This is a genomic window from Rhodococcus sp. ACT016, assembly GCF_050477185.1.
Taxonomy (GTDB): Bacteria; Actinomycetota; Actinomycetes; order Mycobacteriales; family Mycobacteriaceae; genus Prescottella.
Window position 1 is genome coordinate 114,524 of record NZ_JBEAET010000002.1, and the last position, 57,671, is coordinate 172,194.

General features: G+C 63.8%; 50 protein-coding genes and 1 pseudogene (2 of these 51 running past the window's edge). 33 read left to right on the top strand and 18 right to left on the bottom strand.

Annotation, left to right across the window (positions count from 1 at the left end):
- The 5 genes from ACQ5DX_RS27425 to ACQ5DX_RS27445 form a co-directional block, all read right to left on the bottom strand.
- Positions 1 to 1,146, bottom strand: the 5' portion of a protein-coding gene (locus ACQ5DX_RS27425) for an Ig-like domain repeat protein (RefSeq protein WP_430335910.1). Its footprint begins 276 nt before the window's first position; only the first 1,146 of its 1,422 coding nucleotides appear in the window; the start codon lies at positions 1,144 to 1,146; the stop codon falls past the left edge of the window.
- A gap of 632 nt (positions 1,147 to 1,778) precedes the next feature.
- Positions 1,779 to 2,189, bottom strand: coding sequence for a hydroxyphenylacetyl-CoA thioesterase PaaI (paaI, locus tag ACQ5DX_RS27430; RefSeq protein WP_430335911.1), 411 nt, complete (start codon positions 2,187 to 2,189; stop codon positions 1,779 to 1,781).
- A 66-nt stretch (positions 2,190 to 2,255) separates the two neighbouring features.
- Entirely contained in the window at positions 2,256 to 2,570 is a 315-nt protein-coding gene (locus ACQ5DX_RS27435) for an EthD family reductase (protein WP_430335912.1), read from the bottom strand.
- Entirely contained in the window at positions 2,567 to 4,612 is a 2,046-nt protein-coding gene (paaZ, locus tag ACQ5DX_RS27440; protein WP_430335913.1) for a phenylacetic acid degradation bifunctional protein PaaZ, read from the bottom strand. The genes ACQ5DX_RS27435 and paaZ overlap by 4 nt, the downstream gene beginning before the upstream one ends.
- Before the next feature lie 99 nt (positions 4,613 to 4,711).
- The gene (locus ACQ5DX_RS27445; RefSeq protein WP_430335914.1) at positions 4,712 to 5,323 is read right to left on the bottom strand and encodes a TetR/AcrR family transcriptional regulator; all 612 of its coding nucleotides are present in this window, start codon (positions 5,321 to 5,323) and stop codon (positions 4,712 to 4,714) included.
- A 112-nt stretch (positions 5,324 to 5,435) separates the two neighbouring features.
- Between ACQ5DX_RS27445 and ACQ5DX_RS27450 the strand changes: the two genes are divergently transcribed.
- The 10 genes from ACQ5DX_RS27450 (at position 5,436) to paaK (ACQ5DX_RS27495) (ending at position 14,511) form a co-directional block, all read left to right on the top strand.
- On the top strand, positions 5,436 to 6,656 hold the full coding sequence (locus tag ACQ5DX_RS27450) for a thiolase family protein (RefSeq protein ID WP_430335915.1): 1,221 nt from the start codon (positions 5,436 to 5,438) through the stop codon (positions 6,654 to 6,656).
- A complete protein-coding gene (locus ACQ5DX_RS27455) occupies positions 6,653 to 7,390 on the top strand; it encodes an enoyl-CoA hydratase/isomerase family protein (protein ID WP_430335916.1) in 738 nt (245 codons plus the stop codon). Before ACQ5DX_RS27450 ends, ACQ5DX_RS27455 begins: the two co-directional genes overlap by 4 nt.
- A complete protein-coding gene (locus tag ACQ5DX_RS27460; RefSeq protein ID WP_430335917.1) occupies positions 7,387 to 8,268 on the top strand; it encodes a 3-hydroxyacyl-CoA dehydrogenase family protein in 882 nt (293 codons plus the stop codon). Before ACQ5DX_RS27455 ends, ACQ5DX_RS27460 begins: the two co-directional genes overlap by 4 nt.
- Entirely contained in the window at positions 8,265 to 9,062 is a 798-nt protein-coding gene (locus ACQ5DX_RS27465) for an enoyl-CoA hydratase-related protein (protein WP_430335918.1), read from the top strand. The genes ACQ5DX_RS27460 and ACQ5DX_RS27465 overlap by 4 nt, the downstream gene beginning before the upstream one ends.
- Positions 9,063 to 9,168: 106 nt before the next feature.
- On the top strand, positions 9,169 to 10,113 hold the full coding sequence (gene paaA, locus ACQ5DX_RS27470) for a 1,2-phenylacetyl-CoA epoxidase subunit PaaA (protein WP_430335919.1): 945 nt from the start codon (positions 9,169 to 9,171) through the stop codon (positions 10,111 to 10,113).
- A gap of 4 nt (positions 10,114 to 10,117) precedes the next feature.
- Positions 10,118 to 10,486, top strand: coding sequence for a 1,2-phenylacetyl-CoA epoxidase subunit PaaB (gene paaB, locus ACQ5DX_RS27475; RefSeq protein WP_430335920.1), 369 nt, complete (start codon positions 10,118 to 10,120; stop codon positions 10,484 to 10,486).
- Between the two features lie 10 nt (positions 10,487 to 10,496).
- Positions 10,497 to 11,414, top strand: coding sequence for a 1,2-phenylacetyl-CoA epoxidase subunit PaaC (gene paaC / locus ACQ5DX_RS27480; protein ID WP_430335921.1), 918 nt, complete (start codon positions 10,497 to 10,499; stop codon positions 11,412 to 11,414).
- Position 11,415: 1 nt separating this feature from the next.
- Positions 11,416 to 11,925, top strand: coding sequence for a 1,2-phenylacetyl-CoA epoxidase subunit PaaD (gene paaD, locus ACQ5DX_RS27485; protein WP_430335922.1), 510 nt, complete (start codon positions 11,416 to 11,418; stop codon positions 11,923 to 11,925).
- A 1-nt stretch (position 11,926) separates the two neighbouring features.
- The gene (gene paaE / locus ACQ5DX_RS27490) at positions 11,927 to 13,024 is read left to right on the top strand and encodes a 1,2-phenylacetyl-CoA epoxidase subunit PaaE (protein WP_430335923.1); all 1,098 of its coding nucleotides are present in this window, start codon (positions 11,927 to 11,929) and stop codon (positions 13,022 to 13,024) included.
- A 182-nt stretch (positions 13,025 to 13,206) separates the two neighbouring features.
- Positions 13,207 to 14,511: a phenylacetate--CoA ligase PaaK gene (paaK, locus tag ACQ5DX_RS27495; RefSeq protein WP_430335924.1), complete on the top strand. Its 1,305-nt coding sequence runs from the start codon at positions 13,207 to 13,209 to the stop codon at positions 14,509 to 14,511.
- A 1,383-nt stretch (positions 14,512 to 15,894) separates the two neighbouring features.
- On the opposite strand, the gene ACQ5DX_RS27500 is transcribed toward paaK (ACQ5DX_RS27495), so the two are convergent.
- The gene (locus tag ACQ5DX_RS27500; protein ID WP_430335925.1) at positions 15,895 to 16,863 is read right to left on the bottom strand and encodes a LysR family transcriptional regulator; all 969 of its coding nucleotides are present in this window, start codon (positions 16,861 to 16,863) and stop codon (positions 15,895 to 15,897) included.
- Between the two features lie 162 nt (positions 16,864 to 17,025).
- Here ACQ5DX_RS27500 and ACQ5DX_RS27505 point away from each other — a divergent pair, with 162 nt between their 5' ends.
- From ACQ5DX_RS27505 to ACQ5DX_RS27520, 4 genes are all read left to right on the top strand, one after another.
- On the top strand, positions 17,026 to 17,634 hold the full coding sequence (locus ACQ5DX_RS27505; RefSeq protein ID WP_430336325.1) for a hypothetical protein: 609 nt from the start codon (positions 17,026 to 17,028) through the stop codon (positions 17,632 to 17,634).
- On the top strand, positions 17,631 to 18,407 hold the full coding sequence (locus tag ACQ5DX_RS27510) for an SDR family NAD(P)-dependent oxidoreductase (protein ID WP_430335926.1): 777 nt from the start codon (positions 17,631 to 17,633) through the stop codon (positions 18,405 to 18,407). Before ACQ5DX_RS27505 ends, ACQ5DX_RS27510 begins: the two co-directional genes overlap by 4 nt.
- A 175-nt stretch (positions 18,408 to 18,582) precedes the next feature.
- Positions 18,583 to 19,881, top strand: a complete 1,299-nt coding sequence (paaK, locus tag ACQ5DX_RS27515; RefSeq protein WP_430335927.1) for a phenylacetate--CoA ligase PaaK — start codon at positions 18,583 to 18,585, stop codon at positions 19,879 to 19,881.
- Positions 19,882 to 20,604: 723 nt separating this feature from the next.
- Entirely contained in the window at positions 20,605 to 20,979 is a 375-nt protein-coding gene (locus ACQ5DX_RS27520) for a hypothetical protein (RefSeq protein ID WP_430335928.1), read from the top strand.
- A gap of 518 nt (positions 20,980 to 21,497) precedes the next feature.
- Here ACQ5DX_RS27520 and ACQ5DX_RS27525 read toward each other — a convergent pair.
- The 3 genes from ACQ5DX_RS27525 to ACQ5DX_RS27535 all read right to left on the bottom strand — a co-directional run bounded on the left by ACQ5DX_RS27525 (position 21,498) and on the right by ACQ5DX_RS27535 (position 24,376).
- Entirely contained in the window at positions 21,498 to 22,883 is a 1,386-nt protein-coding gene (locus ACQ5DX_RS27525; protein ID WP_430335929.1) for an MFS transporter, read from the bottom strand.
- Positions 22,880 to 23,431, bottom strand: a complete 552-nt coding sequence (locus ACQ5DX_RS27530; protein ID WP_430335930.1) for a cysteine hydrolase family protein — start codon at positions 23,429 to 23,431, stop codon at positions 22,880 to 22,882. The genes ACQ5DX_RS27525 and ACQ5DX_RS27530 overlap by 4 nt, the downstream gene beginning before the upstream one ends.
- Positions 23,432 to 23,656: 225 nt before the next feature.
- Entirely contained in the window at positions 23,657 to 24,376 is a 720-nt protein-coding gene (locus ACQ5DX_RS27535) for a GntR family transcriptional regulator (RefSeq protein WP_430335931.1), read from the bottom strand.
- A 92-nt stretch (positions 24,377 to 24,468) separates the two neighbouring features.
- On the opposite strand from ACQ5DX_RS27535, the gene ACQ5DX_RS27540 reads away from it, so the two are divergent.
- From ACQ5DX_RS27540 to ACQ5DX_RS27585, 10 genes are all read left to right on the top strand, one after another.
- On the top strand, positions 24,469 to 25,656 hold the full coding sequence (locus ACQ5DX_RS27540; RefSeq protein ID WP_430335932.1) for a CaiB/BaiF CoA transferase family protein: 1,188 nt from the start codon (positions 24,469 to 24,471) through the stop codon (positions 25,654 to 25,656).
- On the top strand, positions 25,653 to 26,510 hold the full coding sequence (locus tag ACQ5DX_RS27545) for an HpcH/HpaI aldolase/citrate lyase family protein (protein ID WP_430335933.1): 858 nt from the start codon (positions 25,653 to 25,655) through the stop codon (positions 26,508 to 26,510). Before ACQ5DX_RS27540 ends, ACQ5DX_RS27545 begins: the two co-directional genes overlap by 4 nt.
- Before the next feature lie 63 nt (positions 26,511 to 26,573).
- Positions 26,574 to 27,323 carry an ABC transporter ATP-binding protein gene (locus ACQ5DX_RS27550; RefSeq protein ID WP_430335934.1) on the top strand — a complete coding sequence of 250 codons (750 nt, stop codon included), beginning with the start codon at positions 26,574 to 26,576 and terminating at the stop codon, positions 27,321 to 27,323.
- Positions 27,320 to 28,162, top strand: coding sequence for an ABC transporter permease (locus ACQ5DX_RS27555; RefSeq protein ID WP_430335935.1), 843 nt, complete (start codon positions 27,320 to 27,322; stop codon positions 28,160 to 28,162). Before ACQ5DX_RS27550 ends, ACQ5DX_RS27555 begins: the two co-directional genes overlap by 4 nt.
- 10 nt (positions 28,163 to 28,172) lie before the next feature.
- On the top strand, positions 28,173 to 29,204 hold the full coding sequence (locus tag ACQ5DX_RS27560; protein WP_430335936.1) for an ABC transporter substrate-binding protein: 1,032 nt from the start codon (positions 28,173 to 28,175) through the stop codon (positions 29,202 to 29,204).
- A gap of 62 nt (positions 29,205 to 29,266) precedes the next feature.
- Positions 29,267 to 30,055, top strand: coding sequence for a cyclase family protein (locus tag ACQ5DX_RS27565; RefSeq protein WP_430336326.1), 789 nt, complete (start codon positions 29,267 to 29,269; stop codon positions 30,053 to 30,055).
- The gene (locus tag ACQ5DX_RS27570; protein WP_430335937.1) at positions 30,045 to 31,421 is read left to right on the top strand and encodes an MmgE/PrpD family protein; all 1,377 of its coding nucleotides are present in this window, start codon (positions 30,045 to 30,047) and stop codon (positions 31,419 to 31,421) included. The genes ACQ5DX_RS27565 and ACQ5DX_RS27570 overlap by 11 nt, the downstream gene beginning before the upstream one ends.
- Positions 31,422 to 32,041: 620 nt before the next feature.
- Complete coding sequence (locus ACQ5DX_RS27575; protein ID WP_430335938.1) at positions 32,042 to 32,275, top strand: hypothetical protein; 234 nt, start codon at positions 32,042 to 32,044, stop codon at positions 32,273 to 32,275.
- A gap of 201 nt (positions 32,276 to 32,476) precedes the next feature.
- A complete protein-coding gene (locus tag ACQ5DX_RS27580) occupies positions 32,477 to 33,073 on the top strand; it encodes an NADPH-dependent FMN reductase (RefSeq protein WP_430335939.1) in 597 nt (198 codons plus the stop codon).
- 29 nt (positions 33,074 to 33,102) lie between these two features.
- Positions 33,103 to 33,642: a TetR/AcrR family transcriptional regulator gene (locus tag ACQ5DX_RS27585; RefSeq protein ID WP_430335940.1), complete on the top strand. Its 540-nt coding sequence runs from the start codon at positions 33,103 to 33,105 to the stop codon at positions 33,640 to 33,642.
- 1,222 nt (positions 33,643 to 34,864) lie between these two features.
- On the opposite strand, the gene ACQ5DX_RS27590 is transcribed toward ACQ5DX_RS27585, so the two are convergent.
- Positions 34,865 to 35,236 carry a hypothetical protein gene (locus ACQ5DX_RS27590; protein WP_430335941.1) on the bottom strand — a complete coding sequence of 124 codons (372 nt, stop codon included), beginning with the start codon at positions 35,234 to 35,236 and terminating at the stop codon, positions 34,865 to 34,867.
- Between the two features lie 344 nt (positions 35,237 to 35,580).
- On the opposite strand from ACQ5DX_RS27590, the gene ACQ5DX_RS27595 reads away from it, so the two are divergent.
- Positions 35,581 to 36,672, top strand: a complete 1,092-nt coding sequence (locus tag ACQ5DX_RS27595) for an IS110 family transposase (protein ID WP_430335942.1) — start codon at positions 35,581 to 35,583, stop codon at positions 36,670 to 36,672.
- 406 nt (positions 36,673 to 37,078) lie between these two features.
- Positions 37,079 to 37,521 (top strand): annotated as a pseudogene (locus ACQ5DX_RS27600) (leucine zipper domain-containing protein); the annotation flags it as partial.
- A gap of 51 nt (positions 37,522 to 37,572) precedes the next feature.
- Here ACQ5DX_RS27600 and ACQ5DX_RS27605 read toward each other — a convergent pair.
- The 4 genes from ACQ5DX_RS27605 to ACQ5DX_RS27620 are packed head-to-tail and all read right to left on the bottom strand — an operon-like array spanning position 37,573 to position 40,494.
- Positions 37,573 to 38,808: an alpha/beta hydrolase gene (locus tag ACQ5DX_RS27605; RefSeq protein ID WP_430335943.1), complete on the bottom strand. Its 1,236-nt coding sequence runs from the start codon at positions 38,806 to 38,808 to the stop codon at positions 37,573 to 37,575.
- Positions 38,805 to 39,050: a hypothetical protein gene (locus tag ACQ5DX_RS27610; protein WP_430335944.1), complete on the bottom strand. Its 246-nt coding sequence runs from the start codon at positions 39,048 to 39,050 to the stop codon at positions 38,805 to 38,807. The genes ACQ5DX_RS27605 and ACQ5DX_RS27610 overlap by 4 nt, the downstream gene beginning before the upstream one ends.
- A complete protein-coding gene (locus ACQ5DX_RS27615; protein ID WP_430335945.1) occupies positions 39,047 to 39,700 on the bottom strand; it encodes a VOC family protein in 654 nt (217 codons plus the stop codon). The genes ACQ5DX_RS27610 and ACQ5DX_RS27615 overlap by 4 nt, the downstream gene beginning before the upstream one ends.
- 38 nt (positions 39,701 to 39,738) lie before the next feature.
- Positions 39,739 to 40,494, bottom strand: coding sequence for a maleate cis-trans isomerase family protein (locus tag ACQ5DX_RS27620; protein WP_430335946.1), 756 nt, complete (start codon positions 40,492 to 40,494; stop codon positions 39,739 to 39,741).
- 325 nt (positions 40,495 to 40,819) lie between these two features.
- Between ACQ5DX_RS27620 and ACQ5DX_RS27625 the strand changes: the two genes are divergently transcribed.
- The 5 genes from ACQ5DX_RS27625 (at position 40,820) to ACQ5DX_RS27645 (ending at position 50,055) form a co-directional block, all read left to right on the top strand.
- Complete coding sequence (locus ACQ5DX_RS27625) at positions 40,820 to 42,922, top strand: hydantoinase/oxoprolinase family protein (protein ID WP_430335947.1); 2,103 nt, start codon at positions 40,820 to 40,822, stop codon at positions 42,920 to 42,922.
- Between the two features lie 12 nt (positions 42,923 to 42,934).
- The gene (locus ACQ5DX_RS27630; protein WP_430335948.1) at positions 42,935 to 45,256 is read left to right on the top strand and encodes a hydantoinase B/oxoprolinase family protein; all 2,322 of its coding nucleotides are present in this window, start codon (positions 42,935 to 42,937) and stop codon (positions 45,254 to 45,256) included.
- A 63-nt stretch (positions 45,257 to 45,319) separates the two neighbouring features.
- Positions 45,320 to 46,978 (top strand): (2,3-dihydroxybenzoyl)adenylate synthase, encoded by a 1,659-nt coding sequence (locus ACQ5DX_RS27635; protein ID WP_430335949.1) that lies wholly within the window; start codon positions 45,320 to 45,322, stop codon positions 46,976 to 46,978.
- A 182-nt stretch (positions 46,979 to 47,160) separates the two neighbouring features.
- Complete coding sequence (locus tag ACQ5DX_RS27640; protein ID WP_430335950.1) at positions 47,161 to 48,744, top strand: FAD-dependent monooxygenase; 1,584 nt, start codon at positions 47,161 to 47,163, stop codon at positions 48,742 to 48,744.
- A gap of 111 nt (positions 48,745 to 48,855) precedes the next feature.
- Positions 48,856 to 50,055, top strand: coding sequence for an acetyl-CoA C-acyltransferase (locus ACQ5DX_RS27645; protein ID WP_430335951.1), 1,200 nt, complete (start codon positions 48,856 to 48,858; stop codon positions 50,053 to 50,055).
- Positions 50,056 to 51,278: 1,223 nt separating this feature from the next.
- On the opposite strand, the gene ACQ5DX_RS27650 is transcribed toward ACQ5DX_RS27645, so the two are convergent.
- Positions 51,279 to 51,731, bottom strand: a complete 453-nt coding sequence (locus ACQ5DX_RS27650; RefSeq protein WP_430335952.1) for a MarR family winged helix-turn-helix transcriptional regulator — start codon at positions 51,729 to 51,731, stop codon at positions 51,279 to 51,281.
- Positions 51,732 to 51,782: 51 nt separating this feature from the next.
- Here ACQ5DX_RS27650 and ACQ5DX_RS27655 point away from each other — a divergent pair, with 51 nt between their 5' ends.
- Complete coding sequence (locus tag ACQ5DX_RS27655; protein ID WP_430335953.1) at positions 51,783 to 52,721, top strand: amidohydrolase family protein; 939 nt, start codon at positions 51,783 to 51,785, stop codon at positions 52,719 to 52,721.
- A 483-nt stretch (positions 52,722 to 53,204) separates the two neighbouring features.
- On the opposite strand, the gene ACQ5DX_RS27660 is transcribed toward ACQ5DX_RS27655, so the two are convergent.
- The 3 genes from ACQ5DX_RS27660 to ACQ5DX_RS27670 form a co-directional block, all read right to left on the bottom strand.
- Complete coding sequence (locus tag ACQ5DX_RS27660) at positions 53,205 to 54,071, bottom strand: 3-hydroxyacyl-CoA dehydrogenase family protein (RefSeq protein ID WP_430335954.1); 867 nt, start codon at positions 54,069 to 54,071, stop codon at positions 53,205 to 53,207.
- 119 nt (positions 54,072 to 54,190) lie between these two features.
- Positions 54,191 to 55,531, bottom strand: a complete 1,341-nt coding sequence (locus ACQ5DX_RS27665) for an MFS transporter (protein ID WP_430335955.1) — start codon at positions 55,529 to 55,531, stop codon at positions 54,191 to 54,193.
- A gap of 86 nt (positions 55,532 to 55,617) precedes the next feature.
- Positions 55,618 to 56,871, bottom strand: a complete 1,254-nt coding sequence (locus tag ACQ5DX_RS27670) for an amidohydrolase family protein (RefSeq protein WP_430335956.1) — start codon at positions 56,869 to 56,871, stop codon at positions 55,618 to 55,620.
- Between the two features lie 182 nt (positions 56,872 to 57,053).
- Between ACQ5DX_RS27670 and fabG the strand changes: the two genes are divergently transcribed.
- Positions 57,054 to 57,671 carry the 5' portion of a 3-oxoacyl-ACP reductase FabG gene (gene fabG, locus ACQ5DX_RS27675; RefSeq protein WP_430335957.1) on the top strand. It continues 126 nt past the right edge of the window, so only the first 618 of its 744 coding nucleotides appear in the window; it begins with the start codon at positions 57,054 to 57,056; the stop codon falls past the right edge of the window.

The window sequence follows — 57,671 nt, forward strand, 5'->3', positions numbered from 1 at the left end:
GATCGTCGCGGGGTTACCCGCCGTCGGCGCGACCGGGTCGACGACGATGACCGAAGTACCGGCCGGCGGAGCGGTGACCGTCACCGTCACCGGAGTCGAAGCTGAGGATGGGCCGACGGAGTTGGTTGCCACAGCAGTGATGCTCATGGTGCCGGGGGTGGTGGTGATGATGTTGCAGTGGAACGATCCGTATTGGTTGGTCGTCGCGGTGCAGGTCTTGTCGCCGGCGGTGACCTTCGCGGTCGAGCCGGGTTCGGCGTCACCGGAGACGGTGACCGCGTTACCTGCGATGACTGATCCGGGGGTGGCGGTGACGTTCGTCGGAGCCGCGGGCGGAGCTGGCGCGGCGGCGATGGTGCCGGTCTGCGCGGCCGACGTCGACACCGCGTTGGTGGCGTCGCCGAGGTATTTGGCGGTGATCGAGTAGGGCTGCCCGGCTTCACCGGTGACGGGAGTCCAGGAGTAGACGGCGGTGCCGTTCGCCACGTTGCCGTTGCCGAGAACGACGCCGTTGTTGGAGAACTCGACTGCGCCGTTCGCATTGTTCGACACGGTCGCGGTCAGGGTGGAGGCCCGGGTCGCCTGGGGTGCGGGGGCGACGCCGACGGTGGTCTGGGTCGCGGATTTGGTCACCGACAAGGTGGGCCCGGCATCGGCGTTCTCGGAGCCCAGGCCCTGGTTCGAACTGATCCCCGCCCCGGTCATCAGGGCGATGTCACGTGCGCAGCCTGCCCCGACGACGTAGTCGACCTTGTAGTCGATGTTGCGGTCCACGGCGCTGCGGATCCACGAGCCGGTCATGCGCACGAAGTTCGGGTTGCTCGCGTCCGTGCCGACACCCTTGCCGTTGACCCTCGACGAGTCCTGGACGTAGGTCAGGCAGGTCGGATGAATGTCCTTGAACGCGCTGATCGTCGGTGCGAGGCCCCCGTTCCAGCGGATGTTGTTGGTGACGGTGATCGTCTCGCCCGGGGTGGGGGTGCCGTTGCTGATCGTTCGGTTGAACGTCCACTGGCCGGAATTCGTCGACTGGCTCACAGGTGCCGCGTTGGCGGCGCTGACTCCGAGCGTCGCGGCGAAGCCGATGGCGAGTAGCACGGTACTGGCGCCCGCGGCCAGCCGCCGCAAGTTGTTGTTCCTCGACACTGTCGAACTCCTTCTCAGATGCCCCTGGCCTCTAGGTGGACACATGTCCAAGACGTGATCTCGGGCCACCGTACGGCATCTGATAGGGATGCGGACTGGGATTTGCCCGAAATTCACCGGGCGAAGGGCACTGCATCGCGGATGAATTGACAATCGTCGCTTTGCGCGGTCGCCGGGTGGCGGCGTACCCACGTGAACACACCGTCGTGCAGAGATGGCCGCGATCGCCATCTCACGAGCTCGACATCGAGGCACATGTACACAGTGAAGCCCTGGGCGAGGAGTGGCTGCACTGGTGGTCGGTCGACCCGCTTCTGTGTGGAAGGCCGATTCGGTACGGACCATCCGCGGTTGGAAGATCGGCGACCTGCCCGAGATTGTTGCCCACGGGGCGGCGGTCGTCCTAACCGCCGCAGCATCTTCGGAATGCGAGATGCGGAATGATGTCGGCCTCACTTAGATCCGCGACATCGAGCCGTGCGCGATCGAGTTGTGTCCCCGACCGGCGACGACCGCACCCGGCGTGCGTGACGCTGTGTCTGCCAGTTGCAGTCCCGCGCGCGATCCGGGGTATTTTGCAGCACAGCGGGCCCGGCATACCTACCCGGGTGTGCTGCGCCTCGCGGTGGTGGTCAAGGCACCACTCGGCTGTCGCCCCGGAACTCCGCGACTGTGGCCATGGCTTGGTCTGTGACGGTGACGTCGTAGATTCCATTGCGGCCGTATCTTATTCGTTCGACGGCTCGCGCCGTGAGGACATCACCCAACCCGGTCGGACGTATGAATCGAATGTCCGCACGAGCCGCGACTGCCCGGAGGTCGTGGCTGTTGCAGGCGAGCGCAAACGTGGTATCGGCAAAGAGGAAGATGTAGCCACCATGAGTGGTTCCGTGCCCGTTGACCATTGCCTCGGTCACGATGAAACGGGTGGTGGCGTGACCGGGACCCAACTCAACTACCTCGATACCGAGGGATCGTGAGGCGGTGTCGGCAGCGAACATGTCGCGAGCGATCTGGAACCGCTCACCGTCTATAGAGGTCATAGCCTGCTCCTGGGTTGTTGGACACGGGCGGCCACGGAGTGACGAGCTTCCGTGGCCGCCCTGAGGTCACGGGGTCGTCGGCTCGAGTTTCTGGGTGTACATCGTGACGCCGCCAGTGGCGAAATTGCGCACGTCCCGGCCGGCCTCTCTCATCTGGGGCGAGTCGAGTGCCTGCAGGAGGTCTTCCTCGCTGCTGAACAACAGGTGTGCGACGGCGTAATACGCCGGGGTCGAGCCATCGAGGGATGCGCACTTCCCCCACGTGAATCCGGCTAGGCCCGGAACCCGGGTCGTGAGTGGGATGTGGATAGTGCGGTAGTACTCGTCGAACGCCGTTGGATCGGTGGGTTCGCCGTAGCAGACCGAGATCTGGTGGCTCACTGATCTTCTCCGTTTGGCTTGGCGACGAGGGTGAGCACGTCATAGGTGGCCACCGGGTCACCACTCTGGTTGGTGACACGCGCATCCCAGCGGACTTCGCCGTAGTCTGCGCTGGTCCGCGGCGTGATCTGCTTCGCTGTCAGGGTGACCGTCAGCTCGTCGTCAGCCTTGACCGGGGTGAGGAAGCGCAGGTTGTCGACGCCGAAGTTCGCGAGCACCGGCCCAGGGGCGGGATCGACGAATAGGCCGGCCGCGAGCGAGACCACGAGGTAGCCGTGGGCGACGATGCCGCCGAACAGCGGGTTGGCGGCCGCAGCTTGAGGGTCGGTGTGGGCGTAGAAGGTGTCGCCGGTGAACTCGGCGAAATGGTCGATATCGGCTCGGGTGACTGTGCGCGGTCCGCCGACGATGGTGTCGCCGAGTGCTAGTTCGGCAAGGTTCTTACGGAACGGATGGGCGCCGCCTTCCGTGCGGTCCGCGCCCGACACCCAGCGGCGACCGACGGCGGTGAGAACGTTGGGTGTGCCCTGAATCGCGGTGCGTTGCATGTGATGGAGCACTCCGCGGATTCCGCCGAGTTCCTCGCCGCCGCCGGCGCGGCCGGGGCCGCCGTGCACGAGGACCGGCAGTGGTGAGCCGTGTCCGGTCGACTCGCGGGCGTCGTCGCGGTTGAGTACCAGAACACGACCGTGGTACGGAGCGAGACCGACCACGATCTCGTGCGCGATGGCGGTGTCGGCGGTGACCACCGAGGCGACGAGACTGCCCTTGCCGCGTGCGGCGAGCTCGATGACATCAGTGTTGTCGCGATAGCCGATGATGGTGCTCACCGGACCGAACGCCTCGACGTCGTGCGGCTCGGTCGCATCGCGGTCGTCACAGCGCAGCAGGATCGGAGACATGAACGCGCCAGTGGCCGCGTCCCCTCCGACCACGGTCACCGTCTCGGGGTCGCCGTGAACGATGCGGGTGCTTTTGGTCAGTGCGCGAAGGGATTTGAGAACCTCGTCGCGCTGCTCGATGCTTGCGAGGGCCCCCATGGTCACGCCCTGTGCGTCCGGCGCGCCGACCACGACCTTGTTGAGGCGTGCGCGGGTGGCTGCGACAACGTCGTCGAGCAGGTGCTCCGGAACGAATGCTCGCCGGATAGCGGTGCACTTCTGCCCTGCCTTGACGGTCATCTCCGTGACGAGTTGCTTGACGAAGAGGTCGAACTCCTCGCTGCCTGTGGTGACATCCGTGCCTAGGATGGAGGCATTGAGCGAGTCGGCTTCGGCGTTGAAGTGCACACCGGCCGAGACCACATTGGGGTGCGCGCGCAGGGTGGCAGCGGTGTCCGCGGATCCGGTGAAGGCCACCGAGTCCTGGCCGCCGAGATGGTCGAGGACTCCTCTTGCGCTTCCGCACAGGAGCTGGACCGATCCCTCGGGCAGCAGCCCGGATTCGATGATGCGGCGGAACACCAGTTCGGTCAGGTAGGCGGACTGACTGGCCGGCTTGACGATCGAGGGCACGCCGGCGATGAACGCGGGTGCGAGCTTTTCGAGGAAGCCCCACACCGGGAAGTTGAAGGCATTGATTTGTACGGCCACACCGCGGCGTGAGGTGTAGATGTGCTGGCCGAGGAAAGTGCCGTTCTTGCCGAGTTGCTCGGCGGCCCCGTCGAGGTAGACGGTGTCGTTGGGGAGTTCCCGCCGCGCCTTGCTCGAGTAGCTGAGCAGGGTTCCGAAGCCGCCATCGATGTCGACGGCCGAATCTCGCCGGGTCGCTCCGGTCGCCGCGGAGAGCTCGTAGAACTCCTCCTTGCCCGCCATCAAGGTCAGTGCGAGCGCTTTGAGGGCTGCGGCGCGTTCGTGGAAGGTCGGCTTCGCCAGCGCGGGTCCGCCCACCGAGCGGGCGTAGTCGATCATGCCGGGTACATCCACCCCGGTCGACGAAATCCGGGCGACTTCGCGACCGTCCACGGCGCTGAGCAGGGGAGTGCCTTCGTCGGGCGCAGTGTGCCAGCGTCCCTGTGCATAGCTTTGAAGCAGAGTGGTCACGAGATCTCCAATAGTCACCGTACGTTCGGTCAGTAATTACGATCGGTGAGCGCCACCACTTCTGTCAAGAGCGGGCTGGGGCCCGGGTCTGGCAGCGGGTCAGGGCCGCCGCAGGCCGCCGAACACGATGGTGACCACGGTGTCGGCGAGTGCGTCCACCGCGCCATCGGTGCGGGGGCGGTACCACTCGACGACGGAGTTGACCATGCCGAAGGTCAGCCTGCTGACCAGGGCTGGATCGACCCCTGCCGGCAGATCGCCCTCATCGGCGGCCGCCTGCACCAGGTCGCTGACGAAAGCGTCGAACTCTCGTCGACGTGCCAGTGCCCGGCGCTCGACCGCGGTGTTGCCGCGCACGCGCAGCAGCAGCGTGACGTACGGCAACTCGGCAACGAGGACCTCGACACTGCGGCGGACCAGGTACTGGAGCCGGTCGATGTAGGGGCCGGTGACCGTCCCCTCTTCGGTCGTCACAGCGAAGAGCGCGTTGAGTGCGCGGGAGAGTGCCAGGTCGAGCAGTTCGGCCTTGCCTGAGACGTGGTAGTAGATCGCCGACTTGGAAATGCCCAGGCGCTTGGAGAGCACCTCCATGCTCGTCCCGTCGTAGCCCTTGTCGTTGAACGCCTTGACGGCGACCGCAAGCAGCGAGTCGAGGTCGTACCCGGGCCTGCCGGGGCGTCCGGTTCGGTGGACTACGCGCGCCGATGTCATGGGTTCATCTTGACGCATCCACGCGGTGCCGAACCAGAACGACCGCAGCCACTCTTGTTACTGACCGAATATTCAGTTAATAATTACCGCACACGTGGACAAGGAGCGCAGGATGAGTGAAGTCTTTCTGGTCGACGGCGCGCGCACGCCGCAGGGGAGCTACGGCGGAGCCCTCGCCGGTGTTCGCCCGGACGACCTAGCCGGTCTCGTCGTCGCCGAAGCGGTATGGCGAGCCGGGATCCCCGGAGACGCGGTCGACGAAGTGATCCTGGGCGCAGCGAACCAGGCCGGAGAAGACAACCGTGATGTCGCGCGCATGGCCGTGCTGCTCGCAGGGCTGCCCGACACCGTTCCTGGCTTCACGGTCAACCGCCTGTGCGCCAGCGGGCTCACCGCGGTTGCGCAGGCCGCCGCACTGATCCGCAGCGGCGAAGCCGACATCGTCGTCGCCGGGGGAGTGGAATCGATGACGCGGGCGCCGTGGGTGATGGCCAAGCCCGGCACTCCCTGGGCACGCCCGGGCGAGATTGCCGACACCTCGCTCGGCTGGCGGTTCGTCAATCCAGTGTTCAGAGCCGCCGACGAGGCCATCCCGGCCGGGGCCGGGCCCGAGGTCCGGAAAATCACACTGTCGATGGGGGAAACCGCCGAGGAGGTTGCCCGCCTCGAGAACATCACTCGAGAGGAAAGCGACGCCTTCGCGCTGCGCAGCCAGGAACGCGCCGTGGCCGCGATCGGCGCGGGCCACTTCGAGAGGGAGATCGTCTCAGTCCCGGTCGGGAAGGACATGTTCGCAGCCGACGAGACGCCCCGGCCCGGAACGACTCTGAACAAACTCGCGGCGCTGAGGCCGGTGTTCCGTGCGGACGGAATCGTGACTGCGGGCTCGTCGTCGCCACTCTCGGACGGTGCCGCGGCATTGGTCGTTGCCAGCGCGGAGGCCGTGGCACGGTACGGGCTGACCGTCCGCGGCCGGATCGTCGGGTCTGCCAGCGCTGGTGTGCCCCCACAGGTCATGGGCCTGGGCCCGGTGCCCGCGACGCAGAAGGCGCTCGCCCGCGCCAAGTGGTCGGTCGCCGACCTCGAGGCGATTGAGCTCAACGAGGCCTTCGCCGCCCAGTCCCTGGGTGTGATCCGTCAGCTTGATCTCGACGAGGACATCGTCAATGCCGACGGCGGTGCCATCGCTCTCGGCCACCCGCTCGGCTGTTCGGGTGCACGCATCCTTCTGACTCTTCTCGGCCGGATGGAACGCGAGAATGCTCGCCGGGGACTGGCAACTCTGTGCGTCGGTGTCGGGCAGGGCGCCGCAATGCTGATCGAGGCGCCATGACCGAATTCACGACCCTCGAAGTCGACGACCGTGGCGACCGTGTCGTCGTCACCCTCAACCGCCCAGCGCAACGCAACGCGATCAATGCGGAAATGATCGCTGAACTCCACACAGTGTGCGCACGCATCGAAGCCGATCCGAAGCTGTTGCTGCTCACTGGAAATGGCGACCACTTCGCCGGCGGCGCCGACATTGGACAGCTGCGAGCCCGCACCCGTGACGACGCGCTTGCTGGGATCAACCGCACGCTGTTCGATCGAATTGGGCGTCTGCCCCTGCCCACCGTGGCGGCGGTCAGTGGGTTCGCGCTCGGTGGTGGCGCGGAACTCTCGTACGCGTGCGACATCCGAGTCGCCACCACGACGGCGAAGTTCGGCAACCCCGAACCCGGATTGGGCATCATGGCCGCTGCAGGGGCCAGTTACCGACTGCCGCAATTGGTCGGAACCTCGGTGGCCAAGCAGGTCCTACTCGGCGGCCGCATCCTCGACGCTGATTCTGCTCTCCGCGCGGGCCTGGTCATCGACGTCGTCGAGCCCGGCACTCACGTCGCTGCCGCCCACCAGCTGCTCGACCGCATCGCACTCTCCGCTCCGCTGGCGCTGCGGCTGACCAAGGCCATCGTCGATGCCCCCGGCTCGCATCCGTTCGCCGACGACATTGCCCAAGCGGTGCTCTTCGAGACAGAGGACAAACACGACCGAATGACCGCGTTCCTGGAGAAGAAGAAATGACTGACACACATCCCCCCGCCCAGGTCGCCGTGATCGGTGGTGGCCGCATGGGCGCTGGCATCGCGCAGGTCTTCGCCACCCTCGGCAGCGAGGTCGTGATCGCAGAGGCCGGCGACCAGGTCGCTGCCCGCGACCGGGTGGCCGCCGGGCTACGCCGCGCTGACGAACGCGGCAAACTCGCTCACTCGACCCCCGATGAGATCCTCGAACGCGTCAGCACCGTTGCCTCTCCATCGGCGATTAGGTCGTCGACCGACCTGGTCATCGAAGCAGTCCCGGAGATCGCAGACCTCAAGGCCCAAGTCCTGACCGCGGCCGAGAAGGCGATCAGCCCTGCCGCGGTGATCGCCACCAACACCAGTTCCCTGTCGATCGCCGACCTCGGGAAGAACCTGACCCATCCGGGCCGATTCCTCGGCATGCACTTCTTCAACCCGGTCCCGGCCTCGAGCCTGGTCGAGATCGTCACGGCTCCTGCGACCGCCGATGCTGTTGTCGACAAGGCCGTGGCATGGGTGGAGCAACTGGGCAAGCTCGAGATCGTGGTCAGCGACTCCCCAGGGTTCGCCACCAGCCGTCTCGGTGTGTTCCTTGGCCTCGAGGCGATCCGGATGCTCGAGGAGGGGGTGGCCGACGCCGCCGCGATCGACCGCGCGATGGAGCTCGGTTACCGCCACCCGATGGGTCCACTGCGCTCGACCGACCTGGTCGGACTCGACGTCCGCCTGGCCATCGCCGAACATCTGGCGGTCACCCTTGGGCCTCGCTTCGAACCTCCGAAGTTGCTGCGCGAAAAGGTCGAGCGCGGCGAGCTGGGCCGCAAGACCGGTCAGGGCTTCTACAACTGGACCACACCGACGCAGGGGGCGCTGTCATGACCACCGCGGAAAGCAACTCTGTACGAGTAGAGATCGAGGACGGTCTCGCGACGATTGCTCTCTCTCGAGCAGGAGCGTCCAATGCTCTAGATGTGTCAGCCAAGTCAGGCTTGCTGTCTGCGGTCCATGAAGTGGCGCGCGCTTCGTACGTTCGGGCGGTACTCCTGAAGGCCGACGGCAAGAACTTCTGTGTCGGACAGGATCTGGGCGAGCACGTCGACGCGCTGCGTGCGGATCCGAAGTCCGCAATGAACACCGTCGGCGAGCACTACAATCCGCTCCTGCAGGCGATCGCCGACCTGGAAGTCCCGGTGGTGGTGGCGATCCGCGGCGCGTGCGTCGGCGCCGGGCTCGGACTTGCACTCGCCGGCGACATACGGGTTGCCGGCGAGGGCGCAAAGTTCGCAACCGCTTTCACCGGAATCGGTCTGGCCAGCGACTCGGGCCTGAGTCACACTCTTGTCCACGCGGTGGGCGTCAGCCGGGCGGCCGGGTTGATGTTGCTCGGCGATCGCTTCAGTGCTGCTGATGCCGCTGCGTGGGGGCTCGTGCACCGTGTGGTTCCCGATGACGAGGTCGATAACGATGCACACGATCTCGCGGCCCGGCTGGCACAAGGCCCCACGGCGGCTTACCAGCAGGTCAAAACTCTCCTGAAGGCTGGGGCGCCAGGACTCGGGGATGCACTCGAACGGGAACGCCACGCGCAGGAAACGCTCGGTGCGAGCGCTGACCACAGCGCTGCGGTCGAGGCATTTCTGGCCAAGTCACGCCCAGTCTTCACCGGGCGCTGACCGACGCTGCCTGCAAGGACCGGCCGACGCGATCCCGGTCTTGTATGTGGGTGGTTTCGGACGCATACTAATACTGACCGAATATTCGGTAAGGAAATGAGGCTAAATGTCAACGCCTACAACCACAGAAGAGCTTCATGAACTCTTCACCACTACCATCGCGAATGATCAGCGGATCGAGCCACGCGACTGGATGCCCGACGACTACCGCAGGACCCTGATCCGGCAGATCGCGCAACATGCGCACTCAGAGATCATCGGGATGCAGCCGGAGGGCAATTGGATCACCCGTGCGCCCTCGCTGCGCCGGAAGTCGATTCTGCTCGCGAAGGTGCAGGATGAGGCAGGGCACGGGTTGTACCTGTACTCCGCTGCCGAGACCCTCGGTGCCGACCGGGCAGATCTGACCGACAAGCTGATTGCCGGCAAGCAGAAGTACTCGTCGATCTTCAACTACCCGACGCTCACCTTCGCTGATGTCGGCGTGATTGGCTGGTTGGTCGATGGAGCGGCGATCTGCAACCAAGTCCCGCTGTGCCGCACCAGCTTCGGACCGTACGGGCGGGCGATGATCCGCGTATGCAAGGAAGAATCGTTCCATCAGCGGCAGGGCTACGAATTGCTGATGACGATGATGCGTGGCACCGACGCCCAACGTGACATGGTGCAGGAAGCGGTCAACCGCTGGTGGTGGCCCGCCCTGATGATGTTCGGCCCGCCGGACGACAAGTCCCCGAACACCGAGCAGTCGATGAACTGGCGTATCAAGCGGCACACCAACGACGAACTGCGCCAGCGCTTCGTCGACATGAGCATCCCTCAGGCTGAGGCGCTAGGGGTTAGCTTTCCCGATCCGAACCTGGAGTGGAACGAGGGCCGGCAGCATTACGACTTCGGCGAGCCCGACTGGAGCGAGTTCATGGAGGTCATCAAGGGCAACGGTGCCTGCAATGTCGAACGTATCTTCAACCGCCGCACCGCACACGAGAACGGCGCCTGGGTGCGTGAGGCAGCCACTGCCTTCGCCGCCCGTGAACGAGAGGGCTCATAGGATCATGACCAACACTCGGGTCACCGCAGAAGGTGGCCACGCCACAGTGCCAACCAATGATGTGTCAACCGTGCCGGAAGCGGAGCAGGTCACCACGGGCTGGCCACTGTACGAGGTGTTCGTGCGCGGCAAGCGCGGCTTGAACCACGTGCACGTCGGCTCGTTGCATGCCCCCGACGACGAGATGGCACTGCGCCATGCGCGCGATGTGTACACGCGTCGCAACGAGGGGGTGAGCATCTGGGTCGTGCCATCCGCTGCGATCACTGCGTCGAGCCCGTCGGAGAAGGATCCGTTCTTCACGCCCAGCGGTGACAAGGTGTATCGCCACCCGACCTTTTACGACATCCCCGACAACGTTCCCCACATGTGAGGCGCACACCATGATCGATCACGACAACGCCTACGGGGGCCTGGTCGACGAGGACAACCACGGCCAGTGGGCCTTCGGCACCAGCTTTGACGACCCGCTCGCCGGTGTCGACACCACTGTCCCCGACGGAGTCGACCTCGGCGCGCTGGCGAGATACTGCCTGATGCTCGGAGACGACGCACTGATCTCCTCGCACCGTCTCTCCGAATGGTGCACCCAGGCACCAGAGCTCGAGGAAGAGATGGCCTTGGCCAACATCGGCCTAGATCTGCTTGGGCAGGCACGCCTGCTCCTCGCCCGAGCCGCCGCCGCGGACCCCACGGTCGTTCCGTTCATCTCGGAGACCTCCCCCGTACCGGCCGACGATGCTCTCGCCTTCTTCCGTGCGGAGGCCGAATTTCGGTGTGTACGCCTGTGCGAACTCGACAACGCAGACTTCGCCCGGACTGTCGTCCGCACCCTTGTCCTCTCGACCTGGCGCCTTGCCGTCTTCGCGAGACTGCGCGAGAGCCGGGACCCGGTCCTTGCAGCAGTCGCCGCCAAAGGCGTGAAGGAACTGACTTACCACCGCGACTATGCTGCCCGCTGGACAGTGGTCCTCGGCTGCGGCACCGACGAGTCCCGTCGCCGGATGCATGAAGCGCTCGACTTCGTTTGGCCGTACACCGCGGAACTATTCGTGCCCACCGCGGACGAGCTGGCCCTCGCCGCTGCTGGGGTCGGTGTAGATGCCCGGACCGTGCGCGAAGAATTCGAGTCGGTGATCGGGCGCGTCCTGAATGCTGCCGAACTCGCTGTGCCGCAGTCTGTCTCGGTCGGCGCTGTCGGCGGACGGGCCGGACGAGGTGGCCTGCATGCCGAGCCGTTCGGCCGACTGCTCGCCGAAATGCAGTCCGTCGCTCAAGCCCACCCCGACGGGTCGTGGTGACATGGCCGCCGCGGCTCACGAGGACGCTCGGACCCTGGTCGAGTCCGTCATCGATCCCGAGATGCCGATGCTGACCCTGGCCGACCTCGGCGTCATCCGCGACGTCGACATCGATCAGAACGGCGCCGTGGTGGTCACCATCACCCCGACCTACTCTGGCTGCCCTGCACTTGCGACGATGCGGGTGGACATCGAACAACTATTGAACCGACACGGCTACAACCAGGTTCGCGTCGACACCAGCCTGACTCCGCCATGGAGCAGCGACTGGATCACCGAATCGGGCATGCGCAAACTGCGCGAAGCCGGGTACTCCCCACCCGGACGCGCTCCCGCCCCTGGAACGGGTCCGGTGCCGCTTACTCTCACCACCCCTCCCCGTGCGGTTTCCTGCCCTCAGTGCGGCTCGCCCCGCACCGAACTTGTGTCGGAGTTCGGGGCCACCCTGTGCAAGGCGCACTACCGGTGCATCGCATGCCTCGAACCGTTTGACCACGTGAAGGAAATCTGACATGACGACCGTCGAGCCACTCAATAGCCGCCGCGCACCGCGAAACCGCGACTTCCACCACCTCGAGGTTTCCGAGGTCGAACGCTTGTGTGACGACGCCGTCGCGGTCACCTTCGCAGTCCCCGATGATCTCACCTCCGAGTTCTCCTTTCGGGCCGGACAGTCTCTGACTTTGCGACGTGTCGTCGACGGCATCGAACACCGACGGTCCTACTCCATCTGCGCCCCCGTCGGCGACGCGCCCCGCGTGGGTGTGCGTGAAGTTCCGGGCGGACTATTCTCGACTTGGCTCGTCAATGAAGTCCGCGCCGGTGACCGGATCGACGTCCAGGTGCCGGGCGGTACCTTTGCGGCCGACCCCGCCGTAGCCGGAAGGCACCTGCTCATCGCCGCGGGATCCGGGATCACCCCGATGCTCTCGATCGCAGCGTCGGTACTCGAGAACCCCGACTCCACTGTGGTACTTCTGTACGGCAACCGGCGCACCCGATCGGTGATGTTCGCCGAAGAAGTCGCCGACCTCAAGGACCGCTACGGCACTCGACTCGAAGTCATCCACGTGCTCTCCCGCGAACCCCGCGACGTAGAGCTTTTCAGCGGACGACTCGACGCCGACCGGCTACGCGACATCCTGACCGCTGTCGTGCCGGTCAACAACGTCGACGACGTGTGGCTGTGCGGACCCTACGGCATGGTCGCCGACGCCCGGAACGTACTGGGAGAGTTCGGCATTGCCGGCCATAGGATTCACAGTGAACTGTTCTACGTGGATGGCACGCCCCCACCACAGGTGAGCCGCCGAGACGGGGAGGTAGACGGCCCGTCCAGTGATGTCACGATCATTCTGGACGGGCGCAGCACGACCGGGAGACTGCCACGCGATCGGAGCGTCCTCGACGCGGCCGAAGCGATCCGCTCGGACCTTCCGTTCGCGTGCAAGGGCGGAGTGTGCGGTACCTGTCGAGCGAAGGTCACCTCGGGCGAGGCACGCATGCTCCGCAACTATGCCCTCGAAGAGGATGAGGTCGCCGCCGGCTACGTCCTGACCTGTCAAACCGTCCCGTCCAGTGACATCCTTACCATCGACTTCGATGCCTAGGTAGGTGACGACGTCCATCACCGATTCCTGACGAACGGACAGATGTCCGCAGCGACTGCGGACACCGTCGAACGAACACCCGCCAAGGCGCACAACGTCACATCAAGCTTCCCCGAGCACCGATTCAACGGGCCGCCCGGGATGCACTGGCCCACTGCGCGATGAACCCTCTGAGGAGCAGAATGACGTCCCTGCAGGATCCCCCGACCAACGGCGCCGTAGAGTTTGCCTCCCGTGACGAGATCTCGTCCCTTCAGCTCGACCGGCTACGCTGGTCGCTGCAACACGCCTACGACAACGTTCCGCACTACCAAGCGTCCTTCGACGCGGCCGGAGTCCATCCTTCCGACCTGAAAAGCTTGGAAGACCTGGCGAAGTTCCCGTTCACCACGAAGGGCGACCTCCGCCGGAACTACCCATTCGGCATGTTCGCGGTTCCACACGAGCACGTGTCGCGAATCCACGCCTCGTCGGGAACGACTGGCCAACCCACCGTCGTCGGATACACGAAACGGGATCTGGACAACTGGGCCGACCTGGTTGCTCGGAGTCTGCGCGCAGCCGGGGTCCGCTCCGGCGACAAGGTACATGTGGCCTACGGATACGGCCTGTTCACAGGCGGACTCGGCGCTCACTACGGCGCAGAACGCCTCGGCGCCACCGTCATCCCTATGTCAGGCGGCATGACCGAGCGGCAGATCCAGTTGATCGAGGACTTCAAGCCCGACGCGATCATGGTCACGCCCTCCTACATGCTCACGATCATCGACGCGATGATCAGCAAGGGCATCGACCCGTCCGCCACTTCACTCCGAACTGGCGTGTTCGGTGCGGAACCGTGGACCGAACAGATGCGCACCGAGATCGAGCAGCAACTCGGCATGGATGCAGTCGACATCTATGGACTGTCGGAGATCATGGGTCCTGGCGTGGCGCAGGAGTGCGTTGAAACCAAAGACGGCCTGCATATTTGGGAAGACCACTTCTATCCCGAGATCATCGACCCGGTCACTGGCATGGTCCTTCCAGACGGGGAAGAAGGCGAGTTGGTTTTCACATCGCTGACGAAGGAAGCGCTTCCGATCATCCGCTACCGCACCCGCGATCTCACCCGGCTCCTACCGGGAACCGCTCGCACGATGCGCCGCATGCAGAAGGTTACGGGTCGCACCGATGACATGATCATTCTTCGCGGAGTGAATCTGTTCCCCACACAGATTGAAGAACTGATCTTGACTGTGCCGGCGCTGGCTCCCCAGTTCCAGTGCATTCTCGACCGACCCGGTCGGATGGATCGATTGACGGTACGGGTTGAGGCTCGGCCTGGCGCCAGCTCCGACGAGATGCTCCGTGCTGCTGCGGATTTGCGGGAGTTGATCAAGAACCGGATTGGTGTGACCGTCCTTGTAGATCCGGTCGAACCCGGGAATCTTGAGCGCTCAATAGGCAAGGCACGTCGCATCATTGACAACCGCACGGCAAGGTAACCGCTACCTAGCGGCCGATGCTAGCACTTGAGCTTCTCACTCCCTCGTGTGGCTCGTACTGTCGCGGGGATCGGCGGTGCAAGCCAAATCGCTCTTCGGTGCGGGCCGTTGCGGTGCCGCTTCGGCCTACACCGAATTGGTGGGTGTCCGAGTCTGAGGCCGCCTCTAGGGGTGTGGTCGGTGGCGTGCGCGCGGGCCTAGCGGATTGCTCTCGTCGTGATGTACTCGACAGATGGAGAACATCGTCGCCAGACGTTGAAGGTACTGGGGTGACCGACTGTTCCTGCGAACCCGGGGAAGAAAGCTAAGTCAACGCTTCCCGGAGCGTCCTCTCGACGTCAGAACCGGCTAGCAGTAGGGCATTCGCGGGTGCATCAGCCTGGTCGCCGCCGGTGCATCCATTCGTCGAGAAGTCTGAGCGCGGGTCGGGCCCTATCGCGATGGGTGCCTTCGTTGGAGCGGTGGCAGGCGGATTCGCTGGATCCTTGACGGCGTGGATACTGTTGAGTGCACTGATCGATCGGAATGGTGGCGACTTCAGTGACGTGGATGGCAGCCGACTCGTATCGGTGCTATCGCTGTTCGCGACCTGTGGGACAGTCGGAGGAGCGACGGCCGGTGTGGTCGTGGGTGTCTTCGTGGGAAGTAGACGCCGTCGGCGACGCTCTTTGTCGGTCGACGGCGTCTGTGACGAGTTGACGAGTCGTGGGTCGGGTCACGGTACCTAGGCAGCTCTAGCCGCCGGCCACCCGACTGGCCAACCTCCCTGGACGTCTCAGCGAGCCGAGGCATTCGGGGCCAGCAGTTCTTAGTTGCGATCATTCCGCCCCAACTGCCCCTCCATCAGGTGCGGCAGGCACTGCGCGTTCTACTGCACCAGCACAATCTCGTCACGGCGAACCCGAGCAGACCGGCGATGGCTGATCCAGAGGCATCACCATGGACCTCATCCTGAGGCGCCTCGTCGAAGGCCGGACAATGCAGTGCTTTCGGGTCGTCGGTCCGGGGGAGCGCGAAACGGACCGCACCTGCGCGTCGGTCGGGTTGCCGATCGACTGCGTGTATGCAGCAACGACTCGGCTGTCGCCAGAATGAAGAGCGACCCGCAGGATGTGCTGTGGCCTGCGCGCTCACTCGCGGCCTATCGTCAGCCGTTCCGACAGTGTTTGAGCGAGCATGGCGTCTCGAGCCCGTCAGGGGTGTGCTGATGCGACGTGGTTGGAACCTGTTGAACTCCCGAGCCGTCTTCCATAGGTCGTTGAGCGTCAACACCACAGGGTCGTCGATCAGGCCGTCTGGCTGGGTTGTTCCCGTGATCTGCTAGGTCCTCTCTCCATCCCCTTGCGTCGGGACGCGGTACCAACCCAGCGTGCTGCAAGCAGCTCATTGGCGTAGTTGCGAGCGGATGACGTGACGCAGTTCGTGGATGCCGGGATGCGGGTCATCGATTCTGGTGCACAACTCGACCGCGCATGGCTCGATACCGCTAATCGGAACGAACACGATGTCGTTGCGCGTGTAGTACTCGGAAATTGTTGCGGCGGTTATGGCAACCACGGCACCGTTGGCAACGACTTCTAGGAGTTCGTCCATCGTCCGGACGGATGGTCCGTATATGACAGACTTGCCGCTCGGGCGCGGGTCTACGGACCACCAGTGCAGCCAATCCTCGCCGAGGGCTTCACTTTGTACGTGTACCTCGGTGTCGAGCTCGTCGATTGCGATCGTTGTCCTCTCTGCGAGACGGTGTCCGCGCGCCAGGACCGCAACCCGTGGTTCCTCGCCGATCAGTTCCAGAGCCAGGCCTTCGGTCGCCGGCAGCGGCGGGCGTACGAAGGCTGCATCGACTTTGCCGGATTCGACCGCGGTTTGCTGTTCGGACCAGTCGAGCTGCACCAGTTCGAACGGTGAGTGGAGGGCATCGAGCACGGCGCGTCCCAGCCGTCCCGCAGCACCGTTGATGAAACCGATTCGAAGAAGACGCGACTCGCGACGCTCGAGTGCAACGAGCAGACTCACTGCCTGATTGGCGGTCGCGAGGATCTCGCGGGCGCGCGGCACGAGAACTCGTCCAGCCTCGGTCAGTTCGATGGGGTGCGCGTTGCGCTCGAGGAGCCGTACGCCGAGTTGGGTCTCGAGCCGCCGAATCTGTTGGCTCAGTGCGGGTGTGGTGATGTACAGCTTGTCGGCGGCACGGCCGAAATGGCCTTCGTCCACCACTGCGAGCAGGGCTTGGAGACCGCGGAGGCTGAGATCGCTGCCGTGCACAGTGCGAGGACCGGCCACTGCGGCCTGGGATACGTCCGAACGAGACACCGTCCCATCGAACCACAAGAAGGTGATGGCTGTCACGTGCGATGAGCTGGCACGTTAACCCAACGATTATCGTCGCGTACGGAATTGCACATGTACACGGCGCATGTGCTCAAGCAGTGTTGGAGACACCACGGCGGATTCGTGGATTCCGACATTCAGGAGCATCCAGTGAGCAAGTACGAGCATGAATTCGTCCACATGATGGACGGCGTCGAGAAGCAGATCGACAGCCTCGAGAACCCGCATCATCGCAAGATTCTCAAGAACTACCGGCGCCACGCGTTGCTCGAGGTCTCCGGTCGGTACCAGGACATTCTGTCCCCGGACATGACCGTCGAAGAACCCGTCTACCGCCTATTCGAGAACGGACAGTCGATCGTTCTCGACGGCATGCAGCAGGTGGAAGCCTTCTACCAGGCTCTCGCCGAGACGGACACCCTCGTAATGTGGACCGGAGACTCGAAGTTCTCCGTCTCCGATCACGGTTTCTCGGGCGAGACTCTGTTCAGCCAGTTCGTTCCCGGTCGCATTCTCGGCGACGGTGTGTTCGGGGCGGTGCACGCGGGCGGATCGAGCACGAGTGCCGACTCGGACACCGCCGACACGATCGATCCCGACGGCTGGTATCTCGTCCGTCGGACCCTCGCGTTCGTGTGGCCGTACGACGAGGCGGGGCGTCTGGTCGGAGAGCACGTTTACGAGGACTCTGCCTCGAAGGTCGTCACTCGCGTCGATCCGAGCGAGGTCATCAGCGCCGAACGTGCCGCCGAACTTCTGGCGCCGCTGCTCGAGGACTACCTCCCGTGACCGCGCGGGTAGCGGTCGTCACTGGCGCAGCACGCGGTCTGGGCGAGGCCATTGCCCTGCGACTCTCCGCCGACTATGACGCGCTGATCCTCGCCGATCTCACCGACCGCGCGTCGGATGAATGCGCGCAGCAGTGGGAGGACGTCACAGCGGAGGTCTCGCGGGTCCGATGTGACGTCAGGGACGCCGGTTCGGTCCGTGAACTCTTCGACCGTGCCGAGGAACTCGGTGACCCCGTTGCCCTGGTCAATGCGGCCGGCGTCGGCATCTTCACTCCATTGCTCGAGATCGACGAGGCCATGTGGGACAACACGTTCGCGGTCAATACCCGCGGCACGTTCCTGACCTGTCAGGAGTTTCTGCGCCGGACCGAGGGCGCATCCGCCATCGTCAACATCGCCTCGATCGGGGCGCGTCTCGGTGGGGACATGCTGGCGCACTACGGCGCATCTAAGGCAGCCGTCATCGAGCTGAGCCACAGCGTCGCCCGGGTGGGCGCCTCCCGTGGAATTCGTTGCAACACAGTGATGCCCGGACTGATCTTGACGGACATGTGGCGGCAGACGATCGCGTTCCTGCGGGAGCGTGATCCGAACCTCGAGGCACTGTCCGACGACCAGGTCTTCCAGGGATTCGTCGAGCAGATGGTTCCCATGGGGCGCCCGCAGGAGGCCGGGGACATCGCAGAGATGGTCGCCTTCCTGCTCAGCGACGGCGCGCGCAACGTCACGGGCCAGACCGTGTCGGTCGACGGCGGAGCGGTCATGACCTGAGTGACGACATCACTCGTTCCCGGACCGGCTCATCGTGCTCGGCGCTCCGAGAATCGCTGATAGCCGAGACCGTCTCTGTCGGAGGCGGTCTCGGCTACTGTCGTGTGAGTTGGTGCCGGACCAATCGGAAACGGGGATTCCAAGCGTCCCCGCCCTGCTGACCCTGGAGGCCCGAATGATCACCACTTCCGCCCGGCCCGATGCGATCGAGAACGCTTCGCGTGACGAGATCTCGGCCTTGCAGCTCGATAGGTTGCGTTGGTCCCTGCAGCATGCATACGACAACGTTCCGCACTATCGGTCCTCTTTCAGATCTGCGGGCGTTCATCCGGCCGATCTGACGGAGCTCTCGGATCTTGCTCGGTTCCCTTTCACTACCAAATCCGATCTGCGTCAGAACTATCCGTTCGGTATGTTCGCGGTCTCGCACGATCGTGTATCACGAATTCATGCGTCCTCCGGCACTACGGGCCAGCCAACCGTAGTCGGTTACACGAGCAACGATCTGGAGAACTGGGCGAACCTGGTGGCGCGAAGTTTGCGCGCCGCGGGCGTACGCGCGGGTGACAAGGTGCACGTCGCCTACGGATATGGCTTGTTCACCGGGGGGCTCGGAGCCCACTACGGAGCAGAGCGGCTCGGTGCCACCGTCATCCCGATGTCAGGCGGCATGACCGGCCGGCAGGTCCAGCTGATTCAGGACTTCCGCCCCGACGCGATCATGGTCACCCCGTCCTACATGCTGACCATCATCGACGCCATGGTGGCCAAGGGAATCGATCCGTCCTCGACGTCTCTGCGAACCGGTGTTTTCGGCGCCGAGCCGTGGACCGAACAGATTCGGACCGAGATCGAGCAGCAGCTCGGCATGCAGGCCGTCGACATCTATGGTCTGTCCGAAGTGATGGGACCGGGTGTCGCGCAGGAGTGTGTAGAAACGAAGGACGGCCTTCATATCTGGGAGGACCACTTCTACCCCGAGGTGATCGATCCCGTCACGGGCGAGGTCCTTCCGGACGGTCAAGAGGGCGAGCTGGTGTTCACCTCGCTCACCAAAGAAGCGCTTCCGATCATCCGTTACCGCACACGCGATCTCACTCGCTTGCTGACAGGTACAGCACGGTCAATGCGCCGTATGCAAAAGGTGATCGGGCGCACCGACGACATGATCATCCTTCGCGGTGTGAACCTCTTCCCCACCCAGATCGAAGAGCTGATCCTGACCGTGCCGGCCCTCGCCCCCCAGTTCCAGTGCATCCTCGACCGCCCCGGTCGCCTGGACACCTTGACCGTGAGTGTCGAGGCCCGCACGGACACGTCAATGGCCGCTCGTTCGGCTGCTGCCGCTCAACTGCAGACTCTGGTCAAGAACCGCATCGGTGTCACTGTCGCCGTCGACGTGGTCGATCCAAACTCGATCGAGCGGTCGATCGGTAAGGCCCGCCGCCTCATCGACATTCGTCCCGACAAGTAGCCTCCGGCGTGTGCTGGTGGTCGGGGCGGCCGTGAGTTCCAGTTCTACACGAATGTGGTGAGTCCATAGTCGAATTCGCCACTGCGCGGTGTTTCGGCTCACGACCCGGTGTCGAACGCGCACCCATCAAGTCGTCGGAGACGATTGCGCTTCTGTGAACGGTGTGTCCGGACATCGCTGTGCAATCAGGCCGTCTGGGCTTTGCACCCCTCGCGACGGACACAGTGAGCAAACCGACTGGGGGAGAGGAACATGGCATGGAGTGAGCAGGCGATCGACGATGTCTTTGAAGTGGCTATTCGGACACTGCGAGGTGTCGGGAGACACCGAAGATGGCATGTGCCTGACGCTATCCGCGGCCGAGCTGGCGACCGAGAGTGTGAATGTTCTGGGCGACCTCGAAGTCGAACGGGTCAATCACCGGTCCGGTGCTGGGCAATCGGAATCATGCGCTGAGATTCCGGGAACGGGAATGGCTTTCACGATCAATGACCACCGCGTTGTCGCCGATGATGGCGCCGAGTACGGGGCGACGTTCGTCGACCTCACTGAATCAGCGACGGAAACGCCGCGTTCGGTGAATGACGCCGACGTCACATTTCCGCCACTCCGACTCATCGGAGCCGGTTGCTACGGTGAGGTGGCGTGTCCAACGCAGCGGCCGAGGAGGTGGCCGCGTCGGGGTGTGCGACAGGAGGGACACGCGGAGGGGAACTCATTTCCATGAGGATCAAGCGCGCTGCGTCCATCACTGTCGCTGGCCTGGCAGCCACCGGGGCCATTATCGCGGCGGGAGCCGGGACAGCGAGTGCTTTCACGCCAGTCAACGATCACGGGGCGACCGGCGTCGTGCTGACCCACGAAGAGACAGTTCTCGCCGCCCAGCTCCATGCCGGTGACCTGATCAACCTTGTGTACGGCGACAACTGGTTGGTCAACCTGCCGTACGATTCGATCTGGTACACCGGCGGCTGGACTCCGGTCACTGGCCATCAGCTCATCGAGGAAGCCGCCTCGCATCCACGCGGGGTGGTTGGATTCTGGGTGCAGGACACCAATGTCTACCAGTACCCGTTCTACGGGATCTCGCGCTGGTAGAGCGCGGCGCGGCGGTGTCTCACCGGTAGGCTGCGACGTCTGAACACTGATGGTGGACTGTCGGCCCACCGGGCCGAGATCCGCTGGAGAGAATGGCAGGCCCCGATCGCCGCGCTACGGGATCGGGGCCCTCTCTCGTCGGCGTGCAGGGTTGGAGATCTGTGCGCCTTCTCCATCGCCTGGTTCGGGGCGGGAGCCACACGTCCCCCTTTCTGGAGGACACCCAGTGTGTGGCTCCCGCCGTAGCCGCCCGGGAGGAGTCGACCGGGCGACGTCTCGACGGTAGAACTCCCCATCGGATCGGCGCAGGTGAACGCGGTCATCCAACCGGAATCGTCACCGCAGGCTGACCCGTGGCCCGGCCACCAACACACACAGTCCGATGAAAGCCGTGATCGCCGCGGCCACAGAGACTTCGAGACCGGCCAGCAGCGCGAATACTCCGGGGGACAACCACAATCACGGCGACACACGCCAGCCACGCGAACATCAACAGCGCCGCCTTCACGCTGCAAGCGTTAGCTGTTGGCCTGTGGTGGTATTCCGCGGTCGGTAACCGTCATCACGACGACGGCTGTGCCAATAGCGAGGATGACGATGGCGACCGAGTGGAATCCGGCGTCGGTGATGGCGTGTCCGAAGGTGAGATTGATGAGGCTGGCGGAGAAGATCGCGCCGAGGTACATGAAGGTACGGGACAGGCCCGCGGTAACCGCGACCTCGTCCGCGGGGGACTGTATGTAGAGCAGAGCTTGATTGGCGAATCCGCTGAGCCCGTTGGCGATTCCGAACAGCATCGACATGCCGACCAGTAGTAGCGTGGGGGAAGTGTGGGTGATGGTGAGCATCACTGCGCCGGTGGCGAGCATCGAGGCACCGGTGAGGATCAGCGGCCCGCGTATCCAGCCTCGGACGGAGACCAGTCGGGCGACGACGATACTGACGATCGAGAGCGGCACCAGAAGCAAGCCCACCTGGGAAGGCGTATAGCTTGCGGCTCCTTCCATCCACTGGCTGACGCCGAAGAGCGCGGTGTAGTTGCCCAGGGCGACCAGAGTCTGACGTAGATACGTTCGCAGAAGACCGCGGTTGCGGCTGAGCACTCGGGTGTTTATGAGCGGCATTGCCGCGCGCTGTTCGCGTATCACGAGCGCACCACCGAGGAGGATGGACACGGACATTAGCCACCATGCGGGGGCGGTCAGGTCAGACAGGAACACCAGCAGCGCAATGATCGATGAGGCGAATAATGCGATTCCGAGTGCGTCGACCGCTACGAGGAGAGAGCCGCTGCGTGGCCCTCTCGGCTCGTCCTGCGGCACTCCGGTGAGGGTTAGCACGAGGCTGATAACCGCCAGTGGCACGTTGATCAGAAACAATGCGCGCCAACCTAATACACCTGTCAGCACTCCACCGATTGGCAGTCCGAGCACGACGGTGACTTGGGCCGCGATGGAGAGACTGCCTAGCAACTGGCTCGGTACACCGGTCCCGGCGGATTCGGCGCGCCGACGGACGAGTTCCATTGCCGTCGGATATGCCGCCGCCGTACCGATGCCGATCAAGGCCCGGGACAACACCAGGAATCCGAATGCTGGTGCGGCCGCGCCGGCGACGCCGGCGATTGCAAGGATGACCAGTCCGGCCAGGAAGACCCGTCGTGGTCCGAAGAGGATCGCGAGCCTGCCCATCGTGGGTTGCATGGCGGCGCTGGATAGGTACAAGACCGAGATCAGCGTTGTCGTGGTACCGGGGCTCGCATCGAAGTCGACGCCGATCCCGACCAGGCCGGTGGTGATCATCGAGCTGTTGATCGGGTTGAGCGTCGATCCCAACAAGAGTGGGCCAGTGAACCGTATTCCGAATGGCGTGCCGGGGGTCGGCGTGGGCTCGTCCGCTGTCACAGCACTGCTAGAACGTCCGCGGTGGTTCCGGTCTGAGCGATGCCGGGGAAGACGGTCGTGACGCTGTGGTTGTGCCGTTCCAGTGTTCGGTCGGTCATGGCGTCGACTGGCAGCGTGACATGGAAGCCACGCTCGTATGCGTCGAGGGCGGTGGTTTCGACGCCGACACTGGTAGCGAGTCCGACGACAACCACTTGAGTCACTTCGAGGCTGTGCAAACGATCGGCTAGGCCGGTTCCGGTGAAGCCGCTGCGGGCACGCTTGGTGACGCGGATATCACCGGGTTGCGGATCCACCTGCTCGATCAGTTCGGTCCAATCCGCGGGAAGCCGGGAGGCATCGACTACACCCGTATCGGTTCTGCCGGGCGGCGTACCCGCGACATTCACCAACGCCACCGGCAGGCCACGCGCCCGGAAAACCTGTAGCAGCACGCCGATTCGCTGAATGACCGTGTCAACTGAGTGCACAGTCGGCATACCTACGACGCCCTTCTGCATGTCGACGACGATAAGCGCGGTCTTCGGGTCCACGGTGGTGATCGGCATGGAAGCTCCTTTGTACGAGAAAGAATTGGAGATGAAAAGGGCGCGCGGGAGCCAGCTATCGCTCCACCTGTGGTGGCTTCGACTAGCGAGTAGGCCCATACCGTGAGCTCACCCGGTGCGGGCGAGCTGAAGCGAGGACCTTCGGTGACTTGATGCCCGATGGTGCTTCCTACCGGGCGGGGTCGGGAGCGTCAGAAGGTTATTCGAACAGCTTGTGGGGACCGGTCACTGATCTTGCATGGTGGCCAGTCGGGCGGAGGCTGCAAGCCGGACCTGTTGCACCATATGGTCTTCGGCGCCCTGGGCATCTCCGGACTCGATCAAAGCCAGCAGGCGCGCGTGTGTTTCCACGGCTTGTGCGGCCACTTTCGGGTTCGACCACACCGACTGCTCGATGGGAATGGGATGACTCTCCCAGATCCACTGCAGGTGCCTGGCGATGATCGAGCGTCCCCCGACGCACGCAATCTGAGCATGGAACTCGCGGCTGAGAGCGGACATTCGCGCGGCGTCGCCGGCGTCGAGGGCTGCCCGCAATTCCCGATGGATGTCGTGCAGGCGGTGAAGCTCCTCGGGAGAGATCGAGGTAGCGGCCAGTCGCGCGGCCAAACCCTCGACGGTGGCGCGCAGCAGGTAGAGCTCCTCCATTTCGCCGGCGGCTAGCTCGGCGACCTTGGCGCCGAAGTTGGGCTCGTAGACGACCAGCCCGACCGACTCCAGATTGCGCAGCGCCTCGCGCACGGGAGTGATGGACACGCCGAGCCGTTCGGCGACCTTGTCCTGCCCGATGGGCGTCCCGGGGGCGAGCGCGCCGCTGAGGATCTCCGATCGCAGCACATCCTGTACGTAACTGGCCCGGCTGCCGGGGGGTTTAACGGCGGCGTAGGTGAGGCCGAGTCCGGACTGTGCGGTCCCGGTTGTGGCGGATGCGCTGCGCCGTGCCATCGAGTCGGCCTCCCTTTCTGAGTGCGTCGCCCTGATCGTACTGCCTCCACAGGCCCCTTGACGTCCCATCTTATAACTTATAAGTTAGCGCCATGATGTGTTCTGAGTCACTGAAGGTTGTGGATGCTGCCACCCTGTTCGCAGGCCCACTGGCGGCGACGATGCTGGCGGACTTCGGCGCCGACGTCGTCAAGGTCGAGCACCCGCTGCGTGGGGATCCCAGCCGCGGGCACGGCGCGGCCAAGAACGGCACCGGCCTGGTCTGGAAACAGCTCGGCCGCAACAAACGGCCGATTGGCGTGGATCTGTCCGCGGAAGAGGGTCAGGCGATCGCGCGGGCGTTGCTGGCTGACGCCGACGTGCTCATCGAGAACTTCCGTCCAGGAACGCTGGAGCGCTGGAACCTGGGGCCGGAGGTATTGCATGAGCTGAATCCGCGTCTAGTGATCGCCCGTGTTACTGCCTTCGGTCAATTCGGGCCGCGCTCGCACGAGCCAGGTTTTGGCACCCTCGCCGAGGCAATGAGCGGATTCGCCGCCATGACCGGTGAACCGGACGGACCGCCAACTTTGCCACCGCTTGCCTTGGCTGATGGAATTGCCGGCCTGGCGACGGCTTTCGCGATCATGGTGGCGCTCCGCGAGCGGGAAAGCACTGGCCGGGGACAGGTGATCGACCTCGCCATCATCGAACCGATATTGATGATGCTGGGCGCGCAGATCACTGTCTACGACGCGCTAGGGGTGGTACCCCGCCGGACAGGGAACCGGTCGGACAACAACGCGCCCCGCAATATCTATCGCAGCCGGGATGGCCGCTGGCTCGCGGTATCGACCAGCGCCCAGTCCATCGCCGAACGGGTAATGACGCTGGTCGGCCGCGCGGACTTGGTGCAGGAGCCGTGGTTCGCTAGCGGGTACGGCCGCGTTCAGCACATCGACGAGGTCGATGGCGCGGTTGCACAGTGGATCGCCGATCGTGACGCCACAGAGGTGATCGAGGCGTTTACCGAGGCGCAGGCCGCGATTTCGCCCGTCTACGACATCGCCGATATCTTCGGCGACCCTCAATACAAGGCGCTCGAGACCATTGTGCGCCTTCCCGATCTCGACCTCGGCGCCGTGGCCATGCAGAATGTGCTGTTCCGGCTGTCGGAATCACCTGGGGCGATCCGCTGGGCAGGGCGCGCGCTCGGTGCGGACACCGACGAGGTGCTCAGCGAAGCCGGGTTCTCCATTGAGCAGATCCAAGCCTGGCGGGGAGCTGGTGTTGTGGCATGAGATACCCAGCTACCTGGCTGTATGTTCCCGGCGATCGACCGGACAGAATGACCAAAGCCGTCAGCTCCGGCGCTGAGGTCGTCGTACTCGATCTGCAGGACGCGGTCGCCGAATCCCGGAAAGTACACGCTCGCGCGGCGGTCGCCGAATTCCTTGCGACGGCCGAGCCTCAGGCGAGCGCGCCACGAATCCACGTCCGGATCAACAGCATTCTCACCGAAACCGGCCGCCGTGATCTCGACGCCATCGCCGGGCTGCCCACGCTCGCGGGCGTCCGGCTACCGAAAGTCGAATCACCTGCAGACATCGAAGCAGCCACCGGTGTGGTCCGCGCGGCCGGCTCCCAAGTCGGATTTCATTGCCTGATCGAGACCGCCATCGGCGTGGAGAATGCCTACCGCATCGCCGCTACACCCGGCGTTACCGCGATCTCCCTGGGAGAAGGCGACCTGAGCGCCGAACTGCGCGCCCTCGACGAACAGGCACTGGGATGGGTCCGCAGCCGCATCGTCGTGGCCGCCGCAGCCGCGCACCTACCACCGCCCTCGATGGCGGTGTTCGGAAACATCAAGGACGCCGCGGGACTACGTGAATCCTGCCAGCGGGGGAGACGGCTGGGTATGCGTGGTCGCTCCGCGATCCACCCAGCGCAGCTGCCGGTCATCGCCGAGGCGTTCCGCCCTTCAGCCGCCGAGGTCGATCAGGCCCAACGCATCATTTCCGCGGCGGGCCCCCAGGCCGGCGGATTCGCCATGGATGACGGCACTTTCGTCGATCAGCCGGTCGTGGCTGCGGCCCGCGCGACCCTCGAATGGGCTGAGCTCTATCCACCACTCCAGTGCACAAGGACGTGAACCATGAGTGACCAACCTACGCCGGACCGACCCCCGGAACTGATCGAATTCCTCGACATCGCCATGACCTTCCGGGACACCAAACATTCCTTCCGGGCCATCGATGGGCTGTCGTTGTCGATTCCCCGCGGACAGTTTTGCTGCATCGTCGGTCCCAGCGGATGCGGCAAGTCCACCCTGCTCAATATGGTCGCCGGTCTGCTACCGCCTACCGGGGGCCAAGTCCGCTACGACGGGAAGCCGGTAGTGGGGCCCAACACTCGCGTCGGCTACGTCACCCAGAAGGACAACCTTCTGCCGTGGCGCACCGTACGTGCCAACGTGCGGCTTCCCCTGGAACTGCGCGGCGTCGGCAAGGCCGAGACCGAGCGGCGCACCGACGAAGTGCTCGAATTGGTCGGGCTGGATGCATTCGGCGATGCGTACCCACGCCAACTGTCCGGCGGAATGCGCAAGCGCGTGACACTGGCTCGCACGCTGGTATACGAACCGGAGGTCATCCTCGCCGACGAACCCTTCGGCGCCCTCGACAGCCAACTACGCACGGTGCTCCAGGGGGAACTGCTCAACCTCCGCGACCGCACCAACGCCACCGTCGTGTTTATCACTCACGATCTCGGCGAAGCGATCGCACTGGGAGACCGCGTGGTGGTCCTCAGCGCACGACCCAGCCACATCCTGCTCGACGAAACCGTCGAGCTGCCGCATCCCCGCAATGTCTTCACCGCGCGATTCGATCCGGAATATGCGCGCTTGCACGAAACGCTCTGGGCCGCGCTGAGCCCCGAGGTGGAGTCAGGAGTGTCGGCATGAGTACCGCCGCAGCTGTCCGCACCACCGCGCAGACCATGAGGGCTCCGGCGATCGACACCGACCACGACACCCGCTATCGCCGCAAGCAGCGCACCTATCGCCTGGTGGTGCTCACAATCCGGATCCTGATCGTCGCCGCGCTGTTGGGTGCTTGGCAGATGCTGTCGGGACCGGTCATCGACCCGTTTTGGGTCTCGTCACCACAGGCCATCGCCGACCGGCTGGTCGAGTGGACCCGCGACGGCACACTCGCCACCAATGCGCGGGCGACGCTGCTGGCTATGGCCATCGGGCTGGTGCTTGGTTCGTCAGCTGGCATCGTCACCGGATTCCTTCTGGGCCGCAATCGGTTTCTCGGCGATGTGTTCAACCCCTTCATCATCGCTATGAACAGCCTGCCCAAGCTCGCACTGGCGCCGCTGTTCATCCTCTGGTTCGGCATCGGCCTTCAATCCAAGGTCATCATGACCGCGCTGGTGTGCTTCTTCCTGGTCTTCTACAACACTTTCGCCGGTGCCCGCGATACCGACGCTGAACTACTCGGGGTTGTCACCGTCCTCGGTGCCAACGGACGACAGCGGCTACTGAAAGTGATACTGCCGCAGACCATGTCGTGGATCTTGACCGGACTTCGCCTGGCCGTTCCCTATTCGCTGGTCGGTGCCGTCGTCTCCGAGATCACCGCCTCCAACGAAGGATTGGGCCACCTGCTCAAGACGTCCGCCAATACTTTCGACACGGCGGGCACGTTCGCCGCCATCGCCGTCCTCGTGGTGGTCGCACTGCTGCTCAATATCGCCGTCACCCGTGCCGAGGGCCTCAGCTCCCGGTGGAAGTGAAAGAAGCACCATGAAAAAGAACACTCGAATCGCGGCAATCGTGGCCGCCCTCACCCTCACCGGGTCCACAGTCGCCGGTTGCGCCGGCGGCGGGCCCACCATCACCAACTGTTCCGGACAAACGGTGAAACTCGGACAATCCACCGCCAGTAACCTGCAATACGCGGCGCTGTACGTTGCCGAGGACAAGGGCTACCTCGATGACGAGGGCCTGCGAATCGAAACACTGGAAATGGGCGGTGGATCAGAGGCCATCCAGGCTCTCGCCGGCGGCAGCGTCGATGTCGCCTTGACCACCTTCGCGGCAATCCTCAGCGCCGCGGAACGCGGCGCACCCGTGGTGGCGTTCGCCGCCACATCCAACCGCAACACCGCCGACATCGGAATCAAGAACCGCTACGCGCCGGCTGCGGACGCGGATCTCGATACCGCCGTACGTGCTCTGCGCGGACACAAGGTGGCAGTCACCTCAGCCGGCTCGGGAGCCGACCAGACGCTGCGATATTTGCTACGGCATGCCGGGATGAACCCCGACTCCGATGTCGACATCGTCGCGGTGGGTGGCGCGGCCGAAACCGTCGCCGCCTTCGCCAATGGCTCGGTCGACGCCTACATCATCGGCCCGCCGTCCTCGCTCGTGGCCGCCGAGCGCGGCGACGGTCAGGTCATGCTGCGCCTGGCCTCCGGGATCGCCCCCGACCTGGACAACCTGCTCTACGCTGTTGCCGCAACGAGCAATGCCACCATGAGCCGCAAGGAAGCAGTACTGGGCTGTTTCGCCCGTGCGCTGAACAAGGCCGACGCCCTGATCCACGACCAGCCGCAGCAGGCGGGTGCTCTCGTCCGACACCGCTTCCCCGAAATGACTGACGCCCAGTTCGCGCTCAGCTGGGACCCGATCGTCAAGGCCACACCGGCCACGGCCGCCATCAATCTCGACGAAGCCGCCAAAGCGGCCCAGTTCGTAAGCACGGTGCTGGACAAGCCCGGCGTGGACGCAACCCGCGCCTACGACCTCCGATTCTCCGAGGACCTTCAATGAACGACTACACTGCCGCAGCCCCCCTTTCCTCGCTGCCGAGCATCCTCGATGCCATGAAAGACATGCGCACAATCGAACTGGGACAGCCACTCGAGGACGGCATGCCGTGCTCGCCCAGCCATCCCGGCTTCCGAATGGCTCTGCTGCGCCGACATGGTGACCGAGTCAACGCCTCAGGCGGTTCAGGTGCCAACGAACTCATCGTCACCGGCGGGCACGTCGGCACACATCTCGACGCGCTCTGCCACGCGGCCATCGACGGCCGCATGCACGGCGGCGTGGACGCACACACGGCCAGCGTCGGCGGGCGATTCACCGCACACGGTGTCGATACTGTGGCACCGTTCCTGTGCCGAGGCGTGCTGGCCGACATCCCGAAGTTGCTCGGCGTGCCCCGCCTCGAGCCAGGTTTCGGCATCACGGCCGAACATCTTCGCGAGGCATTCGGCAAGCTGGCTCCCGGCAAAGGCGACGTCGCGCTGGTGCGTACTGGATGGCCGCAGCTCTACCACGATCCCGACGCCTATATCGGCCACACGACCGGAGTTCCCGGAATCACAGCCGACGCCGCGAACTATCTGGCTGACACCGGAATCCGCGCGGTGTGTAGCGACACAATCGCCACCGATCAGATCCTGCCGGGCCGCGGCCACGCCGCCCTGCCCGCCCACGGAATCCTGCTGGTCGAGCGTGGCGTGCACATCATGGAAGTGCTGACCTTCGAAGAACTCGCCGCCACCGGCGCGCGCGAGCTGCTGTATCTGGCGGTGCCACTGCGGATCACCGGCGCCACCGGGTCACCGATCCGCCCGCTAGCTCTGATCCACAGGGGGCACGCTGATGCCGAATGATCTGGCCCTCAGACTGGCCGACTGGGCCCACTCGGCCTACACCCACGCCGAGGTTCCGTACTCTGCCCTTGCCGCGGCTGGCTTGCACTTGGTCGACACCATCGCCGTCGCGATCGCCGGAGCCGGTGAACCCCCGGTCGAGTCCATGCGCAGGGCCACTCGAACGCACGGCGGCGCCGGTCGGCTCGCCCTCGTCCTGGGCACCGCCGCGCACGCACTCGACTACGACAACGCCCAGACACCATCACTGGTCCACCCCAGCTGTGTCATCGTTCCGACCGCCGTCGCCGCCACGGCCGGCCGCCCAGATCGCGGTCCTGGAAAGCTACTGCACGCCCTCGCGGTGGGAGAAGAGATCAGCCTCTGGCTCGGCGAAACCGCCGTCGCCGATGGCAACTCCATCCTGTTCGAGCGAGGCTTCCATCCCACAGCGGTCTGTACACCGATCGGCGCCGCAGTGACTGCGGGTCTCCTTCGTGGCCTGAACCCGGACGAACTTGCCCACGCCATCGGGACCGCCGCTTCTCTGTCCGGCGGCATTCTCGAGGGCAACCGAACCGGCGGGCAGACCAAACCGATGCATGCCGGATTCGCCTCCGCCGCCGGAATTTTCGCCGCCGATCTAGCCGCTGCCGGAGCAACGGCGCCGCCGACCTCGCTCGAAGGCCGATTCGGCTTCCTCCACGCCTTCCTCGGCGTCGACCCCGCCGCCATACAGTGGCCATTCGACCGGGCCGAGGGCTGGCGCCTCGAGTCGGTCGTGACGAAGCCGTATCCCACCAACGGCTTCATACACTCGTCGATCGACGCCGCACTGCTCCTGCGGGAGCAGGGGTTCCGTCTCGAGCCCGGCGCCCGTCTGCAGATCGGAGTAGCCGAACCGGTACTGCGTACGATTGCGTTTCCCGAAGCCTCGAAATACGCACCATCCGACGCCTACGCTGCGCGATTCTCCGGTCCGGTAGTCGTGGCAATTGCCATGCTCGGTGGATCGGGCCTCGGCGTCGGACTTGCGGATTTCGATGGCGTGAACGGCCCCGACGAAACTGTGCTCGCGGCGGCCCAGCAAGTGCGTTTTGCCGCCGATCCGCATGCCAGTGCGGCTTTTCCGAAACATGTAGTCAGCATCGCGGCTGGAATCGACGGCGACGGCAACCAGTATCACGCCCGAATCGGCACCGGCCGCGGAAGCCCGGAGAACCCCCTGTCGACGCGCGAGCTATTCATGAAGTTCGAGGACTGTGTCGCTCCGCGGCTCGGCACCTCCGCCAGCACCGCGCTGTGGGACAACCTCCAGTCAGGCATCAGTGGTGATGGGACCACCCTCGCCACGGCGATCTTCACATTCACCGCGCTCTTCGACTGAGCCCAGGCATTCGTTTTCGGCCCACTGCGACACGATGCGGTCGATGTCGACGGCCTTCCCGTCGGTCGGACGACGAGACCACCGACAACCCGCAGGCAGATGCGATCCAGTGCCGGTCGCCGCGCCGCGCGGCGCCACCAAGTGAGTCTGGGGCAGTGACTCGAAAGGCCCCCACCATCAACCCCGATGGTGGGAGCCTTCGCCGTTTCCGGCCGAAGCCGCGTGGCACACCTGGACGCCACACCACCCGGCCCCGTCGGCGCGGCGCCCGGACCTCGTCGGGGGAATGGCCCGGGCACCGCAAGTCCGACGATAACGACAGTGGCCGGATCCCGTGGCGACTGTGGCGCACCTCTCGAGAACGGAACTGGGCCGACCCTCATGTAATCGCAGCACCAACGCAAGGTGCGGCCAGGCGGGGAACCCCCTGCATCCGCCGCCCGGCCGCTTTCGCATGCGCCTATCGGAGGCAGCGCACATGCACCTTGCTGCGGCATGGGTCCGCAGCGATCGTGACGCTAGCGTCCGGGTGGCCACCAAGCGGGAGAACGCGTCCGCCCCCCGCGGCTTTCATCCCCAGGTTCGCCCCTTCGCAGACTCGCCAAGTAGCTTCCCGGACTATGGCCAGTGACATCGAGAAGGTGACCGTCATCGTGTCCGCGCACCGACTGGACTCGTACCGCAGCGTCGAGGCGCGCGCCCGGCAACAGTGGGCATGCATACTTCGCGACCGCGACGACCAGTGTCTCGACGCCGGCCTTCATCTAGTCGACAACCAGTCCGACTCGGACCTGGTCGACCACCTCGTGTATCGCTTCGAAGGCACAGTCGTCGCATGCGCGGCAGCCCCTTGACCGGCTGATGCTCGGCAACACCGAGGTCGCGATCATACGGCCATGACATCGAATCCCTCATATCGCCGACACCGCCGAGGTTGTGAGTCGCCGCGGTAACTGACCTGCATCTATCAGCGGTAAACGTCTGGTACCCCTGTCGGCTTCCAACCCTGCCACAGCGCTAGTGACTGACGGTCAGTCACATGAGATAGTCGATGCATGGTTGATCTTGATGTTGTAGCGAATCCGGCGGTGTTGGGCGTGATTGTCGGGAGTCTGCGTAGGGAGTCTGTGACACGTCGCCTGGCCCAAAGGCTGGTGGAGCTGTCTCCGGCGTCGTTGTCGCCGCGGTTCATCGAGATTGGTGATCTGCCGCTGTACAACGAGGACTTGGATATCGAGGTCGTGGCGGAGCCGCCGGCGCAGTGGGCCCGGTTCCGGGGGCAGGTGCGGGACTGTGACGCAATCTTGTTCGTCACGCCGGAGTACAACCGGTCGGTGCCCGCGCCGTTGAAGAACGCGATCGATGTGGGATCGGCGCCGCACTATCAGAACGCCTTCGATGGGCTGCCGGCGGCGATTGTGTCGGCGTCCCCGGGAAGGATGGGCGCGTTCGGGGCGAATCACCACTTGCGGCAGTCGCTGGTGTTTCTAGACATGCCCACGATGCAGCAGCCGGAGTTGTATCTCGGCGGTAGCTATGGCCTGTTCGATGAGCGTGGGGAGCTCTCTGACCCGAAGGTGGCGGACATGCTTGCCGCCTACATGTCCCGGTTCGGGGCATGGGTGGAGCGGCACCCGAGGGTCTCGGCATGAATGCGGGGATGAGCAGGAGAGCACCCGAGTTGCGTCGGGACGCGGTGATAGACGCAGCGCGCGAGCTATTCATCCAGCACGGTCAGAGCGGCACCAGTGTCGATGCGATCGCGAAGCGTGCCGGTGTGGCGAAGGGCACGGTGTATCTCTACTTCCCGTCAAAGGAACACATCGTTGATGCGATCGAGACGCAGTTCAACGCTCGGGTCCTCGATCGGGTCCAGGCGGCCGCCCGCGGCTTCGCCGAGGCGGGCGCGGACGCGATCACAGCGTGGTGTGTCGAGCTGGCCCACGCCTATCTCGACCAGCTCGATACTCACGACATGCTCTTCTACGGCCGCGCCACCTCCCGCGAGACGGACAACCCGCTGCTCGACGACCTTGCTGCCCTCCTCGCCGCTCAGGGATACCCCACCCCCGACCCCACGGCGGCTTTCCTTCTCGGCGGCGCCACCCTCATCATCGACCGGGCCATCGCCACTGGCGACACCACGCGGCGCGAGGAACTCACCCAGACGCTGACGCCACTCATTCGGGTTGTCATCGAAGGGCACGAGGTCGTCTCGTGATCGTTCGATCACGAGACGGTTCCCCCAGTTTCGGGTTGAGCGGTGCGTCCGTGTCTTATGACTCGTGATGGAGAGATCCGTTCCGATCCACCCCGGGCCGCGCCGCGGTGTCCCCGCCGCAATAGCGGCCGATCGCCCGCCCAAACCAGGAGGCAACGGGACGGGCGAGCTCTGATGGGACGGGAGTACGTTCTTGTCGGGACCGATCCCGCCCCCCTGCCGTATGCCGGGTCGGCTTGCGGAATACGGCGAAGCTGAAAGTAGCCTGGTCGTCGCGACGGGATGCTGAGGTCCCGAAAGGTCTCACCCTGCAAGTCAACCCATCCGACTGTTTCGCGATTGAATACCCGGTGGTGTGCCTACATGATGAGGCCGTCATGGTCGTAGATGGGGCTATGCAGTCGGTGCGGGGCTCTTAGCGTCGCGGTGCGTTGGTGCGGCTCACGGCCTATCAACGCCAGGCGCCACCGCAGCCAAACGAATGAGATGACGGCGGTGGAACGTCGATGGGTCACGCGCGGCCGCCTTGAAGTATCGATCATCTTGAACAGTCCAATCTGCCTCAATCGCCGCAGTCGAAACATGGCTCGCCGGCCACGGGGCGCGACGTCGCGGGATCGCCGCTAGAGGGCGAACCGGATCCCGCCGCCTGGAGGGGCGGCCTCGAAAGCCGACACATCAGCGCGCCACCTGTGTGGCAGCCGCCGAACACGGATGCGTCATTCCTTGTACCACGGACCGACGATCCGAGCAGGGCACCACACACCGGTATCCAGCGAGACGAACGCCGTGCGTTGCTGTCGGATCATCATCGGCTTCTCTCCCGAGGGGGCTGGGGTTGTCCGATCCCAGGATTCGCTCAGACGGACGCACAGGCCACCGGAGAATTGCCTATTTCAATACCTACACCGACCACGTAGTGGGGGTGGGGCCGCTGATGTAGGCGTGGGTCAGGCGTTGCGGGTCACAAGGGCGATGAGTAGGCCCGGCGATCGGCGAAGCCATCCGCGCGATGGTTGGGGTCTTATCGTTGTTCTTTTGTTAGGGGAGGGGAGCCGGGCGGCTTACCCGGACGTGAACCCGTCCGGCCCCGCCTGCACGGTGCCCGGGCTGAGTCGGGGTGTGCCCGGGCACCGCGGAACTGACCGTAACGACGATGCTGGCTTCTCGCGGTGACTGTGGCACACCTCTCGAACTGGGTGTACACCAGACAGCAGCCGACTCACTTCGGAGCCTGGAAGGTTAGGCATTTGCCCCAGATCGACCACTGACTGTCCGCTCGCCCGTGACCCGTGGACAGAAGCCGCACCCTGGAGGCCAGTTTCGCGGGGACGTCGACCACGTCCACGCCGTCCTCGCTCAGGCGTTGCGTCAGCGGTGCGCCTAGTCCGGTTGCCCCTTCGACTGCCCACCCGGCGTTCGTCCATTCTCGGGCGAATCGGCGCAGGTCTCGGTATCCGTCGTCGCTGACCGGCACCCGAATGGTGGCCAACGGTCGCAGCGAGGCGTCGACCGCGGCTGCGGTCCACGACGCCTTGTGCGGATCAACGGCGATCATCACCTGACTTCTGGGATGCCCGAGCACCTGCCTCACACCAACTCCTCGACTCGGATCGATTCGGTAGCGAGGAGGGCACACCAACTTTCGGCTTTGCAGGCCTCTCTTCAGCCACTCCTGCCGTCGGCACCGACCGGGACGCAGGCCGTCTAGGAGCCAACCCCGCAGCAGGGCGACAGGTATGAGGCGAGCGATCCCGGTCGGTGCCTAGGAGATCATGGCTGCAGACCGCGATCCCCTACGGGAATTGAACAAGTTGGTATGGGTGACCGCCGGCGTTGAGCTGGGGGTTGTGGGCCGGGGCCTCACTCACCCGTGTTCGTGGGTTACCGAGCAGGAAGCGCCCTGCCCGGTCTTTCCGACAGTGGTGGGAGGCCCCGGTGTTTACCGAGCGTACGAGCGTTGGACTGGACGTGCACGCACGTTCGGTTGCGGCAGCGGCCATCGACAGCGTCACGGGCGAGGTGTTCCAGGCCCGTCTGACTCCGTCCTACGACCACATCCGATCCTGGATTTCTGGGTTGCCGGGACCGGCGGCCGCGGTCTACGAGGCAGGACCGACCGGATTCGGGCTGTATCGGGCATTGACGGAGTCGGCGATTCGGTGCGAGGTCGCCGCCCCGTCGAAGCTGCAGAAACCGTCCGGGGACCGGGTCAAAACCGATGCCCGAGATGCGTTGCATCTGGCACGGTTGCTGCGCCTCGACGAGATCTGCGCGGTATCGATCCCGACTGTGGATCAGGAAGCGGCTCGGGACCTGGTGCGGGCCCGTGAAGACTGCCGCGGTGATCTCATGCGAGCGAGGCATCGACTGTCGAAACTGCTACTGCGGCATGGCATCGTCTACTACGGCGGCGCCGCCTGGACCGGAGCACACGACCAGTGGCTACGCACCGAAGCGGCACCGCAGCTGACTTCACACCCGACACGGATGGCGTTCGACGCCGACTACGACCACGTACTCACGATGCAGGCCCGGCGCGGCCGGCTGGACACCGCGATCGAAGACATGGCATCGGACAGTGAATTCACCCCGATCGTCCGGAGGATGTGCTGTCTGCGTGGGGTGAGCACCTTGACCGGGTTCGGGTTGGCGGTCGAGATCGGTGACTGGAATCGGTTCACCGGCAACACCATCGGTTCGTTCGTCGGGCTGGTTCCGTCGGAGTACTCGTCGGGTTCGTCACGCGCGCAGGGGGCGATCACCAAGACCGGAAACACGCACGCGCGCAGGCTTCTGGTCGAGGCGGCCTGGCATCACCGGCCGCGGTATCACGTCGGTGCGGTCATGCGTTCGCGGTGGGATCAGGCGCCGGCGGCAGCCCGGGCACGCGGTGATGAGGGCAACCGCCGCCTGCATCAGCGTTGGGTTGGGTTTCTCGAACGTCGGAAGCGTTCGACGGTGGCGAACGTTGCGATTGCCCGGGAGCTTGCGGGCTGGTGCTGGTCGTTGGCGGTCATGAACGACTGACCGGCCCCACCTGATCTGCTTCCTCCCAGGTCGGTGGTGGCAGCGCGTGGATCGACCCGCGACACACCTATGAGCAGATCCCCAGGGTCGACGCTCGATGCTAGACACGCGGATGCGATCCAGCCGAAATCCCGTCCTGCGGTATCCAACCCGCGTATATCAGTCTGACCGCGCGTCGCTCATCGACACGCTCACCACACAGGCTCGCCGAGGAAGCAACTAGGCGCCGTCGGGGTCGCTCCCCGGCGGCGCCTCACCATGGCCTCTTGACAAACTTCTCTACATATCAGATGTGATGTCCAGGGAGGTTGGTCCGGACTCTGTCCGGTGAGTCGACCTGATAGGTGAAGGCCTCCGGTTGTGAAGTGGAGCTGTCTAGGAACCGCTTCACAACCTGGAGGCCTTCGTGTCCCACGCTAATGCAACGCTGACCCCGGTCACCAGGCTCCGCCTGGCACGACTGGTCGTCGATGACGGTTGGACGTACCCATCGGCCGCGAAGATGTTCATGGTCTCACCACGAACGGCGAAGAAGTGGGCTGACCGCTACCGCGCCGAAGGCGTCGTCGGCATGGCCGACCGAAGCTCGCGTCCGAAGTCGAGTCCGAACAAGACTCGCCTCGAGGTGGTTTCGGCAGATCGTGCGCTTGCGGTGGCGTCACCGGCTCGGCCCGGTCCAGATCGCCGGACGACTGTCGATTCCGGCGTCGACCGTGCACGCAGTGCTGGTGCGGCGGCTGCATCAACCGGCTCTCGCGTATCGACCGGGTCACCGGGGAACCGTTGCGACGCTACGAGCATGACCACCCAGGGTCGCTGATCCATGTCGATGTCACCACGGGCGGATCGGACGTCTTCGGCGCGTTCAAATCGGCATCGGCAGTAGTCTGCGGGTGCATGTCAGGTAAAGCGCGACATCAGCCAACTGTCGATGTCTACTGCGGCGAGGCTGACGCCGGTCGGACCTCCATCTGCAAGTGGTCCACCGAAGTGTGTCCCAGCCACACGAATGTGCTTCTTATCGAGGCTCCCAAGAGCACCGACCATTGCTTTCGCGTCCTCGGGGAAGCAGGCTTGGTCTCCGGTCAGTTCAACAAACAATGCAGGAACGGTGACGTCGGAGGCGCATCGCACGAAATCGGCGTTCGTACTCAGGCCCGACCATGTTGATAGCCATGCATCTGGAGTCGCGTAGCGGCCGAATCCGACCAGACCATAGTTCGTGAGGTCAGGCCGCCGACCGAGCAGTGACCCGTAGGGGCGCTCATTCTGGCTGAGCGACAGGTCGGTGAAGCGGAGATCGGCATCAGTCCTGTACACGGTCAGGACGCGCGGTACGAGTGCAGCTCGGCGATCCCACGGATCGGAGGTGCATTTGAATCTCGTTCGGGCCCTGGACGCTTCCTCCACTCGCTCGCGGGCGATGGTGTCCAATCGTTCCACTCGCGCATGCTGAGCCAGTCGGTACCGCGCGACGAACTCGGCCGAGTATGTGGAGCTCGCTGGAGGAGTAGCGAATCCGTTCTGTGTGTCGAATGCGTTGAGTTCGGGATCGGCTGACAGAGGGTCGCTTTCGTCGGTCACCGAAGGGTCGATCAAGCGCATCAGGAGTGCGCCCTGTCCCGGGTGCGGCGCCAAGAAGATCGCGCCGTCGGGCACGGGCATTTCCGTTTCGCCAAGATTGATCGGCCGACCCGCGGGAGTCCTGTCGATACGGTCGCGTGGAGACAGGCCCGCTTGCTGATGATAGAAGGCAGATAAGGTTCCTCCGCCTGAGTGGCCTAAGGTGACGACGTTGTCGAAGCCCTTCTCTCGCAGGAAGACGTGCCCAGCCGCGGCGTCCAGCAACGCCTGCTCGTGAACGAGAGCGATGTCGTTGTTGACCGACCGGGTGCCCTGTGTCCAGACCGCATAGCCTCGGGCGAGCAGTTCGGGCACCAACGCATGGTGAGAAACGTCTTGGCGAGGATGCATCAAGGTCACGACCGTGCGCGCACCGGGGACGACGCGTAGAGTCCCGGTCACCTTCGCCCCGTCACTGGTGGCCAGTTGGTGCACAGTCGTGACGGTGGTATTAGGGGCCTGGGCGGCGTCGATGTAGCGGCCGGCGCCGAGTCTCTCAGTGTTGTTGGTCATCGCGGCTCGATCCGCATTGCATCCTTGTCCCACTGAGTGATTCGGGACTGAGCCAGTCCGGCAACGCTGCTGTACCAGACGGCATGACGGCAACCGGTGGCGCGGCGGTCGATGACGATCTCTGAACTGGACACGATCCGGAAATAGGGTCCGACATGGTCGACGGTCACCGCAGGGTTCTGCCCGGCGACTTCCGCGACGGTCGTGTTCTCGGGGACGTCGAGGACGAAGAGCGTTGTCATCGGTTTGCCATCTCCTTCTTGTTCTGCTGCTGCTGCTGCCAAGCGGCAGCTCGTTCGGTTATCAGTTCGGCCTTGCGCGTCAGTAGGGCATCCATGCTGATGTTCGGGCCGGTCACCACATCGACGAGGGCGTCGATGGTGAGGTTGGCGTCGAGGTCCTCTTGGGGGGTGACCGGGCGCAGTGCGCGGGTGATCTCGAACATGTAGCCGTTTGGGTCGTGGGTGTAGATCGACTCGATGGTCTCGTGTTGGACCTGCATCTCCACGGGCCACTCGCTGCTGTCCAAACGCCGCCGGTACTCGAGCAGATCCTCTTCGCTGTCGACGTGGATGGCGAGATGCCGTGACTGAATGAAGAAGAAGGGCACGTCTTCGGCAAAGCGTGCATAGGAGTCGCCCTGTGGACCGCCTTCGAAGGGTTCGAGGCCGAAGTAGTAGAAGAAGGCCAGTCGATCGTTGTTTCCGATATCGAAGAAGAAATGAATGAAGTCGGGGTGATTGTCCGGGCCCCAGCCTGCGGCGCAGATGGAATGCACGACCGGAAATCCGAGTACGTCGCGATAGAACTTGACTGTGGCGGCCGGATCGAATGTCGGGAACGCCACATGGTCCACGCCCCGAGCGTTGTGCTGCTGTCGTAAGTCAGACATGACTTCTCCCTGCTGAGTGGGCTTTTCGTGTGGTCGTCTCATGCCAGAACGGTTTGGCTGTCGGCGCGGAGAAGGCTTCCCGCCCCGTGAATCGACAGCGGAAGGCTCAGACTGCGAAGCAGGCTGTAGGCGCCGGCGGTGGCCGCCGAGATCACTGGGAGTCCGAACTCTCGTTCTGTTGCATCCACCAGGGGGAGGGATGGCATCTGCACGCATGCGGAGATGACGAGCGCATCGACACCGGTCAGGTCCAGTGAACGAGCAGCCTCCATTACACGTTCGCCCGGGATCCGTCCGACTTCGGCGTTGTCAGCGACCTCGAGAGCTCTCCAGTCGGCCACAGTGAACTCTTCTGCTTCGAGGTACTCCACGACCTGCTCGGCCAGCGGCCGCAGGTAGGGGGTGACGATCGCGATGCGTTTGGCGTCGAGCGCATGCAAGGCTTCGACGAGAGCTCCGGCGCTCGAGCGAATCAGTGCGTCCGATCCACCGGTAGCCAACTGTTCGGCGACGGCGCCTTCGACGCGCTGGTGTTCGCCGGGGCCACCGACCATCAGCGCAACGAGGCAGGCATACAAGATCACGTCCGGTGAGGCGTCTGCGATCTCCATCACGCAGCGCTCTCGCTGCGCGTTCATCGCTGCCAACTGCTCCGGGGACACCGTATGCATCCGCATGCGCGTCGAGTGGAACGAGAACTTCGATACCGGATGGCGCGAGAGAAGCTCAGGCATCTCGGTTTCGACTGTCACGTTCGAACTCGGCACGACGAGTCCGATGCGATGTACGCCCATGCTGTTTCGGCTCCTTCTGATGGTTGGCGAGAAGCTCCCCGCCAGGACGATCGAGTTTGACATCTAAGACGAGTATTCGACTCCAATGACAATTCGTCAAGGGGTGGCGCCCAGGGTGCGGTGTCACGGATCCGCACTCTCGAAGGGGGTATCAGCGGACGCGTCGCGCGACGACCGCCATGGATGGTGACCACGGTCACGTGTGACCCTTGACATGCCATCTCAACTGTCGAATACTCAACTCACACGTTAACTCGACGTTCGAGGAAGCCTCACGTCAGATCCCAAACGAGACCCACTGCATCAACCGAAGGAGTACGCGGCAATGGCATATGTGATCGGAGTGGACGTCGGTGGCACGTTCACGGATGCGGTGTTGGACGACAACGCCGGCACAGTCCTCGCCGCCAAGTCGCCGTCGACACCGCCGGACTACTCCCGCGGCGTGATCGATGTCCTCGAAGTGCTCGCTGAGCAACTGGGATGCCCGCTCGAGGAGATGCTGGCAAATACCCATCACATCGCCCACGGCACGACATCGTCGCTGAACGCGCTCGTCATGGGCGATGTGCCACCTGTCGGATTCATCACCACGAAGGGGCACCGCGATTCGATCTACATCATGAACGTCGAAGGTCGGTACCTCGGCGGTTCGCCCGACCAGCTCCAGAATGTTATGGGGCAGAGCAAATCTGATGGTCTGGTGCCGAAGAAGCACGCACTCGAGGTCTCTGAGCGACTCGATCGTGACGGCAACGTGGTCGTTGCACTCGACGAGGATGCCGCCCGCCGGTCCATTCGCGAACTGCTCGGCGACGGCATTTCGGCCATTGCGGTCTCCCTGCTGTGGTCATTCCGGAATCCTGTGCACGAGCGTCGGATCCGTGACCTAGTGCACGAAATAGACCCGACGGTATTCGTCTCCCTGTCGAGCGAGGTTAGCCCCCGCATCCGGGAGTTCGCCCGCAACGCCACCACGATCATGAGCACCCAGATCGGCCCTGGACTGCGTGACTACCTCGGGAACTTGGAGTCGAAACTGCGCAAGCACGATCTCGCCGGCCCCCTACTGGTGATGCAGAGTAACGGCGGTGCGGTCGCCGCCGCCGAGGCGCCGAGGAACGCCATCAGCACCGTCGGCTCAGTACTGACCGGCGGCGTTGTCGGCGCGGTATCCCTGGGCGCGCAGCTCGGCCACCGCAACATCATCGCCACCGATGTTGGTGGTACTACCTTCCTAGTCGGACTCGTCGTCGACGGTGAACCGGTGCGGGCCTCGACCACGGTCATCAACCGGCACCCGATCAATGTTCCGACTTTGGAAGTGCACGCGATCGGATCCGGTGGCGGTGCGATCGCCTGGGTCGATTCCGGTGGCAATCTGCAGATCGGTCCGCACAGTGCCCAGGCCGTACCTGGCCCTGCGTGCTACGGGCAGGGGGGCACTGAGCCGACCAATGCCGATGCAAATCTCGTGCTCGGCATTCTTCCCGAACGCGGCCTGTTGGGCGGGCGCAAGCCCCTCGACAAAAACCTCGCCCGCGAAGCGATTCGCAACCGGATTGCGGAACCGTTGGGTCTGTCGGTCGAGGACGCCGCCGCAGCCATTTACGCCGTCCAGAGCGCGCAGACCGGTGATCTGCTTCGCAAGACTGTCGTCGAGGCAGGACATGATCCCCGCGACTTCGTGCTTTATGCCTTCGGCGGTGCCGGCCCCGCCCATTGCGCCGCATACGCGCGTGAGGTCGGCGTTCGCGAGGTCATCGTGCCGTTGGGGCAGGTCGCCTCTGCGTTTTCTGCATACGGGCTTGCCTCGTCGAACATCGTCCTCGCCGCGGAACTTTCGGACCCAGCAGCCCTGCCGATCGACCCAGCCCGTGTAGAGGGCAACTTCGATCAACTCGAAGCACAGGTCCGTGCGCAGCTGAACCGGCAGGGGTTGACGTTCACCAGCATCGAGATTGAACGCGAGATGGACATGCGTTACGCAATGCAGCTCGCGGAGGTCGCGACTCCGGTGTCGGCAGGCAGTCTTGACGCGGCAGCGATCGTGCAGGCATCAGAGACGTTCGAGCAGAAGTACACCGAGCTCTACGGAGAGGGCAGTGGCTTCCGTGAGGCGGGCATCCAGGTGATCACTTATAGGGTGCGGGCCACCGGCATCCTTCCCTTCTCGCCAGCGCTTCCAGAGGTCAAATCCGCGGATTCGTCCGATGCCGCCTCGGCGAGGATCAGTACCCGGAAGGTCTGTCTGGACGGACGGATCGGCTATGTCGATACCGACGTCTACGACTACCGCAAGCTACTCGCCGGGCATGTGTTGCAGGGCCCGGCGATCGTCGAGGTACCTACCACCACCGTCGTCGTTCCCCACGAGACCATCGGCACCGTCGACCGTCTCGGCAACCTCACCATCGTCGCCCAGTAGGAGAGCCTGAAGATGACCATGCAAATCCCCGGCTCCGAAGTCTTCACGAGTCGACCGATTGATCCTGACGTTCTCACGCGATCGCTGGAGAACACTGTTCCGCTGCACACAGTCACTCAGGAACAAGTCGACGCGCTCGACCCACTGACGTACGAGGTAGTCCGGCATCGGCTGTGGTCGGTGACGGACGAAATGGGTGAGGCACTCAAGCGGATGTCCGGCTCACCCATCGTGACTGACACGAATGACTTCGACTTCGCGATCAGCGATGAAGTTGGCCAGGAAGTCCAGGTCGGTTTGTACAACACCATGCTCGTCGGTGCCGTCGATCTCGCGATCTATTGGACCCTCCAGCACCGTGCCATCAATCCAGGCATCGTCGAAGGTGACATGTTCTTGTGCAACGACCCCTGGATCGGGGGCGGCCTGCATCAGTCCGACGTGATGGTCTACCAGCCAATCTTCTACGAGGGCAAGTTATTTGGATGGACCAGTGCGATCTGTCATGAACCGGACCTCGGCGGCCCTGGACTCGGATCCTTCAACCCGTCCGCGCAGGACGTCTTCTCCGAGTCGCTGCCCACCCCGCCGATCAAGATCGTCCGGGACCACGTCCTGCAGAACGACGTGGCCGACGCGTGGGTTCGTCGCTCGCGGGTCCCTATGGTTGTCGGACTCGATCTTCGTGCGAAGGTCGGCGCCAACACGGTCGGCCGGAACCGCCTCCTGGCCGTGATCGAGCAGTACGGGGCCGACACGGTCAAGGCTGTGATGAAGAGGATGATGGCCGACGCCGAGGGGCGCCTGCGCGACAAGCTCACCTCCTTACCGGATGGAACATGGAAGGCCACCGGCTACCAGGATCAATCGCATCTGGGCGATCGTGGACTGCACAAGATCACTGTCGCGATGACCAAGTCCGCCGACCATCTCACATTCGATTTCACCGGCACCGACCCGCAGTCCGGCGTTATCAATTGCACGTATGCAGGTATGCGCGGGGGCGTGATGTTGGCGCTCCTGCCGGTGCTGGCCGGTGACATTCCTTGGTCGGCGGGAGGGCTGATGCGATGCTTCGACTTGATCGCCGAGGAAGGGACCATCAACAACGCTGCGTATCCGGCTGCGGTGTACCGCGGCCCTATCGGCCCGGCCTGGTTGACCGGCACACTAGTCGCTGAATGTCTGTCCCAGATGCTCGACCGTTCAGTTGACTTGGGCACGAACGTGCAAGCCTCATGCTGCGGGGCATGGGATGCCGCGGTCCTCGCTGGACTCGACGAGCGATCCGAACAGTCGGTGCCCTTCCTCAACGTCGTGATGGAGTCCATGGCTGGGGGATACGGCGCTCGACCATCTGTGGATGGGGTGGATACCGGCGGGTTGTTCTGTATTCCCATGGGCCGTATCCCGGATACCGAGATGACCGAGTTCCTCTACCCGCTGCTCACGTTATGGCGGCGGGAGGAACCGGATTCCGGCGGGCCGGGTCGCCAGCGCGGCGGTGTGAGCGGCTCCATCGCGGTCACTCCGTACGGCACCAGCCTGCCCATGGGGTTGCTGTTGGCGTCCTCCGGCAAGGCGGTCACACAGAACAACGGCCTCGCCGGTGGCTACCCCGGCAACACTGGGGTGGATATCGTCGCCCGCGGAACCGACATCGCGGACCAGTTCGCTGACGGCCGCGTGCCCGCCTCACTCGATGATCTCGCGGGCACTCAAGAACTCTCCTCGTGCTATGCCGAAACCTACCTCGCGCCAGGGGAAGTGCTGTACATGCACTGGCAGGGCGGCGGCGGATACGGTGACCCACTTCGACGGGACTCTGCAGCGGTAGCGTCTGACGTCCGTAACGGTAAGGTCACCGCATCCAGTGCGGAGACCGTGTACGGCGTCGTCCTCGTCGATGGCGAGGTGGACGAGGCAGCGACACAGCGTCGCCGCGACGCGCAACTCCGCGAGCGGAGCGAGCGCTCAGAGCAGCCTCAATCTGACTCCGTCACACTCGATCTCAGCGGATCCCGCCGACTCGACGACAACCTCGCGGTGGTAACCTTGGGCAGTGTGCAGGCACTTGCGTGCACACACTGCGGGCGGCAACTTGGTGACGATACCCAGAGCACGCTGCGCCTCGCGCGATTCGAGGGACCGCCGTCAGTTGCTGGACCACAGGTGACGTCCAATGCCACCGCATACGTGGACGTCCCGGTTGTGTTCCGGCAGCTGTGCTGCCCGGGCTGTTGGACTGCGATCTACTCGTCCATAGTTCCTGCGGACCATCCCGATCACGCGCTCGACATCACCCAGCTCTTGCCCGCCGCGCCGCAGCGATGACATCGGCCTGGAACTATCAATGATTGGAGAACTGTAGTGACTGCGAACTGGGGTGGACGCCTTGTGACGTACCCCGAGGGCCTGGCCGCGCGCTACCGCAGAAACGGAGTGTGGACCGACCAGCCCATCGGGGCGCGGCTCCATCAGGTGGCTGCGCGCTTTCCGGACCGGGAGGCAGTGATCGCTGCCGAAGGAACGATGACTTTCGCAGAGCTAGACCGGCGGACCGACCAGATCGCGGCTGGGCTCCTCGGCCTCGGACTTCGCCGCCGCGATCCTGTGCTGTTTCAATCGACAAACAGGCTAGAGACTGTTCTTTCCTGGTACGGATGCCTCAAAGCGGGACTGATCCCGGTTGCGACCCTGGCTGCACACCGGATGCACGAAATCGGACACATCAGCCGTAAGGTCGGTGCTGTCGCTCACATAGTCGAGGCCGGCCTGCCCAGCTTCGACCTCGTTGATTTCGCGAAAGAGCACGCCGACAATCACCCAACCATGCGGCACATCATCACGATCGGTGACCGAGGAGGGGATCCTTCGATCACGGAACTCGACGAACTCGGGCGCGATCATTCGGAAGCCTCAGCGCGCGTGATTGTGGAGCAGATCGAATCCGAAATCGGCTCCGAAGATGTCGCCGTCTTCCAGCTATCCGGTGGTACGACCGGGGTTCCCAAAGTCATTCCACGCCTCCACGCGGAATACTGGGACAACGCTCGACTCTACGCAGAACGGCTGGGCTGGGACGAACACAGTCGTGTCGCACATCTCGGGCCGATTGTGCACAATGCGGGAATCACCGCAGCGATGCATGCCGCGCACTCCGTGGGCGCTTGCTTGGTCTTGGCGACTCCCGAGCCGGCATCAGCCTTCGAAGTGATCATCCGAGCCGAGGTGACCGAGGTCATCTTCGGGCAGAGCATGTTCCGTGAACTGACGAAGGATGAGTTCTCGTTGGCGCGAACCTCTCTCAAACGTGTCATTCTTTCCGGTACGAAGGTCAGCCCTGAGCTCTTCGAGCACGTCGATGCCGAGACGGGGAGGTGGGCGGGTCAGCTGTTCGGCATGGGCGAGGGGCTCTTCGTCGTCACACCTCTCGACGCGCCCGGGCTTGCACGGCAGACAACAGTCGGCACGCCGATCTCATCCGATGACGAGGTGAAGATCCTCGAACCCGGCACGGAGAAGCCCGTTTCCGATGGAAGCGTCGGGGAACTCTGCTGCCGCGGCCCGTACACAATCCGCGGCTACTTCGATGCTGATGAGCACAATAAGGTTGCCTTCACCTCTGAGGGCTTCTATCGCACAGGAGATCTGGCTGCTGTCACGACGATCGATGGAGTGCGATATCTCTCTATCGAAGGTCGCATCAAGGATCTCATCAACCGGGGCGGGGAGAAGATCAACGCAGAGGAGGTCGAGCTTCTCCTCCTCGAGCACCCCGGCATCGCCAATGCTGCGGTTGTGGCCATGCCTGATCAACGCTTGGGCGAGAAGACATGCGCATACCTAGTCGCTGGAGCGCAGCCGCTGTCTCTCTCTGAGGTTCAGGACCATCTGCTGACGCTAGGCGTGGCCAAGTTCAAATGGCCAGAACGGCTTGAGTGGGTCGCCGAGTTTCCTCGAACCAACGTGGGTAAGACAGACAAAAAGCGGCTGCGCTCCGAGATCGCAGCGAAGCTCACCGCCGAAGTGGAGACTCGGCGGGCTGCTGTGTAGCCGCTAGCCAGTGTCGACCACTACAGCCACGCCGACCGCCGGGCCTGCCCCGGTGGTCGGCGTTCTAGTTCCTGGCGCGTGTTGAGACGAAACCCGAACTGTCCTAGTGGTACTGGCGAACAATCTCTATGTTGACTAGGATGTCAATAAGCTGACATCTATGTTGATTGGAGTGGATTGAAATGAACCTGAATCGCGTTGCAGTGCTGGGTGGTGGGCCGGGAGGCCTCTACGCCGCCAGACTCCTCAAGCTCAGTCACCCAGGCGCGGAGGTGACGGTGTATGAACAGAGTTCCCCCGACGACACCTTCGGATTCGGTGTCGGTCTCGCGACGAGGACTCAACGCAACCTGAACCAGGCGGATGCCACATCATTTGAAGCGATCGCTGCGGTCGCTCACACGCACGATGTCGAGATGCAGGTAGGTGGACGATCGGCCCGACTGCGGAACCGCGATTCGTTTGCGATCGCGCGATCCACCCTGCTCTCCGTGCTCGAGGAACAGGCTGCAGAAGCTGGTGTCCGGATCTGCGCCGGCGCACGTCGAAGCGTCGGCGAGCTCGAGGCGGACTTGATCATCGCGGCCGACGGAATCAACAGCGCGACCCGGATTCGAATGGCAGACCGATTCGAAGCGCGCGTCACCACCGGGGCCGGTCTCTACCTCTGGTGTGGAACAGAGTTCGAGTTGCCCTCCGCAATCTTCGCCCCGGTCACCACCGAACACGGGACCTTCGTTGCACACGCCTATCCCTATGCTGCGGACCGCAGCACCTTCCTGATCGAAACCGACGAAGAAACCTGGCGCCGAGCAGGGTTCGATCAGTCCACAGAACGTACCCTCCCTCAGGACAGTGACGAGGTCTCCCTCCGGTATCTGGAAGAGGCGTTCGCAGAGACGCTGCAGGGGCATCGCCTGATCGGCAACCGGACCCGGTGGATGCACTTTCGCACCGTGGCATGCAAGAGATGGCACAGTGGCAATGTCGTCCTGCTCGGCGACGCCGCTCACACCGCGCACTACTCGATCGGTTCGGGCACCAAGCTTGCGATGGAAGATGCGATCGCTCTCGACCAGTCCATTCGGAATGCAGAGGACCTTGATCAGGCTCTGATCGAGTACGAGCGGATGCGTCGCCCTGCCGTCGATCATCTTCAAGAAATTGCGCACCGCAGCGAACTCTGGTGGGAGTCGTTCCCGACACGGCTGGATCTGCCAGTTGAGCAACTGATGGTCGCCTACATGACCCGGGCGGGGAAGGTCACTGTTGAGCGCTTCCTCGCGGCGGCACCCGAATTGGTTCGTCGTGGGCTCGCCAGCTACGCGGGTGTACTCGCAAGCGAGGTTCCTGCAACGGAGATCAATGAGTGGATTCTGAACCAACCACTGCTGCACCACGGCCGTCGGTTCGCGCACCGGAACGCGCCTGCGGAGCTACGAGGTGCATTTTCTACCGCAATCATCGAAGTCGACGTCCCATCCGCATGGGTAGGCGAGGCCGATTCGATTGTGGCCAATGTTGCCTCCGAAGAAACGCTATGGCTCACGGGGCCGGCGGACCGCTTGTCGGTACTCTCGAGACTAGACCTCGCGGAGCGTCTCATTCGGAACACTGGTGCTCTAGTCGTAACTGAGGTGCCGGTCTCCTTCAAATCAGACATCGTGGCCGGGTTGGCCAGCTCCCGCACGCATTTGGGGTTCTTTACGACGCCAGAGCCCGTAGCGGCGAACGCGAAATCTCTGGAAACTGCTGGATCGGCATGACAGCGGATTACAGGCTCCCGGTCAGGCGGCGGCAGGTGCGGTTCCGGCGCGGCGCGGCCACCTCGACCTTTCCCCTCTTCCATCGAACCGAGTAGAAAGTCGACTCTAACTGTGCGAGAAGCAGTCATCGTCTCAACCGCGCGAACGCCGATCGGCAAGGCGTATCGCGGCGCATTCAACGACACTCAGGCCCAGGAACTAGCAGGCCATGCGATTAAGCACGCGGTACTCCGCGCCGGAATCGAAGGCGGCGAAGTCGACGACGTCATCCTCGGCTGTGCCCGGCAGCAGGGTTCCACAGGTGGAAACGTCGCGCGTCAGGGTCTCCTGCGCGCCGGTCTGCCCCAGACTGTCGCCGGTATGAGTCTGGATCGGCAGTGCGCATCCGGCCTCATGGCTATCGCGACCGCTGCCAAGCAGATCATGCACGATGGAATGCAAATTACTGTCGGCGGCGGCGTTGAATCGATCTCTCTGGTCCAGAACGACCACGCGAACACCTACCGAGTCACTGACCCGTGGCTCACGGAGAATATCCCGGCCATCTACATGCCAATGCTCCACACTGCCGAGATTGTCGCCGAGCGCTACGGCATCAGTCGGGAGCGCCAGGACGCGCTGGCTCTGCTTTCGCAACAGCGCACCGCCGCCGCACAGGCGGCCGGCAGATTCGACGACGAGATCGTCCCGCTCGCCTCGACCATGAAGGTCGTCGACAAGGCGACCGGCGAGGTCGCCGACCGGGCGGTGACACTCACCCGCGATGAGGGGAACCGCCCGTCCACGACGCTGGAAGCTCTCTCTGCTCTGAAGCCGGTATTGCCGGACGGTCAAGTCAGCGCAGGTTCGACCGTTACTGCAGGCAACGCCTCTCAGTTGTCAGACGGAGCGTCCGCCTCCGTGCTGATGGAAGCCAGTGAGGCATCACGCCGCGGGCTGACCCCAATTGGTGTCTACCGCGGTATCGCTGTTGCCGGCTGCGCCCCCGAGGAGATGGGAATCGGCCCGGTCTTCGCGGTCCCCAAGCTGCTCCGACAGCACGATCTGACAATCGACGACATCGGCCTCTGGGAACTCAACGAAGCGTTCGCGTCGCAGGCCGTGTATTGCCGTGACCATCTGGGGATCGATCCGGATCGCTTCAACGTCAACGGTGGCGGGATCTCGGTAGGGCACCCTTACGGCATGACCGGTGCCCGTTTGGTCGGGCACGCGCTTATCGAAGGAAAGCGCCGTGGCGTGCGCTACGTGGTGGTCACGATGTGTGTGGGAGGAGGGATGGGGGCTGCCGGTCTCTTCGAGGTGGCGTAAGCGCATGCCGAACGAGTGGGCGGGGGCTAACCACACACATCTGTGAAGACGGTGCTGTTGAACTCGCCGGGCGTTGATTCAGGCCGCTAAAGCCGTTGCTCCCGATTCTGTAGGAGGCGCACTGACCTTAAGCGGTCACCTTCAGGGTGTGATCACTGTACGAGTGCCAGATGGCATGGCCTGAGGTGCTGACAGTGGCAGCGGCCGGCGCAGGCCGTTCATTCAGTGTGAACTCAGAGGACAGAACTGTTTAGGCATCGACTCTGACCGGACGCCTATCCTGCGTTCTCCGCGCAGGATAGGCGTCCGGTTCGCCGCTCACCGGACCCACCATCGATGGGGTGAGCTGGCAGTCGCGCCAATCGCAGAAGCGGCTGCACCGTACCGTTCCCCTCGCGGACGTCGTGGTGGGTGGCGTTATGCCAACCGCCCATACGCGCCGAGGTGTCTTGGTTGAAAGTTGTCCCACCAGGCTCGGATCCTGCCTTCCGCGGAGATCGTTCCGATAGGGGTGTCTGCTGCACCGAGGGCATCTCCTACAGGCACGTGTGGCCGGTGCGTGACACATCTCAGCGTGTCGCGCACCAGTGCCCGACCAGCAGTATGGATGGAGCCGTTGCTTCCTACGAACCCACGGAGGGGCGAGCCTTTCCACGCCAGATCGTCGAGGCGTGGAGGGCATCACTTACCGCTACTAGATCGGAAGCCGTGGCGCGATGTAACCGTGGATTTCGTTACATGGCAGAGGATCTGGAAGCGGCACTGCCGCTGTACCGGTGACGAGGCCTGGATCTCGCCGGGCACCTTGGCCAACGCGACTGTCGACATAGCCACGCGGAATCCTGAGTGAGGTCGCGGTGCCACCCACATCGCCCGAGCGCAACATGTGGCGCATCGTGTCGAGCTTCACGACTCGATACGGTGATCCCCGGACTCGTGTGCTTGCGACAGCCTCGTCCGGCAGTCGCAGGTGGCCATCGCCGAGTCCACACTGCTGGAGCCGAGGTGAAACTCTCGGCACGCCCTGACGGTCGGTTGCGAGGGCTGCTTGGCCCCGACAGGTTTGGTGAGCCATTCCGTCGGAGATGGCGGCCAAGTTTGGTAGCGGCGGCGAAGTATGGGCCGCCGCTACCAAACCATGACCTGTTGTCGGCGATTTCGTGGGGCGGTGTGATCCTCTGAGCTTTCCGCACCCGACTTCTTCGTTCAGACGGAGGCGCGGTCTAGGTGTTAGAGATCGCGTCAGTGAGCCGGCGCACCAGCTCGATCAACTGGATGCGTTCTATCGGAGTGAACGCGTTGGCTGCCTGGGTCTGGCGTGCACGCAACTGGGCGCGCATTCGAATGAGCTGATCGATGCCGGCTGTGGTAAGGCTGACAAGCACGCGGCGCTCATCGGTTGGTGAACGTCGGCGCTCGAGAACTCCTTTCGCCTCCAGTTGTTGGAGCATGCGTGTGGCTGTCGGGACGCTGACACCAGCGCTCGCCGCAAGCTGGCCGACTGGAAGTTCGTCTCCGGAGCTGAGTGGATCGATCAGCGCGATCTGGGCCTGAGAGAGACTCCCCGCCTCATCTGCCACCGCAGTCCTTGACTTCCTCATTGCTAGATAGAGCCCGTCGGCTGCTCGAGCGAGCTCTTCGACGCCGACCTGTTCCGGGCTTGCTGCTGTCGTCACAAGTGCTACTCTAGCAGAGTAATTATTAGCTACCTAACGAATGGAGTGATCATGACTGGGCGACGCATTGACGTCCATCAGCACTTGATTCCGCCGAGCTACCGGAAGCTGCTGGACGAGCGCGGGCTAACTGCTGGCGGCTGGCCCACCCCAGAGTGGAGTCCCGAGCTGGCCCTCGGAATGATGGATCGCCGGTCAATCTCAACGGGCGTCCTGTCGATCAGCGCGCCAGGCGTCCACTTCGGCGACGATCGCGAAGCGCGCCGGCTAGCGCGAGAACTGAACGACTTCCATGCAGAGTTGGTGAAGGACCGTCCTAGCCGATTCGGACAGTTCGCAGTGCTTCCCCTGCCCGACATCGATGGAGCAGTCGCAGAAGCGACCTATGCGATCAATGAACTGCACGCCGACGGTGTCGTTATCCTGTCCAACATTCATGGCCTCTATCTGGGGGACAAGAAGTTCGAGCCGCTGTGGGCCGCGCTCGACGACCAGTCTGCCGTCGTCTTCATCCATCCCACAGAACCACCCGTCGAGATGCTGCGAGGCCTGCCAAGTCCCGTGCTGGACTATCCGTTCGACACCACCCGCACCGCGGTGCACATGACTGTCAACGGCGTGATGAGCCGATACAGGCGGCTCAAGGTGATCCTCTCTCATGCCGGCGGGTTCCTCCCGTACGCGGCTTACCGATTCTCCTTGGCTGCTACGCCATTCAATCCGGGCACCACCCCGGAAGGGATCCTGGCGGACATGAAGAGGTTCTACTTCGATACAGCCCTGTCGTCCACGCCGTCTGCGCTCCCGTCGCTGATGAAATTCGCCGCCCCCGGTCATGTCCTGTATGGCAGCGATTTTCCATTCGCGACCGAATCGGTTGGCACCGTATTCGACGATTGGCTGGACACTTACGACGGCTGGCAGCACAGCGACCTGGAGTCGGTGAATCGCCGCAACGCGTACGCGCTCTTTCCGAGACTTGCGACGTAGCTTCTGACTTGGCGACCCGTTCCGTCTGTCTAGCGGAGCGCCTGCACATTGAGAACGCCGAGGCGGGTCGGCGGACCGCCATCAAATCGCTTCGGACCCTCCGCACGTTCGTTTGCGGCCTCTCCCCGCTGGGCCTATAGGGTTGGTCGTGGCGCTGCATCGTGTCAACGCATTCTGGAAGCTTGGTTACGACGGTACCCAGACGCCGCAGAGCACGGGACTGCACGTGGCTGCACCACACTCCCTGAGTGTCGGTGCAGCCACGTGGGCCGGCTTCAGGAGGGTGTCATGGGCTTCCTCAGGGCTACTTTGGATGCCAACCCGGGGCGGAAGCACTCGACGATCGATACCGCAGCGCCGCAGAAGTCCGGGGGCGTCGCTTCTCGGGCTGGAAGCGTCATGGGAACTGGTGATGGCCACTACATGTGTCGGTGCAGGGCCTGAACGATAGCGCGGATGTCGTATACATTGCGGGCGCGGCGGTCAGGACCAGGTGTAGAAGCCGCGTCCGATCTTTCTGCCGAGCTCACCCCGGGCCACCTTCTCACGTAGCAACGCCGGTGGGGCGAAACGTTCGCCGAGAGACGTCTCAAGCTGCTCCGCAATCGCCAATCGCACATCAAGGCCGACGAGGTCGGTCGAGCGCAACGGCCCCATCGGGTGTCTGTACCCGAGTTCCATTGCACGGTCAATAGTTTCGGCGTCTGCAACTCCTTCTTCGAGCATCCGGATCGCTTCGAGGGCCAGGCATACGCCGAGGCGACTGGTAGCAAATCCTGGGGAGTCGTTAACCAGCACATCCGTCTTGCCGAGCCGGGACACCCACTTGCGGACTTTCTCGAGAACGTGATGATCGGTCGCGGGCCCGCGGACGATCTCGACGAGTGCCGACGCCGGAACGGGATTGAAGAAGTGCATTCCGACAAGGCGCGTTGGATTGGTAAGGCCGGCGGCGAGTGCCGCGATCGAGATGGAACTTGTGTTGGTGGCAATCACAGTGGTCGGGGAAACCGACTTCTCCACGAGCGCCAACACACCGAGTTTTAGATCGATCTGTTCCGGTACTGCCTCGACCACGAGATCAAGTTCCGGTGGCAGAGCGTCGGGCGCGCCCACTGTCGACACGCGGCCGAGGACTGCCTGCGGGTTCATGTCGCCGAGCTTGCCAAGCCTGTGCGCTCGGGCGAGCCCGTCTGCGACGCGGCCGAGTGCGGCGCGCTGGTCGGCGCTCTCGGCGACTGTGACATTGGAGCCGAGCGTTGCGAAGACCTGGGCGATCCCGGCGCCCATCCGCCCCCCGCCGATGATGCCGACGTGTTCTATGCCTGTGGCTGAGCTTTCGTGCTTCATTGATCTCCTGAGGTAGTGGGGCGGAGGGGCGAGAGCTGTGGCTCTGCTGATGCGGGAACGGTTTCGATCGGCAGCTGTGGCAGGTGTGGAGCCGACCGCTGCGCTGTGATGACGAGTCGCTACTTGCTATCTGCGGGCGCAGTGACGATCTCGGTCTCCGCGGATGTTTGTGCGACATTGTCGTTCGTGCGGCGAAGCAGGGAGAGTGCGCAGAACAGACTGAGGAAGAGTTGAGCGAGGGCAAAGACGACGACGGCTGCGATCGAGCTGGTTTCGTCGAGGAGGTACTGCGCCACCATCGGCGTCGTTCCGACTATCAGCGCACCGCAGAGTTGGTATGAAACCGAGATGCCGGTGTAGCGAACGTGCGCTGGGAACGCATTGGCAAGCATCCCTGCGATCACCGCGTAGTACATGGAGTTGGGGATCGTGGCGAGGGCGAGTCCTACAGCGGCCAGGATGGTGGATTCGGTGGCGATCAGTGCGAACATCAAAGGAAGCAGCACGGCCTCTGCGGCCAGCGCACCGACCGCGACTCGACGAATTCCGAACCGTGTCGCCAGCGCTGCTCCGTATGGCATCGCGACAATTGAGACGGCTGCAACCAGCGTTCCCAGCGCGAGGAAGGTAGATCGCGAGAAGTTCAGCGACGTTGTGGCCCAGGACAGCGCAAAGGTCGTCTTGAAGTACATCGAGGATCCGCCGATAGCGCATGCCCCGATCGCAAGGAGCACAACACCTGGCGATGAAGTGAGCACCTCCTTGAGCGGCAGGCGTGATGTCGCATTGCTCTCGACGACTTGCTTCATGTCCGGGGTCTCTTCGAGACCCAGTCGGATGATGAGTCCGACCACGAGCAACACGCCTGAGGCGAGGAAAGGCAGGCGCCATCCCCATGCCAGGAAGCTGGAATCGGGTAGGAAGGAGAGCAAGAAGAATGACGCCATCGATAGACATAGGCCGACTGGTGCGCCGACCTGCGCGACTGAGGCGTACAAGATCTTCTTGCGTTCCGGGGCATGCTCGGAAGCGATCAGCACGGCGCCTCCCCACTCTCCGCCCAGCGCGAATCCCTGGATCATTCGCAGCGCGATCAACAGCATCGGGGCCAGGACGCCGATCGTCTCCGCTGATGGAAGCGCTCCGATGAGCGTCGTGGCGCTGCCTGTGAGTGTGAGGGTGACAATTAGTGCTGCCTTTCGTCCCAACCGGTCACCCAGGTGGCCGAAGAATGCCGCGCCCAGGGGTCGCGCCACAAAGCCGACCCAGAACGTCGCGAACGCAGCGATGATGCCCATAGTGTTCGACAGGTCGGGAAAGAACAGTTTTCCGAAGACCAGGGCCGCGGCTGTTCCGTAAATGTAGAAGTCGTACCACTCGATAGTGGTGCCGATCAACGACGCGATCGCGGCCCGGCGGGCCATCGGAGAGGGGGTTTCTGTTGGGGAGGGGGTCATCATGCGTGCTCCTTCTTGGTCGGTGACACAGAGCGTCCAGCGGCAGACGCTCTTGATGAGATGCGCAGGACACGAGTCGAAGTCGTTGGCTAGGACGGACTGCCGGCCCTGAAAAGTTGGTGACCATGTCGCCAGACAGAGTCGATGGAGAGGGAATGACTGATGTCGTGCGTCGGGTCGCCGTCGATGAGCACGAGGTCCGCAAGCAGTCCTGGAGCGATGCGGCCGCGATCAGTCAGTCCGTACGTGTCCGCAGGGAGCGAAGTCGCGGCGCGCAGAACCTCGAGCGGCGTGAATCCAGCGCTGACCAGAAGTGCGAACTCGTCATGCAAACTCACTCCATGTGCGGTGCCGAGAGCGTTGACAGATGCGGCATCAGTACCCGCCAGGACCCGAGTTCCTGCACGGTGGAGTTCAAGTGCCGCTTGTTTCGCATTCGCGAGTCGCGCGTGTGGGTTCTTCGGCCAGCAGCAGCACAGCGTGTGCTGCCAGTCAGACGGGATGAGGCCCTGGGTCCGGGGATCATCGGCTACCCATCGGGCGGAATGGTCGCCTGAGAGTGCACCGAGTGTGCACAGTGTCGGCACGACGAAAACGCCTGACTCGACGATTCTTTCGACAATCGATGGATTGGGCGGTTGGTCCATGAAGAGGTGGACGAGGCCATCTACACCTGCGTCGAGAGCACGGTGTGCGCCCTCGATGCTGGTGATATGTGCATACGACTGTTTGCCGTAGCTGCGTGCTGTATCAACGATTGCTCTCGCAGTCTCCGGGTCCATGAACGGAGTCTTTTCGCGGTTCAACGCGGTCCCGTCCTCGATGATGATCTTGATGTAGTCGGCACCTTCGCCCACCCGGTCTCGGACGAACGCTTTCGCGCTGGCAGGGTCTGTCACGGTGGGGAATCCAGTAGGAAAGAACGTGCCGATGAGACGGGAAGGGTGACCGCCCGGTACCGTGGCCCCGAAGGATGATGAACGGACGTCTGCTACGGCGGCACTCGTCGCCGCGAGTTCACGTTGCTCGACCATCCATTCCGGGCTCGAGCCCATGTCCATCTCTGTTGTCACCCCGAACATCAGGGCCTGCGCGAGCGCTCCGGGCTTCGAATGAGCGTGCGAGTCAATCAGACCAGGCAGCAGTGTCTTTCCAGTGGCATCGATGACGCGTGTTCCGATCGGCACCTGGACCTCGGGACCGATGTCGTGAATGCGGCCACCGCTCACGAGTACAGATGCGGATTCGAGGACGCGGTCACCGTCGAACACACGTCCGCCGCAGAGTACGAACGAGTGAGCGCCTTCATCGCCGAGACGGCCGACTTCTGAGAGTTGTCTCATGAGTCAAAACGTCAACACACAAGTCGGACCGTGTCAACGGTCACACAGCTCGCGCGACTCGACGAACGTGACTTGACGCCGTGGTTCCCAGATTGCAGACTGACTTATGCGTCGAGTTATTGACATCTGCGTAATGTGAACGCTGGTGCCGGCGCACTGTAACCTGCAGGAGGACCTGTCCAATGCCTCTACTGAACAAGCGTGCCGCCGTGATCACCGGTGGCGCACAGGGAATCGGCTACGCAATCGCGCGGCGTTTCGTAGACGAGGGAGCGAAGGTCATCCTCGGTGACGTCGACTCGACCAGTCTTCAGAATGCGGCCGAGCGCCTGGGTGGCCCCGAGGTTGCTCTCGGGGTTCGATGTGACGTCACGTCGCCGGATGAGGTGCAGGGATTGTTCGCCGCAGCCTTGGACACCTTCGGTGCGCTCGACATCCTGGTGAACAATGCCGGAATCACTCGTGACGCAACTCTGCGGACCATGACCGAGGACCAGTTCGATCGTGTCATGGCGGTGCACTTGAAAGGAACCTGGAACGGCATCCGGGGCGCGGCCGCCGTCATGCGGGAGCAGAAGAGCGGCGGCGCCATCATTAACCTCTCGTCGCTATCGGGCAAGGTCGGAATGATCGGCCAAACCAACTACTCGGCAGCGAAGGCTGGCATCATCGGCATGAGCAAGGCTGCAGCAAAAGAGCTTGCCCATCATGGCATTCGAGTCAATGCAATCGCACCCGGTCTGATCCGCTCGGCCATGACGGAGGCCATGCCGCAGAGGGCATGGGATCAGAAGATGTCC

What these genes read in the sequence shown, in the direction of transcription:
- ACQ5DX_RS27615 (WP_430335945.1), bottom strand. Translation starts at nt 39,700, where the DNA reads ATGTCTGACTTACGACAGCAGCACAACGCTCGGGGCGTGGACCATGTG.
- ACQ5DX_RS27450 (WP_430335915.1), top strand. Translation starts at nt 5,436, where the DNA reads ATGAGTGAAGTCTTTCTGGTCGACGGCGCGCGCACGCCGCAGGGGAGC.
- ACQ5DX_RS27640 (WP_430335950.1), top strand. Translation starts at nt 47,161, where the DNA reads ATGAACCTGAATCGCGTTGCAGTGCTGGGTGGTGGGCCGGGAGGCCTC.
- ACQ5DX_RS27580 (WP_430335939.1), top strand. Translation starts at nt 32,477, where the DNA reads ATGGTTGATCTTGATGTTGTAGCGAATCCGGCGGTGTTGGGCGTGATT.
- ACQ5DX_RS27570 (WP_430335937.1), top strand. Translation starts at nt 30,045, where the DNA reads ATGCCGAATGATCTGGCCCTCAGACTGGCCGACTGGGCCCACTCGGCC.
- ACQ5DX_RS27455 (WP_430335916.1), top strand. Translation starts at nt 6,653, where the DNA reads ATGACCGAATTCACGACCCTCGAAGTCGACGACCGTGGCGACCGTGTC.
- paaK (WP_430335924.1), top strand. Translation starts at nt 13,207, where the DNA reads ATGACGTCCCTGCAGGATCCCCCGACCAACGGCGCCGTAGAGTTTGCC.
- ACQ5DX_RS27625 (WP_430335947.1), top strand. Translation starts at nt 40,820, where the DNA reads ATGGCATATGTGATCGGAGTGGACGTCGGTGGCACGTTCACGGATGCG.
- ACQ5DX_RS27565 (WP_430336326.1), top strand. Translation starts at nt 29,267, where the DNA reads ATGCGCACAATCGAACTGGGACAGCCACTCGAGGACGGCATGCCGTGC.
- paaA (WP_430335919.1), top strand. Translation starts at nt 9,169, where the DNA reads ATGTCAACGCCTACAACCACAGAAGAGCTTCATGAACTCTTCACCACT.
- paaE (WP_430335923.1), top strand. Translation starts at nt 11,927, where the DNA reads ATGACGACCGTCGAGCCACTCAATAGCCGCCGCGCACCGCGAAACCGC.
- ACQ5DX_RS27655 (WP_430335953.1), top strand. Translation starts at nt 51,783, where the DNA reads ATGACTGGGCGACGCATTGACGTCCATCAGCACTTGATTCCGCCGAGC.
- ACQ5DX_RS27550 (WP_430335934.1), top strand. Translation starts at nt 26,574, where the DNA reads ATGACCTTCCGGGACACCAAACATTCCTTCCGGGCCATCGATGGGCTG.
- ACQ5DX_RS27555 (WP_430335935.1), top strand. Translation starts at nt 27,320, where the DNA reads ATGAGTACCGCCGCAGCTGTCCGCACCACCGCGCAGACCATGAGGGCT.
- ACQ5DX_RS27605 (WP_430335943.1), bottom strand. Translation starts at nt 38,808, where the DNA reads ATGACCAACAACACTGAGAGACTCGGCGCCGGCCGCTACATCGACGCC.
- paaB (WP_430335920.1), top strand. Translation starts at nt 10,118, where the DNA reads ATGACCAACACTCGGGTCACCGCAGAAGGTGGCCACGCCACAGTGCCA.
- ACQ5DX_RS27575 (WP_430335938.1), top strand. Translation starts at nt 32,042, where the DNA reads ATGGCCAGTGACATCGAGAAGGTGACCGTCATCGTGTCCGCGCACCGA.
- paaK (WP_430335927.1), top strand. Translation starts at nt 18,583, where the DNA reads ATGATCACCACTTCCGCCCGGCCCGATGCGATCGAGAACGCTTCGCGT.
- ACQ5DX_RS27630 (WP_430335948.1), top strand. Translation starts at nt 42,935, where the DNA reads ATGACCATGCAAATCCCCGGCTCCGAAGTCTTCACGAGTCGACCGATT.
- ACQ5DX_RS27665 (WP_430335955.1), bottom strand. Translation starts at nt 55,531, where the DNA reads ATGATGACCCCCTCCCCAACAGAAACCCCCTCTCCGATGGCCCGCCGG.
- ACQ5DX_RS27545 (WP_430335933.1), top strand. Translation starts at nt 25,653, where the DNA reads ATGAGATACCCAGCTACCTGGCTGTATGTTCCCGGCGATCGACCGGAC.
- ACQ5DX_RS27535 (WP_430335931.1), bottom strand. Translation starts at nt 24,376, where the DNA reads ATGGCACGGCGCAGCGCATCCGCCACAACCGGGACCGCACAGTCCGGA.
- ACQ5DX_RS27560 (WP_430335936.1), top strand. Translation starts at nt 28,173, where the DNA reads ATGAAAAAGAACACTCGAATCGCGGCAATCGTGGCCGCCCTCACCCTC.
- ACQ5DX_RS27460 (WP_430335917.1), top strand. Translation starts at nt 7,387, where the DNA reads ATGACTGACACACATCCCCCCGCCCAGGTCGCCGTGATCGGTGGTGGC.
- ACQ5DX_RS27620 (WP_430335946.1), bottom strand. Translation starts at nt 40,494, where the DNA reads ATGGGCGTACATCGCATCGGACTCGTCGTGCCGAGTTCGAACGTGACA.
- ACQ5DX_RS27670 (WP_430335956.1), bottom strand. Translation starts at nt 56,871, where the DNA reads ATGAGACAACTCTCAGAAGTCGGCCGTCTCGGCGATGAAGGCGCTCAC.
- paaC (WP_430335921.1), top strand. Translation starts at nt 10,497, where the DNA reads ATGATCGATCACGACAACGCCTACGGGGGCCTGGTCGACGAGGACAAC.
- ACQ5DX_RS27465 (WP_430335918.1), top strand. Translation starts at nt 8,265, where the DNA reads ATGACCACCGCGGAAAGCAACTCTGTACGAGTAGAGATCGAGGACGGT.
- ACQ5DX_RS27540 (WP_430335932.1), top strand. Translation starts at nt 24,469, where the DNA reads ATGATGTGTTCTGAGTCACTGAAGGTTGTGGATGCTGCCACCCTGTTC.
- ACQ5DX_RS27445 (WP_430335914.1), bottom strand. Translation starts at nt 5,323, where the DNA reads ATGACATCGGCGCGCGTAGTCCACCGAACCGGACGCCCCGGCAGGCCC.
- paaD (WP_430335922.1), top strand. Translation starts at nt 11,416, where the DNA reads ATGGCCGCCGCGGCTCACGAGGACGCTCGGACCCTGGTCGAGTCCGTC.
- ACQ5DX_RS27660 (WP_430335954.1), bottom strand. Translation starts at nt 54,071, where the DNA reads ATGAAGCACGAAAGCTCAGCCACAGGCATAGAACACGTCGGCATCATC.
- paaI (WP_430335911.1), bottom strand. Translation starts at nt 2,189, where the DNA reads ATGACCTCTATAGACGGTGAGCGGTTCCAGATCGCTCGCGACATGTTC.
- ACQ5DX_RS27520 (WP_430335928.1), top strand. Translation starts at nt 20,605, where the DNA reads ATGAGGATCAAGCGCGCTGCGTCCATCACTGTCGCTGGCCTGGCAGCC.
- ACQ5DX_RS27505 (WP_430336325.1), top strand. Translation starts at nt 17,026, where the DNA reads ATGATGGACGGCGTCGAGAAGCAGATCGACAGCCTCGAGAACCCGCAT.
- ACQ5DX_RS27530 (WP_430335930.1), bottom strand. Translation starts at nt 23,431, where the DNA reads ATGCCGATCACCACCGTGGACCCGAAGACCGCGCTTATCGTCGTCGAC.
- ACQ5DX_RS27610 (WP_430335944.1), bottom strand. Translation starts at nt 39,050, where the DNA reads ATGACAACGCTCTTCGTCCTCGACGTCCCCGAGAACACGACCGTCGCG.